Raw genomic sequence first — 57671 nt, forward strand, 5'->3', positions numbered from 1 at the left:
TTGCATACCGCAGACTTGTCTGCGGTACTGCCATAGATAATGGAGTGTGAAAGTGCTTTTTCTTTCACGCTTTGCTCCCATTGCATACCGCAGACCTGACTGCGGTACTGCCATAAATAATGGAGTATGAAAGCGCTTTTCTTTCATACTTAGCTCCCATTGCATACCGCAGACCTGTCTGCGGTACTGCCATAAATAATGGATTGTGATAGCATTTTTCTGTCACACTTCTCTACGCCGATAGATACGGATCATCAAAAAAGTACAGACCGCTGCTTCGAGCAGCAGTACGATAAAGCAGGCTGTGGTAGAAGCAAAATATAGGCTGAAGCGATTGTAAAACGCCGTCTGAATTTCACCTACTGGAGTATAGAACTGATACAGCCAGCGAAAAATCATTGGAATTGGCATAAGTGTACCTGCATTAAACCCCAAAGGCTGCATCAGAACCGCATCGCTGAAATGCATGGCATAATTGAGGAGTGTATAAAAGAATACAATAATTACGGAAAGAATATAGCTTTTATTAAACCAAATGACCAGCACAATGCAAGGCAGGGCTGCCGCCCACAAAAGTATCCCCGTTGCTGCTGTTAAGGCAAATTGCAGATTAAAATCTGTCAGCGGAATATGATACAAAAGGGATATTCCCGTATTGACCACAAATCCAACAATCTGAAATACAACGGAAAAGATCAGAAGCACTAACAGCTTTACAAATACCAGCAGCTCTTTCGAAACAGGGATGCAAAGCAGGTTCTTGAGGGTATCATTGTCCTGCTCCGAGAAAAACAGATTGGCAGCCAAGATAACCAGCAGCGGCATCAGCAGCAGAAATCCACTGCCTTCATGGACGAAGCTGATCATATCTGAAAAATTTGTACTTGAGCTTCCCGCTACCAGAGCTGAACCCAGGATAGGGAAAACGAATGCGGCCAGCACCACAAAGGAGACGAATTTCTTCCTCTTTAGCTTCTTAAATTCACATAAAAGCAAGTTACGCAATGCCCTCACCTCCGGTTATACGCTTGAAGTAGTCCTCCAGGGTATCTTCACAGGTGTGAGCTTCGGATACCTCCAATCCGTTCTCAATGAAGGCACGGTTTAGTGCAGCCACAGAAAAATTGTTATTATATAAGCGCAGACTATGGTCATTTTCCACCGTAAAGTTTTTGGCTCCGAAGTTTCTCTCCATAATTCTGGCAGCCTGTGCTGTGTCGGAAACTACAAAATGAATGTATTTTCCATTTTTCTCTTCCAGCTCGGAGAGGCTTTCTTCCTCCAGCAATACGCCATGGTCAATGATTCCAATGTCATCCACCAGCAAAGAGATTTCTGAAAGAATATGGCTGGAGATCAATATGGTTTTTCCTTTCCCATCGCAAAGCTCCCGGATAAATGAGCGCACCTCGGCAATTCCGATTGGGTCAAGCCCGTTGATTGGCTCATCCAGGATCAGCAGCTCCGGATCATGCATGATAGCAAGGGCAATGGCTAAGCGCTGCTTCATACCAAGAGAGTATTGGGAGAACAGCTTTTTATCACCATAGGGAAGTCCCACGACCTCCAGGGCGTCCTTGACAGCAGAACGTTTAGTAACACCTCTAAGCTGGGCAAATATTTTCAGATTTTCCGTACCTGTCAGATTCGGATAAAATCCCGGTGCTTCAATTAAGCTGCCAATGCGGGGCAGAATTTTCTTTTCGTTTCCCTGAATGCTTTTACCAAAAACTTGAACTTCTCCGGAAGTAGGTCTTGTCAGATTTAAGAGCATTTTCATGGCTGTGGTTTTTCCTGCACCGTTTCTGCCGAGCAAGCCATAAATGCGGCCCTTTTTAACATGGATGTTCAGGTTTGCAACACTTTTCTGCTCTCCATATTGTTTAGTAAGATTTTTTGTTTCAATTATAAAATCACTCAAATTAGGAACCTCCTTTTCTTACTGGAATCAGTCTAGCATGTCAACCTTGCAATAACCTTGCCATAACCTTGCATTAACCTTGCAATTTATGTAAAACAAAGGATTGCAAAATGAAGCTCTGCGGAGTATAACCTGCCTCACACACCGGTTGGCCGACATCTGGCATGATTTGTATGCTAAAATCGTACATAATATGTTCGTTTAAAGCATACAAATCATATCATCTGTCTGTCAAACAGTTTATTGTGCCAAGTTATATTCCGCAGAGCTTCATTTTACAACAGCCTCTTCTCTCAAGAATCCAAAGGAAAGAAAACAGTAAAAATCGTATATTTGTCTGGTTCGCTCTGTACAGTGATTCTGCCATTCATTTTTTCCACCATCTGCCCGACAATGGCGAGCCCTAATCCACTTCCTTTATTGGACCGTCCTTTATCACATTTATATAACCGTTCAAAGATGTGCTGCAAATCTGATTTTTCAATACCGATTCCATTGTCTTCCACGAAAATTTTGATATCCGATTCTGTTTGGGACATCTCAATTTTGATTTGCGAAGCCTGACTATGGTTCATGACATTCTGTACTAAATTATTGATAATACGGGCATACCCATCTAAATCCACTTTTGTTAGCAAGGGTTTATCCGGAAGCTCGATTTCATAATTCAGCTTCTTTTCTTCAAAAATAGGAATCCAGTCCTTCAGAATATTGCGTGTCAGTTCCGAAAGCTCTACCTGTTCGATGGATAAGGAAAATTCACTGGAGTTCAGTTTAAACCAGTCAAATAAAATATCAATATATTCTTTCAGGTCATGGGCTTTGCGCCTGGCAATTTCAAGATAATTCTCGCGTTCCTTTCCGGTGACGACCCCTCTGTGAACTGCATCCAAGTAACCCAGCAACGTAGTAAGAGGTGTTCTTACATCATGTGAAAGACTGGTCATAAGCTGACGATTGGTCTCATCTGCTGCCCGCAGCTGTGAAAGCTGTTCTTCATAGGCGTAAACAATTTCGTTCATTTTAAACGAAAGCTCTGCGGTAAGCTCATTGTCTGCGGCAAGGATTTTTCGATTGCCGTTTCCAGCCCAAATATCATTCAGGGCATCTGTCATATCCCTAAGCTGCCGTTTTACACCAATCAGTTTTAGGAAGCAAACTATACTAAACAAGAAGGCAAGGCAAAATAATATGCCTAAAACTACATCCAGAAGCATAACCTACACCTCCTTGTTAAAGCGATAGCCAATCCCTTTTACCGTCTGGATGTAAAGCTGTGTTCCGGAGTCAGGTTCAATTTTTTTCCGGAGGCGGCTGATGATAGCCATAATGTTGCTGTCATCATATACATAAGGCTCACCCCATACTTCCTCATAAATCTGCTGCTTTGTCAAAATCCTCCCCTGATTTTTCGCACAGAACAGCAGAAGATTAAATTCTTTTGGCGGCAATTCAAATGTACCATTTTGCGTTGTAACACTTCGGCTGTCAAAATCTATGGTCAGCCCTTTGTAAGAAAGCGGCTGTGAATGACTGCCCGTTGAATTAAAACGTGTATATCTGCGTATCAAAGAAATAATTCGGGCAATCAATTCTTCCATGTCAAAGGGTTTTGTTAAGTAGTCATCCGCACCGGAACGAAGCCCCTGAACTTTTGACATGCTGTCATTTTTGGAAGTCAGCATAAGGATGGGGATGCTGCTTGTCACCCTTATTTTCTCCATTGTCTGAAATCCGTCCATTCCCGGCATCATCACATCCAAAAGAATAAGCTGGTAATTGTTTTTTTCCAGCAGTGCCAGTCCGTCCGTACCGGAATAACAGTAATCAACATTTATTTTCTCTTTTACTACACTTTGCTTAATTAAGGCGCATAATTCTTTGTCATCGTCAATCACTAGAATATTGTAATCCAAGTTCATCCTCCTCGTATTTATTATTTTTTTCTTTCGTAAGAGAAAGGCAAAATTATTTTTTGTGTTCCTTTAGTCTGTTTATCTGCAGGTTATGGTGTATTCTTTAGAAGTGCCCATGCATGACCGAAGTGAACCGCTCCGTCAATTCTGCTTTCGCACAGAGCTTTTGTATTCTTCGCTTTGAGATTCTTCATTTATAAGCTGCCCGCCTTGTGGAATATAATATGCACATATCTTCCTCCATTTTACATCTATGACTTTTAATGTATACGCCATTGAGAATAAAATCAAGCAAATAAATCTTAACTTTATCAGCCGCTCAGTCCCCTCACTTTTTCCTTAATAGTAGTGAGGGGCATTTTTTGAAATATTACAATTCGCATATAGACTTCGGCAGCAGCTATGGGTATACTGTGGTTACAATACTAACATACTTCTCGCTTATTGTAACGGGCTCGTGTACCACGATTGATATTGGAGAAATCCGAGAGGAGAATGGCAGAAACACACAGAAATTCATTATATATTACAACTATCTTGGGTAAAACGTACTTTCTATCTTACTCATGGTAGTTGTACAAAGATTATTTAAAATGATTCGGAATAGGAGTGAATAACAATTTGAGCAGCACAGATTATAATAAATGGGCAGAGAAAAGAGTGGATGAATTAATTCATTCCCAGGTTAAAAAAGATAATTGTTATGATGAAGAGCTAATACGGGAATATCTTATTTTCGCTCAATATAGTAGAAAAGGAGATGCGTTAATAAATTTTTTTAAAGAAAACAATAACGATAGCAATTTGTTTAAAGTAATAATTAAGATTTTATTGGATGAAAGCGAAGATTATTCAAATGATGCAAGATATTCAGCAGCTGGAGTAATACATCTATTCAATCTAGAGATACTGAGAAAACATAAAAAAGAGTTACTTTATGCACAAAAATATGAATTAATAAATTTACGTCCATTCTCAGATAAGAATATTCCAAATTGGTTACATGAAGGCATCAGTAGCGAAATTTAATTATAAAGAGGAATTGAGACGCCCTCTTTATATTTGAGAATTGCTACGGCAGAGGAAGTTACTCAAGCGATATAAATATAAAAATATGGATTCCAATACCCCATGAAGAAAATGTAGCATTTAATGTAAAGGAGAATGATTTCAAATGGGTAATATACAATTTAGTATACATGATTATTATGATATGTTAAATCTACATAAAGCTCTTTTAGAGGCAAAATTTCATGAAAATCCAGAAAATGCATCTGTTCCGGGCAGTCCTATCGTTGCAAGACTATATAATGAATTACTGGATAGACTGGCAGAATGCGAGGCGGGAAAAAAAGGTAAGGAAAACTGGACAGAATGGAGAAAAATAAAAAATCAGAATTTTTACAAGGAAAGAGCAATCAGTAATATTATCCAATTTAGTCAATGGAGAACTTCAGATTACCAGCAGAAAGCTAATTTAATCCACAATTATTTCAGCCCGTTTACCTATACAGAAGATGAATTATCTGAACTGGTTTATGAAATTGATAACAAATTTTAAGTGATAAAGCTGCAAAAGAAATCGATGATTTATGGAAATAAGAAGTGATATAAGTAAGAATTGTTGTAATTATTTTAATTAGATTACAGAGGAGTAGATCTCAAATTAAATTTTAATAATTAAAGGAGAGATGATATATGCAAGAATTAGCTAGAGAAGAGCTTATCGAACTTGTGAAAAAAATTATGGATTGCGATGGTACGGAGGAGGAAATTGACAATATGATTCTGGAACTTGAGGAAAATGTTCCTCACCCGGAGATTAGTGATTTAATATTTTGGGGAGAAGATAAAACAGCAGAACAAATTGTTGATATAGCTTTAAATTATAAGCCTATTATACTATAAAAAATATACGACCGTTTTTTTCTATAGTTTGTCCAATCGAGTACAGGAGACTATTAGACTTGTAAGATATATGTCAAAAGAACTTTTAAAGTGGGGAGTAGATATAGGTTTAAGTTCAAAAGATATAGAAATAAAAGAAGCAGCTGAAGATTTTAATTATACTTTTAATAAAAGTACAATGATTTTATTAATGAAAAGATGGAGGAAAACGGTGGGGATAAGCTCAAATGAATTTTATATTAATTCAATTTCAGTCAGTATAAAACAGGATGATTCTAAAAAAATTTTGAGTTATAGCGATGGACAAATTAATGAAGAATTGTTAAATTCTTTAAGATTTAGCTTAGATAGAGGAATGTTATACAGATTAGAAATGTCAAACACTGGAACGGATTTATCCATGAGTTTATTTTGTGAAAATGGTATTTCTTATTTTGGAATAGTGGAAGTTTGTGTTTGATAAAGAAATTATTTATGTTTATTGATGAAAACTCAAAGGGAACATATACCTCAAGTGATGTTTATAATAATATTGTTTATGAGGGTAAATTACGAGAAATGAGTCATTTAGAAATTTTACAGATGTTTGCTGATTTTATTTTATGTTTTATTGATTCTGAGAGTGTGGATATACTAACCGCTGTTGATGAAGCAAAAAAGTATCAGAAGTATAATTATTATGAACCTAATATATTTACAATTTTTATTAAAAACAAGAGCGGTATTACACAAGAAAAGGTCTTCGAAAATATAACAATTAAGTACTAGCTAAATAAAATGGATTATCAGGAATCGGTACCGGATGTGTAACTGGGCTTTTAATGCAAGTGCGCCCGGGTTGCGACCCTAATGCCATCCAAGGAATCCAACCACTATGAAAAAGTCCTCTCAGTCCACTCTCTGGCTGCTGTATTTCGAATAAGTGAAGAGTTTGCCCCCAATCTTTAACCTGCATCCTTTTCGACCCCATGCTTCCTGATGAACATTGTGAAATATATATTGTAATACTATAAAATCAATGATAAGATTATGCAATAAATATCGTTATTTATCCTATAGGAATAATATTAATTGGTAAAAATTACAAAAGAAATGCAATGAGGACTCTGACGTGAACAAGCTGCTGAATGCAAAGAGGCTTTTGCTGCTGATAATAACAATTACGTTGTTACCAGCTATTATAACCTTTATCAGTCAAAAAGAGAAAGAAATGCCTAAGGGGCAAAAGGGATTTCTTGACTTGAGCAGTTGGGATTTTAATCAGAACGGGAGTGTTAAGCTGGATGGAGAATGGAGATTTTATCCTAATTTACTGCTTACACCCCAGGATATGAATAAATTCCCAACGGCATCCGAACATGTCCAGGTTCCGGGCAGGTGGAGTAAAGGAGAGTTAAAAGGTATTCAAAAGGATGATGGTATTGGTACCTACCGGTTAAAAATTCGAGTTAATAATGATTTGGATATTATGGGAATAAGAATAAAGAATATCCGCTTATCCTATAAAATATTTGTCAACGGAAAAGAAATGGAAAGCTGCGGTAATCCGGCAGCTGATGAAAAAAGCGGGTATGTTGCGAATAATCTGCCTATGACTGTATTTTTTCCTTTGAATAGAGAGAATGAAAATACTGGCACAATTGATTTGGTGATACAAGTTGCCAATATAAACTATTATAACGGCGGAATTATCCAGAGTATATATTTGGGGAAGCAAAAGGATATTACATGGGAATATACCAGAGAAATCATAATGGATGTTTTGATAACAGCCTTCCTTCTTTTGACAAGTACTTTTTGTTTTGTAATCTTTTTGAGAAAAAAGGATGAGAAAAAGTTATTATATATGGCGGTGGTTTGTATTAGTCTCGCATACATTACAGCAACGGCTAATGCAAAAGTCTTCTATATGCTGTCAGATTTTACACCCTATTTAATGGATATAAAGATCAGGACCGCCTCTGTTGCTGTCAATATTATTTTTTTATGCTTATTCATTCGAGAAATGAGCAGGGAGCTTTTAACGGCAGCCTACATAAAATTAATTGTGAGCATCATGATTTGCTGTATGGCTGTAACTTTAGCGGTACCCTACGGATTGATGGTGGTTTTTGAAAAAGGGGTAACAGCTATCTATCTATTGACATATTCCCTGGTGGCCCTGCGGATGGTCTACTGTATTATAAATAAGCGGCATAAGGGAATTTCCAGAAATGCAGTCATTTTTTTGATGTTTTTAGACCTGCAGTTTATAAATGAATATATTTCGTCCATCCTTTATTATTCCTCTGTGGTAAAAAGCTTTTCAGTTCCGAATTTAACGTATATATTATTACTTCTTGGTCTGTGCTACTTGTTTGCGGATCAGTATTTGAAAGCATATAAAGATATAAAAATAATGAATGAAAATCTGGTTGCTGCAGATAAAATAAAAGATGATTTCTTAGCTTATACCTCCAATGAATTTAAATCACCGTTGTATACCATTACAAATATAACAAGGGGCTTATTAAACTTAGAAGCGGATATTTCTTTACAGAACCGGAAGGATGATTTGCTGTACATATCAGGTATTACAGAGAAAATGTCAGATTGGGTAAATGACATGATAGATTATCAAAACCTGAAAAATAATAAGCTGAAGTTAGTGATAAAGGATTTTGATATTTATGGGCTGGTAAATGCGGTCCTGGAAACAGTAAAGTATATGAATAGGGATAATGCCGTAGAATTGTTGAATGAGATACCCCAGGGACGGTATTATGTTACGGCAGATGAAAACAGGATGGAACAAATCATCCATAATCTGATCGGTTATTCCTTAAAGGGTTCTGTGGATGGCTGTCTTAAAATCAATGTGCAGGAGTCGAAGCAGAATATCCATATCTATTTATGGAGGACCGGCAAAGAGATGGATGATTACGCTCATAATGAACTTTTAAAGGAATATATTCCTGAGACCAACAGTGGGGCAGAGGGAAATGTTCCAACTGAAATTGGTATATATGTTTCAAAACTTCTTGCAGTCAATATGGGCGGAGATATCTGTATAGAATCCGAAGGAGAGAAAGAATCAGCCTTTGTTATAAGGCTTCCTAAGGCTCCAAAGGCAAGAAAGTCCGAAAAGGTCCGCAGTACTATAGCAGCTAAGTCAATGATAAAAAAGGGTGCTGTACCTTATTGGGAATGCCCTAAAACGGTAGAAACAGAGCTTAAGAAAACAAAAAAGCCTAAGATTTTACTGGTGGATGATGATAAGGTCAGCATTAAGTTCTTATTTGATATCTGTAAGGATGAATTTGAACCTATTGTTGCCTATAATGGTGTACAGGCACTGGAAATTATTCATAGCGACAAGAATATTAAGCTTGCATTGGTTGACACTGTTATGCCTGATATTTCAGGCTATGAAGTATGCAGGCGGATAAGAAGCCGGTATACCTTATTTGAACTTCCAGTCCTGCTTTTAACCGTGAGAAATGCTACGGAAGATATTGAAACGGGTCTGGAGGCAGGCGCCAATGACTTCCTAGTAAAGCCTTTTAATGCAAAAGAGTTAATCAACAAGGTAATAACCCTGAGAAAAATGCAGGAAGCCCTGCAGGATGCCATTAAAATCGAAACAGTATTTTTGCAGTCTCAAATTAAACAGCATTTCTTATATAATTCCCTTAACAGTATTGTTTCTTTGTGTTACAGCGATTCTGAGCGGGCAGGAAATCTGCTGGGAGAATTGAGTCACTATTTGCGCAGCATCCTGGAGATTGACCCTCATCATTCCTTTATTGAATTAAGAAAGGAAATATCCCTGGTCAACTCCTATTTAGAATTGGAAAAAGCGCGGTTCGGCCAGCGGCTGCGGATTTTATTTAATTATGACCCGGCTGTAGAGGATTATCAAATACCTGCTTTTCTAATTCAGCCTATAGTAGAAAATGCAATAAGACATGGGGTAATGGGAAGAATGGCCGGTGGAACAGTGGCAATCTCCATTAAAAAGCAATTAAAGGAAATTGTAATAAGCATTAAGGATGATGGAGTAGGCATAGAGGAGGATAAATTGCAGCTTTTATTAAAGGATACGTCGGATGGCAGTATCGGATTGAAGAATGTAAATAAAAGGCTGGAGAATGAATATGGTGAAAATCTGCATATACAGAGTGCAAAAAATGAGGGCACCTGTATAACAATGAGAATACCTGTATAAAAAAAAGGAAGTTGCATAGATGGTGGCTATTGTTATCGATGATGAAGTGTTAGCAGCAGAGCATATAAGCAGACTATTAAGAAAATCAGGATTCACGGTCTATTGTTTTACAAATCCCTTTGAAGCATTAGAATATGACCCGATAAGATATGCAGATGTATTTTATCTGGATATTGAAATGCCTGAGATCAGCGGACTTAAGCTTGCTGAAAATATACGTGATGTTAATATGGATTGTGAAATTGTATTTATAACAGGGCACAATCAATATGCCCTGGAAGCCTTTGATGTAAGTGCCTTAGATTATCTCTTAAAGCCGGTTACTCCGGGGCAGGTCGAAAGGTCCATCGAACGTATTATAAAAAGAAGAGGGAATAAACAATCTATAAAGGAAGGTAAAAGGAATAATAAAACGTGTGTAAAGGTATCTTTGTTTGGGAAAACATCCATTTATAGAGAGGATGAAAGCAAAAGCCTCAGGTTTATGACAGTTAAGGCGGCAGAAGTTTTTTGCTTTATGTTGTTACAAAAAAGGGGTACCGAGGTATCTAAGTGGAAGCTGATGGATGAAATCTGGCCGGATAAGGATGTAAGTAAAGGTGATATAAATTTGCGGAGTACAATAAGCAGATTAAATAAAACCTTCCGGGAGAATGATATCCAAATAGCATTGAAGTCCACAAGAAACGGCTATCAACTGGAGATATCCGAAGAAATAAAAGCAGATGTATTCCTATTGGAGAATATAGCTGATATAAATTATCTTATAACAGAGGATAATCTGCTAACCTATGAAGGGATTATTCTAAGCTATAATGATATGCTATTAGAGGACTTTGACAGCGGATGGTGCGATATGTACAGGACACTGTATCATAGGTATTTTAAAATAGCAGCCCATAAGCTGATTGATTATTACAGAAAAGGGCAGCAGGATTCACTTCGGATATTAAATATTGTAGAAAGGCTTACCAGGTATGAGCCTTATGATGATGAAATAAGGGAGCTTGCATTTAGATTATATCACCGCAGTTACGGCAGGTCAGAAGCTATGAAATATTACCGGAATTATACAGAGCTCCTGAAAGAAGATTTGGATATGCAGCCGGGAGAAAAGCTAAAGGAATGCTATCAGACATTAATACAGGATGCTTAATAAAAAAACATGGGAGATAAGTCCAGATACTTATCTCCCATATTTTTTTGTATCAATATTTGATCGAGGTGTCAAAAGTTAATCTTAGCTTTTAATTCTGTATAATTAGAGTGCAAAAATGCAACGAAGCATCTTTCATAGAGCTTAGTATATTTTTATTATCCAAGTATATATCCAATAAACATACTATTGACTTATAATATCTGAATCATACCTATGATTCCCCCAACAAATGCCCTGTATCCATAGAAAACAGGCAGTTTGTATAAAATAGAAAGCTTCCTGCGCCTATGGAAATGTATTAGAAGTCCTTTTTTCTGAAGCTTTTGTGCTATATCATCAAACAGATTGTCTGAGCTTTGCGAGTTATCTATTTGATGATATATCCAGCACAAAAGCTTCAGAAAATTAGGACTTCTTATACATTGGAATCGAAGCAGGAAGCTTTCTATTTTATACAAACTGCCGTCCCCTTGCGAAAAACTGCTCTTTGTCAGCCTAATCTCATATCCATGTTACAAAATCCACCTTTCCCCGACAGAATAAGTTATATTGCAACAAATTTGCAACAGTTAGTCTGATAAACTCTTTTTGTAGAAGTTCTGTAATCATGTGAACTGACTACCTGGAAAAAGTTTGCACATGAGGGGTGTGCAGCGTATTTTCCGGCAGGAAATCATGGCTTTAAGCCGGTGCAAATAAATGATATGTCATCTGCCCCGACTGGCATATATTAAATTTTAAAGGAGGACTCATGAAAAAATTATTAAAAAAATCTATATCATTTTTTCTGTCCCTGTCATTAGTACTGGGACTTGCAACAACTCCATCCATGGTTGCTAAGGCGACTGCTTCGGGCGGAGAGACTACCACCTTTGATAATTTTGAGGAGGATGTTGATTTTATCCGTAACCAATCGGCACAAAATGGATTGTCCTGTGATGTGAATGGATATAAATTTACAATGTATACGACCAGCGATCTTCCGGATAGTAGTTTATCTGTGGAATATAAGCTAATCGGAGGAAGTTATGGTAAATATCTAAGAGCGTGGATTGATTGCTACCCAGATAACGACGAGGTAGACAGATTAATACATAAGCTTGTAATATCACGGAGCGATGGAAAAAGCTTTGATCTTGACTCTGTTGTTCTAGCTTACTGCGATGTATATACGTCGTATACCGATATAAAGCTGACGGGATACAAGAAAGACATTCCTGTTGATGATGCCATTGCAAATCAATCAGGAAATTCAATAAAATATAAAGAATATAGCGGCGGAGATAACCTTATATATGACTTATCAGATAAAAGTGCTTTTAAAGGAATTGATTCCTTCGTAATCTCCGGAGGCCTTTCTTCAAAAGTTAATGTAGGTTACTTTATTAAAAGCATCACTGCCAGTGAACACCAGGAAACCACAAATACAGCACCCACTGCAAAGAACGTAAATATAACACCGGATAGCTATGGAGAGTATCTGGATGGCATTTATGATTTTCAGGATGCAGATGGGGATGATGAAGGGGAAAGTTCCTTTCAGTGGTACCGAAGTGATGATTTAAACGGTACGAATGAAACAGCAATTTCGGGAGAAACTGCCAAGCGATATATCATACAGGAAGAGGATTTCAAGAAATACCTTCGGTTTGAAGTGACTCCAAAGGATGCAGGCGGCCTTGCGGGAACTCCTGTAAAAAGCGGTTATTTTGAAATTATGCAGTATAATAATCCGGTTGATGCAGAGCTGAATGCTTTAAAGGTAGCAATTGAAAGCTATACAGCCGGAGGTAATACAGGCCTTTTTCAGGCAGAGGTAAACAAAGAAGATAAAACGGTAACTGTAACAGGAATTGCGAGTATGGCGGGCCAAACCCTTGCCCTTACTATTCCGGCGGGTGTAAAAGTAATATGGGATGCCAATTTTAACGGGAATGGGAATGACATTGTGGACTTACTGCGTATTAACGGCGCAGGATCATTTGAATTAGGTGAGAATGGTGCTCTTACAATGGTTGATTACAGTGGTCTGTATGATCACAATGCCTTAAAAGCCGGAGATGAAATATCCAGTATCCTTATAAAGGGAGGGGCAATAGATGTACCTTCCGGTCACGCAATTTACACTTCAGGAGAAAATACTTCTGTTGAAGTGTCAGGCGGCGGTTTAAACAGCTTTAAAGGAGATACCATTTATACAGTCGGCAGCCATTCTGTTGTTAAGATTAGCGGTGGAGGTGTATATTCATCGGATGGTGCATCCATCAATTCCAATGGGGATGTCCTGATTAGCGGAGGAAAGGTTGACAACAATAAAGGCTGGGCTGTTTATTCCGGAGGTAATGTAAGCATATCCGGCAAGGCTTTTGTTACTTCTGGCCAAGGTGTTGCAATTGAACTGAAAAAAGCCGGTACTATTGAGGTGATCGGCGGAATAGTGTTTGCCTGCTCCGATATGAATTCAAATGCCGTGAGTGTGTATAAAGTACCTAGATATTCTCAAATTCTGACCGGAGAAGGTTATGGTACGATGATATCCTGGGAGAGAACCAACAAAAATGTAACTTATGCATATGGAACTAAAAAGGATTTATACATTTTTAATTCAAAATCAGTAGTTAAGTGGACAATTGAGAATAACAAGCCTGGAATAATGGTTGATAATGGTAACTATAAAAGATTTATCCCAGTGCTTAGTGTTACCGTAACAGGCGCACCGGAAGCTCCTGTAAACCGCACAGTCACCTTTGAGTATGGTGATCGTGACCCCATAAAAGAATCAGTGCCGGATGGGACAAGTCTTGGAAGTGATATCTGGCCTGCTGACCCGGTAAGGGCTGGTTACACCTTTGAAGGCTGGTACACTGGAGAAAATGGCAGCGGAACCGCTTTTACCTCCAATACGGCAGTAAATACCGATATCATAGTCTTTGCGAAATGGGCACCTGTTACCGAAAATCCGGGCAATATAACAGTGACTTCCGTAACAATAAAATCTGCACCTGTTAAAACTACCTATCATGAAGGAGAAGCTCTTGATCTTAGCGGACTTGTGGTAACTCTTAATAAAAGTGATGGCAGCAGTGAAGATGTCCCCTATGAAGATTTTGGTACTAAAGGTATCACAACTAATCCTGCCAACGGAAAAGAGCTTATAACAGAATCTTCCGTTGTTATTATTACATATACGACAGATAACCGGGATGTACTTCAGAAATTGACAATTACACCTGCGGGTGCCGAAAATCATACAGTTACCTTTCAGTACGGCGGACTTGATACTATAACAAAATCGGCGCATGACGGGACAGGCCTTGGAAGTGACAACTGGCCTGCGGACCCGGTAAAAGCAGGCTATACCTTTGACGGCTGGTTTACGGGAGAAAACGGCACCGGCAGTGCCTTTACTTCCGGGACAATCATAAATGCCGATATAACGGTTTATGCAAAATGGACTGCTGACATAATCGAAAGTCCGGGCAATAATAATCCCGGAACACCATCAACCGGAACACCGTCAACTGGTACACCGTCAGCTGGTGCACAGACAGCCGGCACAGAGCAGATTACTGTTGATGTAAAACAGGGTAATACAAATAGTATTGCATCACAGATTACCATTGAAAGAACCACCAAAGAAAACGGAGAGAAATCAGATAAAGTAACCTATCAAAGCGATAAAGCTGCTGAGACGGTGCAAAAGTTAAAAGCAGAAGGAAAAGATACAGCAAGAATTGTAATACCCGATGAAAAGGATGAAGTATCTGAGACAAGGGTCAATGTATCAGTTGCATCTTTAGAAACTTTAGCTGATGGGGGAATCAGCCTTCAAATTGATACAGAGGAAGCAAAAGTCAGTCTGCCAAAAGAAAGCGTTAAAAGTGCCAGTCAGTTATTAACAGACGCTCTCTACTTCCGTCTGGTGCCGGTTAAGAATGATGCGGAGAAAAAAACAATCTCTAATCAGGCAAGGCTTAATGCAGCGCTGGTAAGCAGCAACACGAACGCTGCGGTATCCGTTATAGGCAATCCCATTACAATTGAGACTAATATGCCCTCCGCTGATACAGAAATAATTCTGCCATTGACAGGTATCACTATTCCGGCCAGTACAGCAGCCAGAGAAGATTTCATAAAGCAATTAGCAGTATATATTGAACATTCGGATGGTGATAAGGAGCTGGTACAGGGAGAACTTGTAGAATACAAGGAAGGTCTATATGGAATACACTTCCATATTACAAAGTTTAGTACCTTTACGGTAGTAAAAACAGATGCCTTCTTAAAATCTGCAGCAAAAGAAATCACCAGGATTACGGTACCTTCAAATGCCGTGATTAAGGGAAGCAGTATTACTGCATCCGTATCAAATGAAATCAGCAGTTTAACTGTAAAAGCCGCAGTAAGTAAAAACGCAGCGTGGAAGTTATATACGGATAAAGCCCTTAAAAAGGAAGCAGCCAAGGGTAAGCTGGTTCTTAAAACCGGTGTTAACACAAGTTATATTAAAGTAACCGCACAAAATAAGACGACAAAAGTATATAAATTAAGTATTACAAGAAATAAGTCCGCTAAAGCAGTTATTACAAAGGTATTAATACCGGAGAAGGCAGCAATAAAAGGAAATACCATTACTGCCGCAGTAGCAAAGGAAATGACTTCTCTTACAATAAATGCCAAGGTAAGCAGTAAAGCTACTCTAAAGCTCTATAGCGATAAGGCTTTAAAGAAGGAATTACCAAACAGCAAGGTTGACTTAAAGGAAGGTACTAACACCGTATATCTTAAGGTAACAGCTGAGAATGGGACCTCAAGTAAGGTATATACACTAAAAATTACCCGCAAAGTCCAGGTATATAAGAGCCATGTCAATCTTGGTTTAATCGGCAGCAAAGATTATGCCAATAATGTTGCTGAAATATTTGAGCAGGATTATAAAGGTACCAATGTTGTAGTTGAGAAAAAAGGGGAATATTACCTGGTATCAATAGACTTTAAAGACGAAACAGCAGCTAAAACAGCCTGTGAGGATATGATCCGCAGGGGATATATTATTAACTATTATTTTAAGTAATCAGGATATAGCACATCAATAAAGAGTCTATACCATGAATAAAAGGGTGTGGTTCCGCTGGAGCCACACCCTTTTATACGTAAAAACACAGAATTTTCCTCGCTGTGTATTTTATGATATAATTTATATAATAATTTATTGTTTGGGAGGATGTATAGTGATATTAAAGAAAATCATATTAGAAGGGGATTCTAACTATGAAAAAGAGCATAATTTATTTCCAATTAGATGGAAGTCTCATCATTTAACAGAACTCTTTATGGAATTATGTCCCAAGTTAGACTTGGACGGAAATGGAAAGTTAACGATTTTTGCCACAAGAAATCGAAGAGAAAATGCTAAGAAATATAATAATTATAAGGAGTTTCATGTTTCTTCCTACTATTTAGAAGAAGAGCAAATAAATAATTTAGAACTTTTAGACTTAGAGGAAGCTGAGAACTATATTCTGGATATTATCGAACAAGTATTAACTGATATTATAGAAAGAAATAGTGGTGACGAGGAAAAAAATAGCATAATGAAAGCAACAATTAATCTAATATTGGAAGAGGACTTTTCACTAAAGAAGAAAATTAAGACATTATCAAAGAAAGAAAATAAAGGGAAATATAACGCAGAAGTGTTTAGGTGCCTGGATAAAAAGCTGGGTGAGGCATGGTGTGTAGAAATTCACTCTGGTACTTCAGGCCAGACTAGAGTTGAGTGGTTAACAAGCAGACCGGATTATTTGGATAGAAGAGATTATTTTAAAAAATCTAAATGGGAAGATAATAAATTTGTATTAACTGATAGATTAGGAGCAGATATTGCAGCAATTAATGTTGAGAAATAAAAGTAATTAAGGATATAAGAGCAATCGTTAACAAGAGGTGAATTTCTAAAATGCAGGATGAACTTATTAAAAAGCTTGAAAAACTAAAAAATATTAACAAAGAGAAAAATACGAGTAAAGAAAGAGAAAATAATGTTCTATTAAAAGAATGCATCGAAGCATTACATGATTATGGTTATGTTTTGGATAATGAAGCAGAGTTGTCGGTATATAATAATTTTAAAAATACGTTAATTTTTGCTCCTTGGGGTATTGATCAGATGGAGTGTATCGGTCTGTAACAAAAGAATAAAAAATAGAGAGGAATTTCCATATGATTAATGAAGACATACAACGTATTAAATTAAAGATACAAAAAGAAGGAGTAATAACAAAAGGGCCCATTTCTATACACGAAATTAAAAATTTGAAAATAATTATAATCTTATTTTACCGGAAGAATTAGTCTTGTTTTATACAGAAATAGGGAATGGATGTGAAATGATTGATGGTTTCTATTTAAAAGGACTTGAAGAACTGGAATTTGATGAAAATAAAGTAAAAGAAGAATTTAAATTTACAAAATATTGGATATGGGAAGATGATGAGGTCAATGACCTCCTTGATAAAGTAGGTAGTGGGAACATAGAGCTTATTGACATAGGAGATAGTCAGAGCTGGAATATTATAATAACTGGAGAAGAACGAAGCCAGATGTGGTTTTTTACTGATGTTGGAATTCAGCCATGTGCACCTAAACGCAGTTTTATATCATGGTTTGAATATTGGTTAGAGGGAAGCGATAATTATTTTGGAGAATTTGAATTATAACAGATGGGATTTTAGTTAATTAAATGGAGGAAATAAATGAAGGTAACACTAAATATGATACGATTATCTGGTGTTAAGTATACATGGGAAACTATTTACACGGCTTTAATAAACAATTTCATGGAGAACAATGAAGTTGAAATCTATGCTGCTGAATTAATAGGAGCAGACGATTATGAGGAGAATGATTTTATTAATGATTTAGCATGGGGAAGTATGGTAAAAGAAGAAATAATTTCATCAATAATAACTGAGAAATTAATTTCTGATTTAGATTCATTTGAAGAAGCTGAATTGAAGAAGATTAGATATGCAATATTATTATATTTAAAAGAAGAATATATAAACTCTGGAGAAGGTCTGTTAAATAAATTAGCAGAGGTTTATGCAGATTTTAATTATCCAGTAGAAATGAGTACTTTATATACTATATGCCAAACAATGAATTTGCAGCTAATAGGGATGATGCAGAAGGTAATATGGTTTCAAATTTTAAGCAGTATCTAGAGGAGTTAAAAAATTCATTTAAATTAAATGCATAAATGATTTGGAAAGAAAGTTGGGAGTAAGCTCCAAAAAAGTGCTCAAGATATAATTGATAAAGAAAATTCTGGTAAAATAAAATATGCAAAGAGTTATCATGGACGTTTGGGAAAAGAATTGGAAGCAAATATATTATCTAATCCAGATGCCGTATATGTTGCAGGAAATAAGTCACAAAATTTATATATACGAAAGGAGATAATGTGGTAATTGTGGAGAGTGCTGGTAGTTCAAAAGGAAATGTAATTACAAGCTATGGTCCAGATGGAGCAAGAGGAAACAGTGGTGCAGCGATGATGCTATTGTGAACGGGAGAATTCCAACACCAAGTGGCGAAACAATGCCACCAGCAACACAAATTTACCCATAACTCAATATGAAAGTAACTTTAATTGATAATTTAAAGAGTAAAATAGATAATTCTCATGTAAGGTGGCATTTATCTAGTCAGGAGATTTGGATTGGACAGGAAAAAAACTATTATGAGATAGAAGAGTCTATAGGAAAATCATATGGCAGTTTCAATTGGTTATTTTCTGGAGAAGATACAATCTTATTTGATAAGGAAAATTTAGAACTTAAATCAAGTGTTATAAAAGTTAATGAACCAATAAATGTTACAACAAGAAATTTAGAACTGTTTAATATTAATAATAGAGAAGGAACTATTAAATTATTTGAACCGAGTAATGCTAGTTGTGAATTAGGTGACTATACAATATATTATTCAAATGAAGATGCTTTGGTTTCATCTAGAGGAATGTTAAAAGTAGATGATCAAACAATTGTATTGGACATAACTAAGGATTTTTCTTTTATTATAAAAGAAGACGAATTAGCAGGATGGATTTTAAAAGATTCAAGTAGACATCTAGTAGGAGATGATATGAATTGCATTGATAGTGGGTCCCACTCTGTTGACTTTATTAAGACTACACTAGTAAAATATTTAATATTAATTGAAAGTTTAAATAAGGAATTAACAATTGATGATGAAGAAAAACTCATGAATGATTTTAAAACATTATATGAATGCTTAGAAACCTGTACTCTGACACCTGTTGTAGTAATAAAAGAAAGTATTTTAAACATTTTAGATTTTATGTAAATTAAAATAGTTCTGCTGGTAAGAAGTTTAAAGATTACTTTATTAGACATAAGAAATGATTAGATGGTGAATAGATGTGTAAAATCAGTGAGGGAAAAGCAAAATCCCAAGCTTTATTCTGCGTAATGCGTAGGTTAGTCAACATCATTTATGGAATGATGGAAAATAAGACGGAATACCGTGAGCCAGTGGTTGAAGAAGGGCAGTAAATGGCCTATTTAAGGGCAAGGAAAAATATGGTATACTGTTTTTCGGAGGGAATGAAAAGTTTCATTCTTCGTAAGTATAAAGGAAGATGATATGATTAAAGATTTGTTAGAGGAATTCATTAAGCAAATAGAAGAGTTATCGAAAGCAAATGATAAAAAAGATTATGTTAGAGATAGTTGCGGATCTTATTTAAAGAGTTCTTATTTAGATGATTTAGTTACTGAAACTAGAGAACTTATGAAATATGGAGAATATAAAATTGCTCTTGAAATGATGTTAGATAATCTGGATGAAGTATCAATAGTTCTTGATGAAAAAATGATTCATTTAGCTCGACGGATGATTGGGAAGACGGATACGGTAGAAAGGTGATACATATAGTTCTATTAAAATTAGTATTGCTGTTGATATGGATACAGTTGATATATATTTTGGATATTCTGGAAAGAAAGGGTATAATTCATCAAAACCAGATTATATGTATGGAGCTGGTGCGGATATAGACGGTATTTTCTTGAATACTAAGACAGTGAAAATGGGAGAATATGCTCCTCCTTGTGATAACTGTAAAATAACATTTAATGGTTTTCTTATGCCATATGGAGAACGTTATATGAATGATATTACATTAAAGAGGTTAGAAGAGTCGGGATGGTTTTTGGAAAGAAAAATTAATATTGAAGAAATTAAAGAGTTATATGAACAGAGGGGATTTAAATTGATTGATATTGTACAGAGGTTTCTGGAGAATTACGGAATGTTGGAGTTCAGATTTCCTAAAAAAGGGTCTCCTTTTAATACAATAGAAATGGTAAGTTTTAATCCTTTTTCTGCGCTAGGTAATAATATTAGAAAAGATTTTTTTAATGGCCTATTAGAAGAATTTCCTGAAGCAGCAGAAATAAAAGAAAATGAGTTTTATCCAATCGGCGAAATTGCTAGAGGTAATATGATTTTATTGATGACTAAGGAAGGGAAATTTTTTAGTTATACGGATGGATGCCTAGTAAAGAATGGAGAAAATATTAGCGAAATGCTAGACTGTGTAGTTGGAGAAATATGCCGTCCATATATTTATGATTAATCTTTCATTTCTATGAAGTTGCTGGTACAGGGACTAATCGGTTGTAAACAAGATAGGTGGGAGAAATTACAGAGAAGAGAAAATATGCTAAATGTGGAATATCCGAAGATATATAGATTTACTGGAAACAATCCAGGAATGTGGTAAGGTAGCGATTTATCTGGATTTGGACAGCTCCTTAGATGAAACGAAAGGGATGGATATAATGAGTGAAATAAGGGAACAAAATGAGAAAAGATACCAAGACCTAATAAAAGAGGATTTATTAGAGAATGCTATTTTATGTGAAAATATTTCCGATGAAAATTTTTTATGGTGGATAGATGAAGCGTTATATTGGAGAAAAAAAGGGATTGAGATAAGAGAAAGTCTCTTTGGAAAAAAAAGTTTAGAAAATACTCCTTATTATGATAAAATTGTGAAGCTTCTGCTTGAAAAAGGAAGTTATAAAGAAGCAATCAAATGGAATAAAAAATCTGCTGATATAAAAATTAGAAACAAAGGGGAAGATACCTCTGAAATATTAATTAATGATTTGTATTTTGGAGAGAGTATGTTATTGTTAAAAAAATATGATGAAGCTAAAGCGTTTCTTGATAGTGCATATGTTGTTTTGGATAAAAATGTAAGTATAATAGATCAAGAAGTTTTATATGAGTCATATTTAGAACTGGAAAATTTATATAGTCGTTATAATTCTTGGGCAGACCGTTCTGGGATGAAAGTTGACGATAGATGTGATGATTGTGGAATGAAAGCAATTATAACTTCAAAAAAAATTTATGGAGAAGATTCTGTAAAGACAGCAGAAGCAATGAGATGGAAAGGCATAACAACAAGAAATAATCAAGAGACGTTAGAGTGGTTTAAGAAATCTATAAAAATTTATTTAATTGTAAAAGATAATAAAAAATATGCTCAACAGATATTTCGTGATGTGCGTCAGAAATTGGAAGGTCAAAATCTATTGAACGAGAAAACGGTAGAAAGTTTAAGATGGTTTTATGAGAATTCATCTGAAGAATTTGTAATGAAAGCAATTGATGAGTTTGCGGAAGGTGATAAAATCAAAATGAAAGAAATATTGAATTTGGTATAAATAACAAAGAGATTTGTGAAATCATGGGCGACAAGTATATAAGATTTGAAAAGCAATACATACCGGGATTTACTAATGGGGATACTCGGGCACAGCAGATACGTTTACAAATCAGGGAGCTTGTGACGAGAACAAAGATTACGATTAAAAGATTAAATTCAGAAGGTGGTATATTTGAACGATAGCTTAATAAGAACAATTAATTCAGCCAAGCAAAAACTGAAAGAAAAATCTCAATCAATATTGTTTGGTGATTTGGCAGATGGGGAAAGCAGCATTCCTGATAACTTGAATTTCCCTAATTATTGTGAATTCCTTAAAGTTTGTAACGGTGCACGCTGCGGAGATATTGATCTTTGGAGTATTAATGAGCTTTTACAAAATCAATTTTACATAGTTGGGATGGACGGAGGTAAAGATGTATGGTTATGCATTGGACAGGTATTATATGAGCCTCTTATGCTTAATAAACAGGACGAAAAAGTCTATCTTTTTAGAAAAGATGAATTGGATAATACACCTATATTTTGTTTCGAAAGCTTTGGTGACCTGATGGGAAATTATGTATTTGGAGAAGGGTATAGGGATATAGTGCCAAATTCTGAAAAGGATGAATGGTATATTTTTTTAGAGGAAAATAATTTCTTCTTTTAATAGTATTAACATGTAAACGGATAATAAGTAAAAATGAACCAGGTATACTATTGACTCCAGGGAATCAGCTTTCAAAAAGTACACCTGTTTGATTTGGCTTTATGTTTAATGCAAATTGGTGTGATGATGAGTAGACATATTTTGAATCTCAATAAGAAGGAGTGAAAGAAGATATTGGATAAATTGACTTAGAAAAATATATTAGCGAAAACGAAGTAATTGGAAATAGAGTGGGTATGTTGCCAACAGAAATATCTGAAGTTATGCAAATTGGAGCAGTTTAATAAAAGGACAATCGTTTTATAAAGAGTTAAGCAATGAATAATACCTATTGACAAAATGTGGTTTATATCTAATGATGAGGTCAATAGGCAGATTATATCAATCTATGCCATAGGAAAAGAAGAAAAGAAGAGATAGTGGGGCTTATATGAAAATAAATTATTCAGAAGAATGGATAGAATTCACACAAAAAAAAGAAGAATTTGAAAGTGCATCTTTTTATTACAATAATAATGTAGATGAAGACAAAAAAATAAGCGATTTAAGAAAAGCTTTAAAAGAAACAGATTTACTAAGGCAATTATCTGTAATACGAATGATGGGAGAGGGCTATATATTCCCTGATTCGATTGAGCTGGTTCTCGAAGAGGTGGTGGAAATTGCAGTAACCGGGCATGAGGAGTGTGCTGGGTGGGCAGGAATTGCATTGAATCATTTAAGTAAGGAAAAGTGGAAAAGCAGGATAATTGAATTAATCACTTACTATACAGAGCGAAATAGAGAGGATAAGGCAGTATTTCATTATTCATGGCTATTATTATATAAACTTGGATTTAAACATGCGTTAAAAGAATACATAAAAAAATATAAAGCTTATATGGAAGGGGAACTGGATGAAGAGGATTTATCAGAAATAGATCATATTGAGGAAGGATTAGAATAAAGTGCTAAATTTAATATTAAAAAAAATAAAGGAAGATAAAATTATATCTGGCAAGATGTTTAATAAACTTGATATAGATGAGCTTTTAGATCTGAGGGATGAACCGGCATTTGATTCAGAGTGGATGAGAGTTTTCAACCAAATAAAGGAACTATCATGTTCTGAAACAGATATGCAGATAATTGATAATATAAGAAAAGAGTCATATTTAAAAGCATATCAAGCGTCAAATTCTAGTGAAATTGCAGGCTGTGTATCAGATGATTTTGACTTAATTGCTAAAGCCTATATTTTATCAATCAATGATTGGTGGTTGAATTCCGTCATATTGATGTATGCAAATGATAATTTTCCTTGCGGAGAAGTAAAAATATTAAAAGCTGAAATTAATGAAGCATTTAGTAACTTAACTAAATAATTTTAATGGTATTAAAAGGTTTAAATAATAATTCACGAACCAGAACGCCTGTAATTAAGAATCATTTAGGTAATAATTGAAAGGAACATGAATGTTGGAAGAATTAATTAATTTGTGTAAGAAAGTAGTAAGATGCTTGGTTGAAGATAATTTTAGCTGTCTTGAACAAGATAATGCTTTAAGCAGAGTATCAGAGGAAGATATTAAAAGAGTGCTGAAAGATTATGGTGGTTTAATATCTATATTGCCTGATGAAGCGTTTGCAACAAATGCTTTTGAAGTCTATCGTTACAATGATAATTCAGGATATAGTATTGATTTGGATTTATGGATTAATAATACCAGAAGTGATTTAACGTTGAAATTGGATGTGAAAACTGATGATTGCAATAAAATTTTATCTTATAGAATTTTGGATATTTTGGTAATGTAAGGATTACTAAGAACATTATGTTAATTCTTAGGAGGTATTATGATAAAAACAATTTTTCATACACCATGTGGTGATATTATAGAAAATATTGATTTAGAAACAATGAGAAGATATTTAATTGATGAATTTAATAGTTACTGGTCACAAGGGAGTGGAGATGGATTTATTGATTATTTTGTAGACAATCATAAAATATCAACTATGATGTTAGGGCCAAATGAAGAATATGGGATTTATTTGCATGTGATTGATTATAAGTCTGATGAAGAATGGTTGTCAATTTATAATAAAAATTTATTAGAGGAAGTTGTCGAGACTGCAGATGAAATATATGCATCAGTTGGATTGTTCTTACCACTTGAATTAGCTTGGCAAGGAGTAGAATGCTTTTTAATTCATGGTGATTTATCAAAAAAAATAAATTGGTCACAACCAGATATTATACCAGATGGAGGGAATTGGTAATGGTAATAAAGTCAATAAAAAAATTGGATGCACAGGACCTGATTTTATGATTCACAATATATCATGGGAGCAGCTTAAGCAATTTACATTAAATTTCAAATATGTTGATATCATAATGTTTTTAATATTACCGATGGTATATATAAGTAAAAGTGAAACCGATGAATTTATTAAATTCATTGAAGAAAAAATGCCATTATTGCCTTTTGACAGAGAAGATAGTTCACTAATAAGTAATTGTGTGCTTGAAAATCTTATTTTATAATATTGGCTATTTCCAGTAAAGCCCATGCTTATTTTATAGAAGGGATTGTATTATGGATAGGGACGAAGCATTATATTTGTTGAGTTTTCATTCTGGAAGAAATCCGGATATTGAAAATCCAAAATGGGGACAGGGGTTCCTGGCTTCATTGAGAAAGTATAGTAGAATAGACAATGAAAACAGTTTTATTGAAGTTATGGAATGCTTAAAGGTGATAAAGGAAGATTTTAATAAGAATGAAGTGAGCAGAGACCTGATAGCAGATTTATACGGGATATTTTATTATACAAATTTGTGGATTGGAAAGGGAGGAATTCTGGAAAATAGACTGACAGAAGAAGAGCGAAAAAAAATTGATATAAGAATGAAAATATATTCATACGTGTTAGCTTCTCTTCTGGATTATAGTGAAGAAGGGTGGCAAGAAGCAATTGGAGAATATGAATACTATTTGCTGGGTTATACCAACTATGATTGATTGAAAAAGCACGATAACGAAAGAAAACCAGGAGGAGTTATGAATAGGAGATGCAGAGAGTTCATTGGTTGGGCACGAGATAATGGTTGGGATATAATTACCAGATCTGAAACTGGCTTAGAATTGAGTGATAGTATTGCATCAAGGTATAAAGAAATTCCCGAAGGTTATCTGGAGTTTTTAAATAAAGTTAAACAATGTATAACACCCAGTCAGAAAACATGGTTTATATGTGAGGATGAGTATAATAATAGCTCAGATATTGCATTTAAGTGGAATGAATTTGAAGAATTAAGCCTGGAGGCCGCAGAAGATAATAAAGAATGGAAAGCAGAAATAATATCCTGGTGGGATAAACATTTGCCGATAATTATGTCAGTTGGTGAAGGATATTCATTCTATGCGATTGATTTAGCCAATAATACAGGAGCTATTGTACAGGGATTTGAGCCGGAATTTGAAGAGGTAGAAAAAATAGCAAATAATATTGAAGATTTCTTTGAATTAATTATTACTAACAGAATAGGTCTACTGTAAAAAGGAGGATAGTAAAAGTGTTAGAAATAACAGATTTAAAAAGAAGATTCCTGAAGCTAATGATACAAGATGGTATCAATGAAATTCAATTAGAAGAGCTAGAAAAAACATTGAACATAATTTTACCAAAGGATTTCAAAGAAATAGCTTCCTTTTTTAGCGGAGGTTCTTTAGGTATAATTGATAACTATAATTTTGCTAAAACCTGTGAAGGGGGAAATATAGTTGACGAAACCTTAAGGTTAAGGGAAGCCATAAATTTACCTGCAAATTTCATTGTGTTATCAGAACCGCCGGAGAGTTTAATTGTAATGGATTTAAAAGAAAAGCCATCAATTATCTGGTGCGATGCTAATGATGTCTCAAATCTTGAGCATAAGTCTTTTTGTAATGAACCCAATGTTTGGGAAGATTATAGTGAATATTTTAATGAGTTGCTCACAGACGAAGAAGAGGATAAATTGAGTTGAATTTGAAATTCGAAATACTACATAATGGTTATTAGTAAACAGGATATATAAGGAAGCAGGAAATAAGACGGAGTAAACTGATGAGAAAAATCGAACTTGATGATAAAATTTGGGGAGAACTGGGGACACAGAACCTGCCGGAATTAATCAATGAATTTACAAAAAATCCAGAGGTTGATTCGGAAATTTTCTATGAATTAGTTGATTGCATCTGGGATGCTGGAACTTGTGAGCCTGCATTTTTTGTTGCAATTCCTCATTTAATAGATATAGCTTCCAATCTGGAATTTTGCAGGGCGAAAGACTTATGGAGCTATTTAGGCAGCTGGGTATCCACACATAAGAAATATTGTGAGGAGGTTTCTGAAGAAATATTGGATTTGTTTTATTCTTCATTGCGATACGCTGAAAAGGTATGCGCAGAATCCATATTCAAAGCTGGTAAATTAAGTGGTATTGATGCAGTATATTTATATGCAGGTTTATTTACATTTTCAAAGCATGATTTGGGATACATGACAATGAGCGGCTATAAAGATGATCTGGAAGGTACATCCGTTGCAAAATGTGAAAATGGACATTTAAATGATGTTACTGTTTATAATTCCGGAATAGCAGCATATGAAGAAAAAGAATTTCCAAGTAGTATAACAGTACCTGACCTAACTTCTATTAACTATCATTTTGAAAAGATAGATGATAATCCTTGGCTGCTATTTGAGGAGGGTATTCAAAAATTAATAAAGAATAATAATATTAGTAAGGAAATAAAAGCTCATTTAAGATTATCAGAATTAATAGTCAAGCATGGCGTGAAACCGGATTTACCTGTAAAATATGCCTTTTCCCTATATGGAAGTCTTTTGCTTTGCAATGGCTCAATTGATGAAAGCAACCGCTTATTTCATGGTTGGGATAAAATAATTTGCCAGGAATGCGGGCAGGAATTTATTTTTGCTGATGGTTGGTGTGAAAGTTGCTTATAATTTTCCAATACATGATTTTAGTTATACATAATCATTCTTAGAAAAGTTGAATTTCTATTTAATAAAAACTATCAAGCATATCTGAATCAAATAATAGTGCTAAGTGAGGGTAGATTAATGTTTATAAGCAGTAATTTGGGAACCGTCCAGTGTATCACTTTTTCAGAATACGAAGAGCATATTAACGAATGTATAAAACACGATCCGGGCAATGAAATATGGTGCAGCTGTAATAATGGCACAGAAGATTATCCTTGTCTCTCCATCCTTGTAAAAGACGGGGAAGCTGCTATTAACTACTTTTCAGAAAATAATGCTGCGATGTTTTCCTCCGTAGGTGATTTATCTAAAGATGGTATTGTTAAGTTTGAAGGCGGCCAATATGAAGCAGCGGCATATCAAATAGTACCACTGATGTCTGCGTTGGAATGTGCATTACAGTTCTTTCATTCCCAGGAAAAGCCATCCTGTATTGAATGGGAAGAATTATAATAGGGCTTGTGCAGCAGCATATTACCATCATCATTTACACTTGCTGAAGGATATAAAAGAGCGGATTATGGAGAAAAAAATTTATGAATTGCTTCTTTATGGGGAAATTACATGATTGTGATTTATAGTATATCGTTAACAAATTATCCATGTACCATATATAACTAAATCAGTAAATTCAACTTTAGTGAACTGCCAAAGGAAAAAATGAGGGAAAAGGAGTAACAAAAGATATGGGTTTATTTGGCTTATTCGGAAAATCAAAGAATTCAGAAGAGGAATCGTTACCAAAGAATGAGGTGGAACAGTGGGTTGCCTCCACCTATGCCCTTTGGTCGGAATATTGCGGGGGAAGCCGGAAATATATCGGCGGCTATAGGAAAAACCGTGCCAATGCCAGTATGATGAGAGGTGTGTTAAGGCGGGATTGGTTGATTTCTGACCATGACGAAGGGGTGGAAATGGTAGAATATTTGTTGAATGAAAAGAGCCATATCGGTGAGGCAGAGAAGACGGCTGCATGGGATTACTGCCGCACCTGCCAGCTGGCTGGCATGTTTTATGTAGCCGGTTATATGGAACGGCAGGAAACGATGGAGCTTTCAGTAAAAGCTGCAAGGATAATGCAGCAAAACTACAGATCATGGGATGAATTGATTCTCAGCTATATAGAAGGTTATACCCAGTGGAGAAAAGAGGAAGGCGGAAACGCGGAAGAAGAAATAAGGGAGCGCAACGAATTGTATCGGAAGCTTAAAGCCATACCGGATGGGCCTTACAGCCTGCCCTGGGAATTGCTGCTTATCTGAAAATATAAACAATACGGAACAAGAGCAGAGAAAAAAGCGTAGGACTTGTCTTATAAAATAGTAAGACAAACCCTACGCTTTTTCTATGCCTGTAAATACAGTAAATTATCAAGCGGTAAATGCAGTAAATTTTAAGCCCAAATAGAGTAAATTTTAAGTCCTAAATAGAGTGAAATTTTAAGCTCAGAGATACCATTTTATGACTAAAAAGTGAAAAATAGGAAATAAGTAGCAGGGATATGATATAAAAAATAGCGAGATTTTCCCGATAAATACTATAAGGCTGATATTAGGCAATTAAGTATGACAGCTGGGATGTCAAAACAGCTGGAAAAAGGGGAGAGAATTTATGGATTCTTATTACGAGCAATGGTTCCGTGAGGGAGAAAAATGGATGGCAGCTTACCGCAAACGGGTGCTTGGAATGAGTGCCGGTAAGATAATTCCACTTACTATAATTGCATTAATGCTGGTATTCGGAGGAATGGCATTGCTGAATGATGGCTCACCCCAGGATACCATGAATGGAGTTTGGGCAGGTTTTTTTCTGGGAGTATTTGTTTCCCTCATTTACCTGCTGCTTCTTCTGCCGGGTCTCAGTTCCGGTAGAATGCGCCGCAACATGCAAAGGGCTGTGAGTGCATTGAATACAGTGGATGGTGAACAGGAGCTGCTTGGAAGGGAGCTGCTTTTAGCGGCTAAAGATTCTTCCCGGGTGCTGAATTATGAAATGGTGGGTCCGAAATCGAATCACACACCTGCCCGTTTTATACTTTCTCCTCACTATGTCTGCTTATGGGGCAGCTCGCCGCTGGTCATACTGGTACGCCTGTCCGATGTGTCAGAAATCCGCTCGGATGAGGAGGATAAAAGAGCAGTTAACTACGGCACCCAGGTCAGCACCATCAGTAAAATCGAATTACATACAATACTCTTTTATTATAAAAAACTTGGCGGCAGCAGTTCAACGGAAGAGGAGCTGGCAGATGTCGGAATGGGATTTTTTAGCCGTGAAATTCGTGACAGGGTATTTGCGATGCTTCAAAAGCAGCAAATAGAAGGAGCACATTGATGAAAACTGTCGATTTAGCGGATAAATAGTAAAAATTTACTACTTTTAATTTATAAAAAATTATAGTAAGCGAGTGTGGAGACTTACATTTGAAATAAAAATGATGAATAAAACCGGAGAGTTTTAAATGATAATGGATGAAAAGGGGAAAATTTATACACAATTGTGTAAGAAGTATGAAAATTTAATATCAATTAGTACGGTAAAAGTTGGATATGTAAATAAAATGCGAAATAAGTAAAGTATTGACTAGCTATCCAATTAATGCTATAATAACCCATACATAGACATAATTTTCTATTATTTGATAAAATATCCATCGTTTAATAGAAAAGGGGTTAAGGGGGAGAAAAGTGAAAAAACGAAGGGCTAGTTTTGCCGTAATCTTGTTATTTCTATCTGTTCTGGTGATGAGTATTACAGTTCTTGCAGATGAGCAACCGGAAAGTAAAAATAAATCGGTTATTTTTCTTTTTGATTCCAGCGGAAGTATGAAAACCAATGACGAGAATCGTCTTGCAATAGACAGTATTGCACAATTGACCTATGCACTTCCCAGTGACTACCGGGTAGGAGTGGTATCTTACAATGCCAATGTTGTAATCAGCCAACAGCCGGTGGACAGCAATAAGCGCAGCCGGATTATGGACCTTGCCAACCGGATTCAGTATGAAGGCTTCAGCAATGCGGGAAAAGGGATGCTGCGTGCAGTTGACCTTTTAAAGAAAGAAAAGGCGGGGGAGAAGACCATCGTCCTGCTGACAGATGGCGAGATTCTGATGAAGGATGACGAGGCTACCAGGGAATCCTCTTCCTTATACCGGAAAGCAGTAAAAAAGGCTTCTGAAGCGGGAATTACAATTCATGTGATTGGCTTAGGCAGTCAGATGCGGAATATGAAGAACCCTATCTTTGCCGCTGCTGAAAAAACCGGCGGAGGCAGCTATCTGGCTTCACGGCCTAAGGACATTCAGAATGCAATCGATACCATTCTCATAGATAAATTGAATATTAAACAGACAAATCTTGCAATTGTGGATGCGGATGGAAAGCAGGAATCACTTTCCCTTGACTGCCCCTTTGTAAACGCAGGCATGGTTCGGGTGCTGCTGACCAGCAACGCACCCATTAAAAATCTAAAGACAAATTTTCAGGCTGAGGCTGCGAATCAGATTAATGGAGAAAAATATTCGCTCATTCAAATAAAAAAACCCACCAGTGAAAAGATTGACCTGAGTTTTCAGGGGGCTTCGGGAAGCCGTGTGAAGATAGCCATGATTCCGGAATACCGGATATTGCCCAAGGTAAAGGTCGAATATGACGACAAGGTACCTTCCGACCCGGAGGCCGTTTATTATGAACGTACTGCCCGAATCACCTATACCTTTTACGATATGGAAAATCAGAATTTACAGCTTTGGACGGAACCCTTCTTTGACCATAACAGAGTGGACCTGTCTTCAGACGGAAAGAATTTTCAGGAAAAGGCATTAAGCGGAGGCAAAATTACAATACAGGAGGCAGTAACGAAAGATCAGACAGAGAATATCAGCTTCGGTTACTCTAAGCTTCCGTTCTATGTATATGGAGAGAATGCTGTAAAGGTACAACTGGAAGGCCCTCCGGCCCTGCCTGTTGAAAAGCCCAAGCCTCCCTACCTGCTTATTGGAGCAGGAATTGCGGTGGCGGTGCTTATTATAGCATTAATTATCTGGCTTTTACTCAGAAGAAAGCCAGAACCCCTTCCTCCGGACGACAAGCCGGAGCCGAGCAGGTACAGCTATACTGGAAAACTGAATATCTATATTACAAGGGCGCCTGCCGGATATGATATTCCGCCTCTGACCTACAACCTGTTCCGATTGCCCTCGGGGAAGGTCATGTCCCTGGCGGATATTCTGGAAAGCTGTGCCGTACAGGAATTCTTTGAAGGAGCGGATAAAATTTACTTTAAATCCGGTCCTAACCATAACTTAATCCTGACAAATAACTCGGACTGCACCGTGATGAAGAACCGTGAAATCCTCATGAAGAAAAAAAGCTATCAGATTACGGTGGGCGGTAAAGTGGATATTGTATTTGAGGATGAGACAAGTGAATTAACGTTCCAGTATAAAGATTTAAAACCATCTGAAATGCGTTGATTGTCTGCGTAAAATAAGAGGGATTAAATAAATGAAAAGTAAGAGAAAGGGAGTGGTAAATGATGGAGATTATAAGCCAAACTAACCGGACAATCTTACTGGATGTCATAAATCCGGAAAAACTTGACCTACTTACGTTGGTTGGGGAGGTAAAAGGAATTGACAGTCTAAGTGATGACCAGATGCGCGAAATCAATCTGCATCTGGAATGCCGCAGCTACGAAGAGGCGGAGAGGAAAATGGCACCGGTTATTTGGTCCTTTTTCGATGCGAACTCACAATCGGTTAAATATACGTTGAAAAAACCGGAGAATATTTCGGAATCCATGCTGACGGAAATTAAGCTGAATGAGCAGGAGAACTTCTTGAAAACAGTTTTTACTGTTATGAGCTCAAGAAAGTCACAGGGACTGCTGAATGTGGAGTTTGGATTTGAAAAGCTGCTGGAAATGATATCCCCTAAAAAGGTAATGGAGGATATTAAGCAGGTCCGTAAGGAGATTCAGTATAATTACAGCAAATATGCAGAAATGGAAGACGGAGACCCGGGAAAACTGGATTTAGGTGACCGGCTGAATGTGTTATTTGAAGATGCCAGCACCAATTATAATAATGTAATGGCAATGCTCCCCTTAGCAATTGAAGATGTCAAGACCCGCTTGCTTCTGGGCGGAGGAGAACTGAAATCCGATAATAAGGAACTGGTGCCCGGAATTCTTACTATGGCGGAAAACGGGGAATTAAAGGTTTTGGAAGCTCCCAAGGAAGAGAATACGGCATTGGCGACCTTGGATGATAATATTAATGCAGGACTGATTGAAGTAATCAGGGAAGATTATAATGCGGTCAATGACACTCCCAGTGACTATGTCCAGAATCTGGTGGTACGTACCTTCTGTCCTCTGTCCTCGACCAATCAGAGTAAGATTGATGTGGAAACAGAGGTGCAGAATTATAATTCCTATCTGGAATTCTACCGTACTTCAAAGGATAATTTTATCAAGGTTGTAAAGCCCCTGGTAGAAAAACTGTTAGGAATCAAGATGTTTTTCGACCAGTACAAGGCGAAATCCAAAGGAATGCCGCCGTCCTTGCTGATTGCCAATATATCACCGGAAATGCTTGCAAAAAGCTCCAATCTCCCAAGGCTGATTACATACTTAAATACCACCAACAGTAAAAATAATTTTAAGGATACTATCTGGTATGCCATTTATCCCAATGTATCCTGGAGCCAGAATGTCACCAATAAGATTAACCGGGAAAGATTTAAGGGAAATGTCCAAAAGGCCGGGACCGATGTATACAGTATGGAGTCCTTAAGCATTTTACTGGATGTATTTAAAGACTACCGCGTTGAAACCTTCTTCTCCTTTGAGAACCGGGAAGAGACCACCTTTAATGCCCTTGCGGCAGAAGGTGTGGAGAAGGCCATAGAAAAATGCGCCCCTTTGATTGGAAAGTCCTACAGTGAATTTGCAATACCCGTCCTGCCGAATTTTACGGTTATCCCGAAGAATAAGTCCGGTGTCATTCTGGACACCAAGATGCGGGTGACGGACGGAAACAGTGCGGCGTTTTCCGATGCAAAAGAAGATGTCATGCGGTTGTGGATAGAGGGTGTTTATATTAATGGAGCATATGTGGCAGCCGGCTTCCATGCAGCATGCCAGTGCCCGGAGTACTTAAAGGACCATTTCAACCGGACAAAGGTAAGGACCGATTCAGAGCTTCCGGGTGTGCGTTTTGATATTGAAGCAGGGAACAATTCCCTGTTGGCCTATACCACCATGCCGAAGGAAATTACCGGCTTTACAACTACCATAAAGAATCAGATTAACCAGAAGAATTTCGGCTGGATTTTTTCATCTGAAAATGCTTCTCTAAATGGGGAGAATATAACAAATATTACGGTCTATAAGGCCAGAAACCTGTTATATAATTCAGAATACTCCTCCTATGAATCTGTGTATAAGACCCAGGTGACCACTTATATTGAGAGGATACTCCGGTATGTGACCGGGGATTTCAAGGAAGATAATATCAAGAACTTTTTCTCAAACAATCCTCAAAGTCAAAAGAGCAAGTGGTCGATGAAAAAGGATTGTATTAATGCAATCATCACAGAAGGCGACAATTTAGAGTATAGCATTAATGAAGCAACAAGCATTTGTGAGCTTACCATATCATTTAATGGCAGCCCGCGCAACCTGGAAGTTTTAATTAACCGGGTAAATGCAAATGCATAACATAATCACATTCAAAGAATGGAGGAATGAACAATGGGATTTAGACTGAAAATTGATGGATCAGGACCTGTAAACTTAAGTGAAAGATGTATCACAAGTGTGAATTTTCACTCAGATATTCCGGAGGACTCGAATGCAAGAGCTACCGACCACGGAACAGAGCTAATTATTCAGGGAAAGATGCTGTTCTCCTTAGGTGCGGAGGTGGAGGATTCCACCTTAAACCTTGCAAAATGGAGTATTGTACCAAGTGAATCTGCTGACAGTTACCGTAAGGTTCAGGTGGATGTGGTTGCAGCAGACCAGGTGGTAAGGCAGATTACCCTTCCCAATGCATTTGTTATGGATTACAGGGAGGAACTGGATGATGAGCATGGTGTAGGCGTTTTCTATCTTCATGTAAAACAGAAGAAGGATTTAACCCAGAACACTGCCGTTGAAGGCGGATTTGGACAATAAGGGAGGGAGATACTATGTCATTAAAAGTTAAAATTGATGGACAGGATAGCTTTGAGATTGCAAAAGACTGTGTGAAAAAAGTGATATTCAAGACGGACATCCCTCTGGATTCCAACGCAAGAACAAAGGATGTAGGAAGTACCCTGGAGATTTCGGGTAAGATTCTGGTTGCAACAGACGGAGACCCCTTTGACAGCACCAGACAGCTGGCGCTGTGGTCAATGGTTCCGGCAGAAAATGCCGCTGCTTACCGTCAGGTCACAGTAGAAGTCGTTAATGCAGGAGTGATTGAAAGAAAATACAGCTTTCCAAGAGCATTTGTTATTGACTACAAAGAGGATTATGGAAATTCCGATGGTATCGGTAATTTTAATATCATCATCAAACAGAAGAAAGATAAGCTCGATCAGATTGCCATTGAAGGCGGTTACACCGGAGCCTAAGCTTATCCCAGAGAATGGAGGGCACGTCTGGACCAGACGTGCCTTTTATAGAATTGTCCTTATCCTAAAGCTTTTCCGGCTTAGAGTAAGGCCTTAGAATGAGGATAAGAGAGGGAGGAATCGGTATGGAACAGGAAAAAGACTGGTATCGGATATTGGAAATACCCGATAATTCCAATGAGCAGGAGATTAAAGCAGCTTATAGAAAACTGGTAAAAAAATATCATCCGGATACTCATGCCAGGGATAAAAATAATACAGAAAAATTCAATGATATAAGCGAGGCTTACCGCATTCTGGGAAATACGGAAAAACGGCGGGAATACGATAAGAGAAGAAACCAGGACCAGAATCCTGAAAACAGCGGGAACACCGGAAAAGAGCAGAAGAGAGCTAAAGAAGCACCGGATTTTGATTTTCAGAATATGAATAAAAATTTTGAGGAATTTTTTGGCTTTCATCCCGAAACAAAGGATATTACAAGAGAAGATAAAGTGAAAATGAATAAAAATCCGTTGGACACCACAGAAATGTTCGAACGGTTTATGGGAATAAAGAGGTAACATATGAAAAAGAGATTGAATTTAATCATTGCGTTCCTATTTGTAAATATTGCAGCTGTGTTTTTTTTATATACCAAAATTCCTTATTACTGGTTATGGGGTATCATTTCCCTGGTTATGGCAGGGATGCATGTACTTTGGGCGGACAAAAAAGAGAAGCCGATGCTCCTGGCAAACAGCTATATATCAGGAAAAGAAAGAGCACCTGGCAATACCCTTACGGAAATGGTGCTTCTTGGTGAGGAGGATGAAAAGCTTGCCAGCTGGAATATCTATGGAAGAAATGGATTGGTAATCGGCAGGGATATCGGGGAAAACCAGGTAGACGTCAATCTGGATCAGACTGTCTATGCCAGTATGATCGATATTGAACATGCGGTTCTTAATTACTCCGGAAATGACTGGTATGTGGAGGATATTTCTATTAAAAACGGAATAAGCATTCAAAAGACCGATGGGAAAAAATATAGGCTTGCCTACGGCAAACCGTGTAAATTGGATAGGGGAGATATCATATATGTGGCCCTGACCAAGCTGCAGATTATTTAAAAGACAGATTGAGGGAAAGGATGTAGGAAGAATGGGAGAATCCAATTTAATTCGGTGTCAGAATGGACATATGTTCAGCAAAAAGAGGTATGGAACAGTGTGTCCTTACTGCAATATGGAAACGGCCACTCCGGAGAAAAAGGAGACGCAAAAATCAGAAATCGATTTAGAGGAAGAACTGTTCAAGGAAGAAGTAAAGCCCGTATGCGGCTGGCTGGTCTGCATAGACGGGCCGAGAAAGGGAAAGGATTACAAAATTATAGATGGCAAGAATTTTATCGGACGTGCGGACGATATGGACATCCAGATACTGGGCGACAACGAGATATCCAGACGGAATCATGCCATTGTTGTATTTGACCGTAAGAAAAAAGAATTCATGCTTTTACCCGGAGATGCCAACGGACTGGTTTATCTGGATGAAAATGCGGTATATACTCCAATGCCGCTGTATCCGTATGCAAAAATCGAACTGGGAAAGTCCACTTTTTTGTTTCTGCCATTCTGCGGATCAAATTACATGTGGGAATAAAATAGAAGAGGGGGCAATAGCATGGGTATCTCCTATTACATAATCGGGGTACTGGCTTTTGTGATTGTTCTGTTGGAAATTGCAAAGCTTTTCATTAGGCCGGGCAAGCCTGACTCGGGATGGGACAGGGGCTTTTCTATGACTATCGGGAATTGCGAAGTGCAGGAGGATCTGGGGGAGGTGTCTGTGATTCCGGCAGGGATGATGGCTGTTTTATCTGATGGGATGGGGAAGGCCTATGGCGGCCGCATTGCCAGCAGAATTGCCGTCAATACCTTTGTGGATATTTTTGAAGATTATAATGCCTTTCATAATCCCCAGTATTATTTCCGGAAAGCCTTTCACTCTGCAAACAAGGAAATTCTAAAGGCACTGGAAGGAGAAGAACGGGGAGCGGCCAGTGTAAGCAGTGTACTGCTCCGTAAAGGATATCTATACTATGCGGTAGCTGGGAATGTTAAAATCTGCGTTTACCGGGAGAAAAGCCTGGTTCCTGTCTCTGCCGGACATACGGTTGCCGTTCTTGCAGAGCAGCGGTTTTATGAGGGAAAGCTCTCAAGGCAGGATGCTGTGGAGCTGCTGGAAAACCACCGTCTGTATAACTTTCTAGGAAGGGACGGATTTCAGGATATTGAATTGTTTGATGCACCCATACGGCTGAAGCATAATGATATCGTGGTTCTGATGAGTGACGGTGTCTATGACCTGTTAGGCTTTAAGGAAGTGGAGCGGGTATTGGAGAAGCAGGGAAGCTGTCAGCAGATGGCTTTGGAAATAATAGAGGCGGTAAATCGCAATAACAGTACAGCGAAGGATAATGCCAGTATTATTTTACTTAGGGTAAGAAATGGAGTCACAGTATGAGAAAACAAAACGCAGAGTTCAAAACTGCTTTTACCTCAGAGGCAAATGCTTTAAAAAATACGGATTATTTTGGCTATGTCGAATTGGATCAGTATGCCTGTTATGTGATTGCGGATGGAATTGACGACCAGGTGGACGGAATAAGTGCCAGGTTAGCGGTATCTGCGGCCGTTGCTGCATTTTCGGAAGCTCCCTCCATGAGTAAGAAAGGTATGTCCTCCTGCTTAAGGGCGGCCAATAGGGCTCTGCTTGAAGCAAAGAGCAAAATGAAACTGAAGGCATCCATTCTTGTAGTGCTCACGGATTATTCAAAATTACGGTATGGACAGGCAGGGAATATCAGGCTGCGTTTATACCGTGATGGTTTTTTAAAGTATCAGACGGAGGACCAGTCCCTTGCCATGGACCTGGTAGCATCGGAGGAAATAACGGCGGATAAGGTGGCTTCCCATGAAGAACGGAACAACCTATATACCTGCCTGGGACAGGAGAAGGACTTTCAGCCCCAGATATCCGGGAAAATAAAGCTGACCAATGCAGATGCCATTGCACTGTACACCAGAGGAATATGGGAGAATATAGACGAGGGCGAGATAAAGGATGTATTTGCAGATGCAACCGATGATCCCCAGAAAACAGTCAATGACATGGAGGACATGCTGCTATCCAGACAGCCGGCGGAGCTTCAGACATATACCCTGGCAGTCATTTTTGCCAATAAGGTCTACATAGATCCCAATAAAAAAAGGAAAATCCGTAAAGTGGTCATGGCAGCAATTCCGGTTTTGACAGTGGTAGTAATACTGACAATTGTTCTATTTATACGCCATAACCAAAAAATGAATAAAATTCACTCAATGGAAACTGCCTATTTGAAAAGCATTGAATATATACAGACGGACAATTATGTAAGGGCGGAAGAAGAGTGCAAAACTGCTCTGAAGCTTGCAGAACAGGTAAAGGATAAAAAGAGACAGAAGGAAATCGGAAACTATCAGCTATTAATTGAGACAGTAATTTCTGCGGATGACGCCCTGGACAATAAAAAATATGCGGATTCCGGAACACTGTTCCAGGAGGCGGCAAAAAGAGCACGCTATGCCGATAACCAGGGAAAGGATTATATCAGCGGCAGATTGGATTTGGTTTCGGATTATACCTCGGTCTACGATTTGATTGGCCTTGGAGACAGCCTTGCCTTAAATCTTCAATATGACAAGGCGGAGGAAAAATACCTGGAGGCAAAAGCCCTTGCCGGTAAAATCTATTTTGATGAAGGAAGAAATGCCGCTATGGCAGCACTGGAAAAGCTCTATGCAGACCAAAAGGGAGAAAAGGAAGCAGAAGCGGACCAAAGGAAAGAACAGGCAGCACAGCAGGAGGCCGGTACCAATTATATGGCTTTGGGAGATAAGGCTTTTACCCAGGGAGATTATGAAAGTGCCAAGGTACATTATCTTGCCGCCAAGCAAAAATACCAGCAGCTAAAGGATGAAGTACAAAAAAAGGCAGCTGAGGAAAAAATAAAGGCCGCTAATGCAAAAATAAAACAGGCGTCTGCTCTTGATAAAGAGGCAGCTGGCTATGAAGAGCAAGCAGAAGCGTCTATTTCAGATAAGGATTTTATCAGTGCAAAAAAATATTATCTATTAGCAAAGGATATTTATGCCACTTTGAAAAACCAGGATAAGATTGACGAGATTTCCAGAAAGATGGAAGTCCTGGAAATAAAGGAACAACAGGAAAAAGAGGAAGAAGAGAAGAACAGTAAAGCAGCCGGAACAGATAATGGGACCGGTGAATCCGGTAAGGACACGGGAGCAGGGAAAGCCAATGAAAACAAAACGTCTGCCGCAGAGGATACTATAAATGGTACCACAGGTAAATAATCATAAGCAGTATCACAAGAGGGCTTGCGATATGCATGGAGATTAGATTGAAAAATGCGTTGCATTTTTAATCTTTTTATTTAAGCAGTATCACAAGCAGGCTTGTGATATGCATGGAGATTAGATTGAAAAATGCGTTGCATTTTTAATCTTTTTATTTAAGCAGTATCACAAGCGAGCTTGCGATATGCATGGAGATTAGTATGAGAAACGAACAGGATTTTGATATGGAGGGTTATATTAAAAAGAGAATGCTGGAAATCACATCTCTGGAGGACCGGCGCCTTTTTAAGGAAATTACGGAAAAGCTGCTGCTTGGGATAAATGATTATAATCAGAATGCCTATAAAACCCTGGAGCAGAAAATATTAAATGAACATAAGACCCAGCAGAAGGAATTTGCGGTATATCTTACCCTGACGGATTTGGAGCATTATGATGCAACGGATTCCTTTATGTATCCCATGATAGCAGAAGATGCAAAAAAGAGCGAGGCATTTGACAGCGATATGTTAAAGACCCTGAAAAAGGGAGAAAAGCCCAAGCTGTTTACCGTATACCTAAAAACAAGTGTTTCAGATATTCATAAGCTGGTTCATGGAAACAGGATATTCCAGGGTAGCATACGGACACAAAAAGGGGAATACAAGGGAACCTTTGAGCTTTCCAGAAATGAGCAGTACATGGATCTTGTCAAAAATCTGTACTACATTTTCGGCGTAAATTATCAGCCCTGGATGACCGTATGCGAGGCGTATATAGCCAAGATGTTTGATGTATATCTTTGCTCCGCCGGGCAGCTTACAGAAAAGGAAGAGATACAGGATATCACAATCGATTTTGAAGAATATGCCGGCAGGGTGTATTATAACATGATTCCCCTGTGGAATCTGGAAAAAAAGATAGAAAAGACCAGTACTTATCCGGATGCCTGTATTGACAAGGTAAATTATGAGCACCGGATATTTTCCCACCGCTTAAAGGAAGAGTGTGAATACCTGATTATGAATACGGATGTAGAGATTACCAATATCAGGCGGTTAAACGGGGACCTTCTTATTACCTGCCCCCTGGATAATCCCTGTGAATGGCAGCTTTACCAGGTGAATAAAAGAAACGGAAAGGAATATTATTTGTATCCGGTCCTTTCCAATCAGTCCAAGGAAAGCTTTGCCGGAAGCCTGACGGATATGTTCCGGAGAAGCATTAAGACGAAAGCAGAGCTGGCCAGGCTGATGGAGGCTTTTTCCTACAGTGATTATGTGGTGTTTCAGGATTATGAGATTCTGGATACGGAGCCCGAGGACCTGGAAGCCTGCAATTATAATATGGATGGTTTTATTTTGGATGAAATAAGAATCGGGAGGTCCCGGCAAACCCTGGTGCTATCTTTTACAGCAGCAGAGGAGGAGAACTATTTAAATGAAGATATCATGAGCTTTTTAGTCACTCAGGTGCAAAAGCTGTTTCCGGAGTATTTATGTATCGGAAGGCTGGTATAGGAGGGAAAGCAGTTGAATTTTCTATGGGATATTGTTTTGAGGGCACAGTCCTGCAATAGAAGGGAAGAGGAGCTGTTCTTTGTACAGGCAGATGAGTACAGCCCGTTTTATGAACAGGCCTTTGACTATATCAATGAGGACTGTGTGTACACCAATGAAATTGAATTAAATCTCCTGTACCGGTTTGCGGATATTTTCCAGGATATTCTGGCGGAGGATGGAAGGGAACTGCAGGAATTTAAAAAATATATGATTGATGTGGTTCTGCATATCTTACTGTATACGGACCTGCGCCATGGGCTCAGTATAAGGGAAATCTATATCCGGAAGCTGACGGAAGAATTGTTGGATGGGACCTTTTGGAGAGAAGGTGCGAAGGTCTTCCGGCTGATATCTCCGCAGAAGCAGAACCGACTGGCTACCCTTGTGCTCAGTCAGATGCAGACAGGTTCTTCGCTGCTGATTTTCAGGAGAGCGGTCCTGATTCTGTTTCCGGATGCGATTCTGTATCAGGTCAAGGCCGATCGAAAAAAGCTGCTTTTATATCTGCAGGATAAACCGGAGGATTATAAAAAACGGATGATACAATTTGCACAGGATATGTTCCTTCCTCTCAGCTATAACATTCGTATTTTCTGGGAATATCATTTTGGTATCATTGGTGTGGAAGGTACCATGAATATTGATGAACTGGCAATTTATTAAGTATTAATGGGGAGGATGCAACGGATGGATATGGCGGATAGAAAAGAAATACCGGGACAACAGATGAATTACTACCGCAGGGAGGAACTGGAGCTGATGACAACCTATCAGCTTCGGGAAATCTGCTGGAAGGAACGGATTGTCAATGGAATTCAGGCTCCCCTGGATAAGGATGAATTGATTCTTCAAATCATGCGTTTTCGCGGAAGAAAGGACAATCTTTTTATCCAGAGGCGGGATGAAGAGAGTATTGAACGGTTGGAGAAGCTGTTACAGACAGCCACGATTCAGAGCCTGCCCCATTCCATGAAGGGCTGTGCGAAGATTATAACCTATCAAGGGATTGAAGTTGGCTATTTTGACCGTTTTACCATCGGTTACCGGCCCGAGATTGCAGATACCAATGCCCTTCTGGTTAGCGGAAATAAGATTTGCGCTATTTTTCAGGTAAGGCAGTTCAAACAGGACAAAGAAAGGCTGTATTTAACAAAATCGGCTGAAATGCCCTGTGTGGAATCTGCTGTCAGAAGCTATCAGCTTTATTGTATGGAGCGTTCCCAATCGGACTGGCTTTACCACCTGTATGAAACCAATTATGAAACCCTGCCTGCCCACCTGCGGTTTTATATGGTTCCGGTACTTGATTTCAGGGAAAGGGAATTATTGGAGGCCAATATGCCCCTTGTCATAGATTTTGGCACCTCCAATACAACGGCAGGGACCTATTTGGATTCCACTTATATAGAGAAGCTGGACGGCGACCCGGTGAGGGAAGTTCTGAAGGAAAATGATGTGAACTATGTGACCTATCTGAAAGGAGACGAGGATGAAACAGAAAGCCCGGTCCTCCCGTCAGTGGTAGGGGTGACAAAGATAGACGGTGATAAGGTAGAGTATGTGTTTGGCTACCAGGCTGACCGGCTGTTTCATATGAGCTATATCGATGAGGGCTTTTGTGTTTTTTATGATTTGAAGCGCTGGATAAGCGATGCGGACAAGATGGAGGAGCTGGTGGACAGAAATGGGCACCGCTGCTTTGTAAAAAGAAAAGATATTATCAAAGAATATCTGGAATATGTCATATCCTGTGCAACAGGAAGGTTTAAGTGCCGCTTTAAAAGGCTGCATATATCGGCACCTGTGAAGCAGAAGAAACTCTTTACCCACCTCTTTAAAGAAATCCTGGCAGATTATCAGCTTGAAGAAGAAGACATGCTGGATGAAGGAGTGGCAGTGCTTTATAACTCCATTTCAGACCTGATAGAACGAAAGGGATATCGGAATGACGAGGAACTGAAGGCATTGATTATAGATTGTGGTGGAGGTACCACGGACCTGTCATCCTGCCGTTTTTCTATTAATAATCAAAGGGTCTCCTATAAAATTGAGGTAGCAACGTCATACGAGAATGGTGATACGGATTTTGGCGGGAATAATCTCACCTTCCGGATACTGGAGCTGCTTAAGATTGCCCTGGCAAGACAAATAGAGGAGGAAGAGGGGGATATGCCGGAGGCAATTGTTGAAAAGCTGGGAACGGATATCTTCCGCCGGGTAGACCAGGAGGGAATCCGGGAAGTGTACCGGCTGCTGGATGAGGAATATGAGAAAGCGGAAAAGACTATTCCGACCCGGTTTAAAGAATATGAGCATAAAAGCAATAACGAATATTTTGCTGTGAAAAACAATTTCTATTATCTCTTTGGAATGGCTGAACAAATTAAGAAGATATTTTACGGTAAGACGGATATTCTCCGGGTGGCAGTATCCAGTTCCGAAATAAGGGAAAATGCGGTAAAGTGCGTTCTGGCTGAGCGGTTTAAGCTATCCGTAAGGGAAGCCGCCGGGGAGCCTCTGAAGATATTAAAGGATATCCCAACGGTATATATCAGCATTAATGAACTGAATCAATTATTGAAGGCGGATATTTATGGGATTATTAAGAGATTTATTGAAGCCTCTTATGAAAATGGGGAATTACAGGAATATTCCATTATGAGATTAACCGGCCAGTCCTGTAAAATCGACCTCTTCCGGGAAGCCCTGAAGGAATTTATACCCGGGAAAGTCATTGCCTCGTCCAAGAAAAACAACAGCCAGGCAGAGGACTATGAGCTGAAGCTCATGTGCCTTGACGGAGCAATTAAATATATCAAAGATAAACGGTTTGGCTATGCGGATGTAAGAATCACCAATGAGCCGCCGGCTTTTCCCTATATTGTTACGGCAATAACCCATACAAAGGAAGAAAAGATACTGATACAGAGCCTGGACAGGCGGAATATACGGGGCTATATTTCCAGAAATATGGCGGACTTAACGTTGCAGCTGTATCTAAAGGATACCAATGGCAATTTGCTTTACAAGTATAATTGTTCCTTTTCCCAGGCTGACTTTGAGCCCGCAGAGGCGGAAGAGATTGTGGAGAAATACCACAATGAGATTTTGCAGGATGATGTGGATTCTATTGTAGACAGGGAATTAAGATGCTTTGTTCTGGCCGACGAAGAACGCTGGGGATTTGCAGTGGTGCCAGTTCTTAGAAATGAGGAACAGCTGATGCTGGGACCGGACCAGTTCTACCTGTTCGAGATAGAGAGCTGGCTTATGAACTTCTTTGACGGAACAAAATAAGGAGGAAGAAATATATGCTGATACAGGCAGTTCCATTATTTCAGGATGGACATATATTAAGGCGGGAGATGCTGATTGCACTATCGGACTATGCCTTTCTGACAAGTCAGCTTCTGTATAAGGGATATGCAGATGGTATTCTTACCGGCTGTGAACTTACTACGACAAAGGACAGCATTATTTTGAATACGGGAATTGTGTTTTTTAAGGGCCAGGCATATCTTATCAAGGAGCCCATGGTAATTACATATTATCCCACCAACACGACAACCATGTTAAAACTGACCATTTCCGACGAACTAAAAGATCCCAATTATGTATATCGGGAGATGGATATGGTCCTGACAGAGCAAATCAGCCTGCAAAACAATGAAATAGAGCTGTGCCGGTTCAAACTGCAGCCAGGTGCCAAGCTTCGGGACCAGTATCAGGACTTTGAAGACCGGAATACCATTTTTGATACCCTGAACCGCATCCACGTACCCTTTTCGGTAAAGGGCGAAGGTACCCTGGACAGGGAAATAACCAGGGCCTTTGCAAAGGAAATGCTGGCAACGGACAGTTTGACGGATTTTGATGCTTACTTTTGCATGCAGATTCTCAATCAGTCCTATCCTGTCAGTAAGGAGGCTCTTCTTGTATATTTGAACCGGAGTCATCAGGCAGTCTTGTCTGAGCATTCGAATCAGGCAGTCTTTCAGGAACTGATTAAGGTTCTGAAAATGAGGCAGAGCGGGAAGAAAAGCGGCGGAAACAGAGAAGGCTCTAAAAAGTGGAAGGTGACAGTGGATTAAAAACGGGTGGAAGGTCAGTTTTCCACAATAGGGAGGCAGTTTGCACAAGGGGCATTCAACGAAGAAATAGTTAGGATTCAAACCGAACAATACCTTTATCTCCATCAACGACAATTTCCTGTTCATCCTGTAATAATTCGGTTGCATTGCCACAACCTAAAACAGCAGGAATATTATATTCCCTTGCTACGATGGCACTATGGGATAAAGGACCGCCGGTATCGGAAACGATTGCCGAGGCTAAAATAAACAACGGTGTCCATGATGGATCGGTATAACGGCAAACCAGAATATCACCCGGCTGCATTTTGTCAAATTCCTGTAAGGTTAAAATTTTTCTTACCCGTCCCCGGCAAAATCCCCGATTGCCGGATACACCAGTCAGTATGTTGGGGTCGTCCTGTTTTCCTCCAAGAGAAAGGCTATTCCATAACCTTTCGTTTTGGAGACGGTTCGCCTTTCTGACCTTAACCCGATTCTTATAATCCGGAATCCCGTCAGGCAGGGAGTATACCTCCTCTAATGTAAGGAAAAGAATATCCTTCGGCTGTTCAAATATTTCTGGAAACCGGAGATTCAGCTCAAATGCAATCCTGCGTGCCAGTCCATAACACATTTCTATCATATAAAGACTTTCTTCGCGGTTCACATGATACCCTCGTATTTCCTCAATCTTCTTACGCAATTTAGCAGCTTTTTTTGCAGAAAAGCGCTTTGCAATTTTCGCAAGGATTACCTGATACTTGCTGTTTTCTAAGTCCCTGTTATCAGATTGTAACAAAGCTTTTATCAAAGAAAACAGAGAAGTCATATCCTCATACCATGATACGGAGCCGAAGGCACAATAGCTGCTGCTGGATTTCCAGCCAAATTCATTAAGAAAATTCTGCAGCTTAGCTGAAAAATCAGAATAGTCATTGCGAATGGCTGCTATAGCGTTTTTATCTTCTTTTCTGAAAGCTGTAATAGCTTTTTTCAACTCACTATGCTTCTGAATATAAGCGGTAAGGTTTCTTAATGCAACATTTAACTCCCACGTTTTATAGGACAGGTCACTTAACAAATCGAATTCATTAATATTTTTATCTATATGGTGTAAAGTTGGGTAAAGCAGCTTGGATACCGCAACCGAAGGAAAAATATTGTAACGAAAGCGGATGCAGGCAATTTCTTCAGATAAGTTCATAAGCTCTTTCACTTGCTGAACCAACGCGGAAACGGACAACCGGGAAATATCCATCACAGATTTTTTATCTAATTCTTTTTTTATCATGGAAAACGCACGGTCTGTATTTAATGAATTGATGGAATAATTTGTAAACTGCCGAAGCAGAAATGGGATTTTCACAATTCTCGGAGAAATATGCATCGTACCTGCCGAGAAGGATAGTATGCCCTTTTCATCCATGCTTAGTTCGCTGCCGATAGAAACACCTAATTCATGAAAAACTTTTGATTTTGCCTTATCTATGATTTCACATGGTTCTACATCCAGAGGATAAAGGGGAACAGGACAATGTTCTATCCAATTATTCATCGCCGCTTTCTGAGCTGCGGAAAGCTCCGGCTGTCTTTCAGTTGTTTTATTTAAGGTTGTAATAGGGCGGGATTGTAATAAATATAGCTTACCACCCGAAATGGCCCATTCAATATCCTGGGGGGTGCCATAATGCTGCTCTACTCTCAGGCCTATTTCAAAAACCTCAAGCGCCTGATTGTCACTCAGGCAAAAGCGGCCTTTTTGCTCCAAGGGTGTTTTGGTTTCCTTAACCCCTGTGGCACCATAGCAGATTAAAATATCTTTATCACCCATCTTTTTATCGACAATACGCCCTTGTTTTTTGCTGTAGATATAAATATCCGGGGTTACTTTTCCTGAAACAATCGCTTCACCAAGTCCCCAGGAAGCATTGAGCATCATCCGATCTGTTTCCTGGCTGACGGGATCAATCGAAAAAAGAACACCTGAAACTTCACTTTCAACCATTCTTTGAATAACAACCGCCAAAGATACGTTGACCGTATCAAAGTTTGCCTGCTTCCGATAAGCAACGGCACGTGCTGAATACAAGGATGCAAAGCATTCCTTTATTGCCATGATAAGCTGCTCTTTACCAACGACGTTAAGATATGTTTCCTGCTGCCCTGCAAAGCTTGCTTCCGGCAGATCTTCAGCAGTAGCTGAGGAGCGGACGGCAACTCTCATATTTTGCCCAAGTGCAGCGTAACACTCTGCTATTTCCTCTTCAAGTTCAGCCCAAATCTGTCCGGCTGCTATTTCAGAGCGAAACTTGTTACTGTAAGTAGATAGCTGCTGCTCAAAGCTGTTCCGCTTCATATATTCGTCAAATGCATCTCCTGTAATACAAAATCCATTGGGGACAGGCAAGCCGGCGTTAAACATTTCACCTAGATTTGCGCCTTTTCCTCCGACAACAGAAACGTCCTTCTTTTTTACCTCCTGAAACATTCTTATATATTTCATTGATAAACCTCCTTTATTCCAAACCTCAAGCTTTCGATCACATTGTTTTAAACCGAAAAGATAAAGATGCTGCAATCAAGCCTGATAAGGCGAGAATCACAACGCCCCCAATATAATATCGTTGTGGATAATTCAGTGAAAACTGAAATAGTATGGTTCCGATACTGCCGCCAAAATTACGGATTAAATGGGCGGTACTGTTTACTCCGGCAGCATTGCCCCGGGTTCGGGTAGAGGTATATGCCAATAATACGGACGTTAATACACCGGAGCCGAATCCCAGCAATCCCACAGACAGCGTAAAGAAGAACGGCATGAAAATGCTTCCCATCAGGCCTGCTGACCAACCGATTAATATGACTGGACCCTCAGAAATTTTAATCAATCCTCCCAGAATACTCCCAATGCCCATGAGGACGACGAATACCGCCAGCAGATTCCCTGCGGTATCCGCGCTTAAGCCCATTGAAAACTGCATGAGACTCGGCAGATATGCCAAGCAAACATTATAGAATGCTCCGAGCAGAAATACCTGAAAACACAGGTTTCTCAATAAGGGATCACTTACAAATTCCTTTGGAAGCAATACATTTCCGTTATTAGCGTCTTTTCGTACCACAAGGAAAAGCAACACGGCACCGAAGACCAGCACCAGGTATTGTTGATGATATGCTTGTTCAATCCCCAAGGTTACAAGAAGAATAGCGATAATCATAAGCAAATGCTGCTGAAATTGGAAGGGTACTATTTGTATTACAGGAACGCTATCAGAAAGATTACGGAATACCAACCAGAAACTTAGCATTTCAACCGGAAGTAATATGTAAAAGATTACCTGCCATGAAGCAATATGGGGCAGATAACCGCCAGCTAAACTGCCTAGTCCATTAAATACGATTTGTACAACAGCAAAGGCAGCAAAAACCGCCGCATATTTTTCTTTCTCAAACTGTTCGGCTATTATCCCGTAGGTTGCCGGTACTACCACTCCTGCTCCAATCCCCATAGCGATTCTTGCTATCACAAGATACAGCATGGAACTGCTGAAGGGAGCTATTATTGTACCCAAACCAAATAATAGAGAACCAATGATGAAGTTTTTCCTGTTGCCGAATTTTTGGCATAAGCTGCTGGACAATATAATAACGGCTGAAGAGGCCAGTATATAGCTGCCATGTACCCATGAATAAAAGGAAACTGAATTAAAGCTGTCGCTGATTGCGGGCAGTGCGCTGCTGAAATAGGTTTGCATAATAGTAGAGGCACCCATGCAGAGCAATAAACCGATGAGTATCGCAGTTCTTTTAGGTCTGTTCAAACTGAAACACCTCCTTCAGCAACAGTATAGCATGAACCTATGAAAATTACAAATTATTTTCATAGGTTTGTTAAAAAATATCAAAGATGCTCGAGAAGCATTTTTTCAATTACCTGATACCATGACTGAAAACCAGCGCCGATCTTGTCTTTATTCGTGCATAGTATGGCAAGCGTTGCAACAGCAGAGGCTAATTCTTCATCAGATGCGGAGATAGTTATTCCCTTATTTATCCATACTTTTCTGATCTGCTGTATGAAATGCAAGTTATCCTCTGCGGTAACAGGATCGTCGTTCCAGACCAACGTTTCTAATAAACTGCTATATTCATTGGTGTAAAATTTGTTTGTGTTTGTTTTATCTATAAGAACATTGGCGAGGTCAGTAAAAAAATCTTTTGGTGTTTGATTTTCTTCTTTTATTATCATTATAATTTTTTTCCGTATTCGATTCTTCTCATCACGCAGGATTTCTTCATAAAGAGCTTCTTTATCTTTGTAAAATGTATAGAAACCGCCTAAAGATATACCCACCTGCTTTGTTAATTCCTGTATCCTAAAATCTTTAAAGCCTTGGTGCATAAACATTTTTGAAGCTGTTTCTTTTATTCTTAGCTTTAATTCCGCTCGTTCTTCCTCAGTATATGGACGTCCCAAAAAATTTACCTCCTATCTCAAATGATATTCATGTATATTATAATACCTTTTCATTAAAATGGAAAGGAGTGTTCCCAAAACATGAAACGAGGAAACTCATTGGAAACACAAAAATGATGAACTGGATTTGCTTTTTCTGAAGCATTTTCATGCCGGCATGTTATGAAATAGGTTTCATTGACAATTTAAGTAAAATTAAGTTGATTTATAATATTTGTAACCTTAAAATAGAGGTAACATAACTTATATCGAGGAGGGGTATAAATGTTTAATATTGCTATTTGTGACAACAATAAGCAAGACGCTGTAAAAATTAGAACTATTGTTAAAAGCTATATGGATGCCAAATTTATTCCCTATCAAATATATGGTTTTAAATCAGGAGAGGAACTGCTGGAATTTCAGGGTAAACTTGATTTAATATTTCTTGATATTGCAATGGATGGGATAAATGGCATTCAGGCTGGCAAAAAGCTGCATGAAATAAACAGAAATGTAAAAATTGTATATACGACCAGCTATAAGCAATATTGCATACAGGCAGTGAATAATGTACATGCCTTTGCGTATTTGGAAAAGCCTGTTACAAATGTAATGGCCGAGAAGCAGCTGGATGAAGTAATGCGGTATATTCAGGAAGAAAGAGAAAAAGCGGAAACGGTTAAATTTGATATTATTGTGATTACGGAGGAAGGTGAATTAGAAAATAAAATCAAGAATTTTGAAGTGAAGGATATCATTTATTTTGAATATATTAACAGGAAAATAAAAATAAAACTGAGGGATGAAGAATGTTTCTTCAGTGATAGTATGAATCGTTTAGCTGCAAAGATGCAGAGGCATAATTTTGAAATCTGCCATCAATGCTATTTGGTAAATTTGATACATGTGAAAAAAATAAAAGGTTATCAGGTTTATCTTGATAATAATGAAAAGCTTCCGGTTTCCCAAAAAAAATCAGCTGATTTCAGGAAAAAGCTGAATAAGTTCATACAGGACTGTATTTAGGAGAAGAAATGGATGATTACATAATTTTTTTAGTTGGAACAGTTATTTCATGTCTGATTAACAGCATTATACTGTTTCAATTTATTGAAGAAAAAAATGAAAGGCTGTATTCCAATCAATTATTTTATTTTCTGGTAAAGGCAGGGCTATATTTCCTTACCATATGTGTCAACGTGGTACAGCAGCCTGTCTTTAATATTATAAGCTGGATCATATTGTTCAGTTTTGTAAATATCACATTATATGGCAATGGGAACAGAAAAACAATACACAGGATTATGGAGATTCCGGTATTAATTGCAATATTGACCATATGTGAAACAATAGGGGTATTTATACTGAAATTTGTTCTATGGGCTTTGAAGATACATCATATTCAGTCTATTATGATGGAAAGCCTGGAAATAACCTTTTCCAAAATGGTGGTGCTGATTTTTTATTATATTATCATTACAAAATTTAGGAAGGATGACTCTGCCAGACTGTTTACGAAAACTCAGTTTGGAGTTGAATTTATTATCATTTTGTTTAACATTGCGAATCTGGCTGTTATTATCTCTTTCATCACTAAGATTACCAGCCAAAGGGAGCATATCTTCCTGCTGGTTAATATGGCATTTATGTTATTTGCCGACTTGTATTTTCTTTTCTTTGCCAGGTTCGCGGAAAAGTATAATCAGCTCAAAGTAAAATTCAGGCTCCTGGAGCAGCAGTCATTGCTGCAATACGAGTATTATGCCGAGCAGGAAGAAAAATATAATGAATCCGTTAAAATTCTCCATGATGTAAACAAGCATTTAAAAATGATAGAGAATATGTATCAGGCAAAGGAAGATGAAATTGCAATAACCTATGCCCAGGAAATAAGCCAGATGCTTCTGCCGCTGGCCTTGGAGGATTATACAAATAATCCGATTCTAAATGTACTCTTAAACGATAAAAAGAAAATTGCCAATTTCCATAATATCAGATTTGGTATGGAAATAGGTACGATTGATTTGAGCTTTATGGAACCCATTGAAGTCACTACAATCTTCGGCAATTTATTGGATAATGCAATCGAAGCCTGCGATAAGGTATCCGGAGACAAATATATAGAAATGAAACTGGATAAATACAATGATTTTATGGTTATAAATATCAGCAACAGCTCCATGCCCATTGGAAAATGGCATCTTGGCAAGCCGGTGTCAGGGAAGGGCAGACATCATGGAATAGGCCTGCTAAATGTAGAAAGCATTATAAAGAAATACAATGGCAATATGATCCTGGAGGAGGCAAACAGGAAATTCAGCTGTAAAATCATCATTAATCAATAAATAGCCAGGGGGCTTTTTTGATTAGACAAGCTTATACAAAAAAGACTATTTTCTGTAAGTTATACACAAAAACTGTAACTTGTGCAGACGATATTGAAAATAAATTAATGAAGTGAGAAAATGCGACTGTAAACAAGTAACAGTCCAAAATTAAATCAGAAAGGAAAGATTATCATGAAAAATGAATTGAAAAAATTATCTCTGGAACTAGCGTCAAAAGCAATATTAAAGTCAGCAACGAAGGAAGCTAACTCTTCCTGTTTTTTTATTGGCTATCAGCCTAAACTGCCAAAGGATGTTATGAAGCTGAGAAAATTTTAAATTCCGAAGCAATCAGCCGGCAAATACTGATCAATAATGGGGAGAAGATATAACGGGGTATAGAAATATAACTTTATTGGGGTTACGATGCAACTTGTTCATAAAGGCAGATAATCAGCAAATAGAAGCTGTTTACGAAGGAAAGGAATGAATGATTATGGAAAAAGTAGCATTAGTAAGTCCGTTAAGAACCGCCGTTGGTTCTTTTAATGGAACACTTGCACCTTTAAGTGCCCCTGAACTTGGCTCGACCGTCATAAAAGCATGCCTTGCTCAAAGTAATCTGGAGGGTTCTTTTATTGATGAGGTTTATTTTGGAAATGTACTTCAGGCAGGCAGTGGCCAGAATCCTGCCAGACAGGCCGCATTAAAGGCCGGGATACCGATTGATATACCAGCCTCAACTATAAACACTGCCTGCGGTTCAGGGCTTCATACGGTAGCCTTGGCCTATAATGCAATTCAGGCAGGCCAAAGCAGCATTGTTTTAGCCGGAGGAATGGAGAGCATGTCAAATGCACCCTATCTACTAAAGGATGCCAGAAACGGCTACCGGCTTGGCAACGGAGAACTTTATGATAGTCTGGTCAGTGATGGCCTCACCTGCCCTATCAATAATTACCATATGGGAATTACTGCAGAAAATGTTGCGGAAAAATATAATGTTACAAGGCTTGAGCAGGATGAGTTTGCCTATGAAAGCAACAGAAAGGCAACGGAAGCAAAAAACAAGAAGGCTTTTGAAAGCCAGATTGTGCCTGTTATAATTAAACGGAAAAAGGATGAAATCTGCTTTACGGAGGATGAACATGTAAGGGCAGACAGCAGTGTGGAAAAGCTTTCCGGTCTAAGAACAGCATTTAAACAGGGAGGAACAGTTACTGCCGGTAATGCTTCACCGATAAGTGACGGAGCAGCAGCCGTACTTGTAGCTTCCGAAAGCAAATGCAGAGAACATAACTTAAAACCTTTAGCTTATATCAAAGGGTATTCACTTGTTGGGGTAGATCCTGCCTATATGGGTATCGGCCCGGTGTATGCAGTTTCATCCCTTCTTAAAAAGCAGGGACTATCCGTAAAGGATATTGATCTTTTCGAATTAAACGAGGCATTTGCCGCACAGGCATTGGCAGTATGCAAGGAACTTGGAGTCAACAGGGAGAAGGTCAATGTCAATGGTGGTGCAGTAGCAATCGGACATCCGGTAGGGGCAAGCGGCGCCAGAATATTGGTCACATTAGTGCATGAAATGATACGAAGCTCCGCCCATTATGGTGTAGCATCCCTGTGTATTGGTACAGGCATGGGCATAGCAATGTTAGTAGAGAATGCATTAATCTAAAATGGAATCTTTTGATGATGATACCGCTGATAAGTTCTTTGCAGTTTGAATGACTGCATAATCAGCAAGTCAGAAACAGCTTAAAAAAGAGAGGGATATGTATGAATCAAAAAGATATTCGTTTGCTGCAATCCATGCCTGCTGCCAGCCCCAGCTACGGCCGCCCGCCGTGCCGTTTCATAAACCGTGAGTATTTTACCATCAGTTATGAATCAGACCCGGATTCTATCCGGCAGGCAGTTCCGGAGCCTCTTCAGCCGGATGGAAGTAACATTGTTTTATATGAATGGATTAAAATGCCCGATTCGTCAGGGTTGGGAAGCTACGAGGAAAGCGGTATTGTAATCCCATGTACTTTCAAGGGAGAGCCCTGCAATTTTACTGCTCAAATGTATTTAAATAATGGACCCGCTATTCTCGGCGGACGTGAAATCTGGGGATTCCCTAAAAAATGGGGTCATCCCAGCCTCAAAGTCGAAGAAACGGAAACACTGACCGGTACATTGTACTATAATAACACATTGGTTGCTATGGGAACAATGCCTTTCAAATACAATGTACTGGATAACAATGCAGTTGCTAAGACCATAGGGAAAACACAAATAAATCTGAAATTAATTCCCGATGTTGACGGTAAGCCTAAAATTGCCCAGTTAGCAGCTTATAACCTGGAAGAGGTTACTGTAAAAGGTGCATGGTCAGGACCGGCCAGACTGAGTCTGATACCTCATGTCAACGCTCCAGTAGCGGACTTGCCGGTCAAATCCTGTATTGAGGGAAAGCATTTTATTGCAGATTTAACTTTACCCTATGCAAGAGTATTGCATGATTATTTAAAGTGACGTAAGGAGGCTTGAGGTATGAAAAGTAAATTAACAACAGCGCAGGAAGCAGTCAGCAGAGTAAAAGAGGGAGACACCATTATGATTGGAGGCTTTCTCAACGGAGGCCATCCGGAAAATCTGGTAAAGGCTCTCGTCGAAACAAACTCTGCCGGCGATTTAGCTATAATTTCCAACGATACAGGTTCACCGGATTTATCTATTTACCAGCTTGTAAAAAGCGGGCGGGTAAAAAGAGTATTTGCATCCTATATTGGCTTAAACCCTGAAACAGGGAGACTCCTTATGTCAGGAGAAGCAGCAGTACAGCTTTTCCCCCAGGGTACTCTTGCCGAAAAGATACGTGCCGGCGGAGCCGGACTTGGCGGCTTTTTAACACCGGTAGGTGTAGGAACGGTGGTAGAAGAGGGTAAAAAGAAAGTAGAAATAGATGACAGGGAGTATTTACTTGAGATGCCCCTCAGGGCAAATGTAGCATTAATCAGGGCAAGACAGGCCGATGAAGCAGGCAATCTCGTCATAAACGGTTCCTCCCGCAACTTTAATATTGTAATGGCCTCAGCTGCAGACTATGTAATTGCAGAGGTGGATGAATATGTAAAGACAGGGGAAATCGACCCAAATCATGTCAACGTTCCCGGAATATTTGTTGACGCTATTGTAAAGGTGGGATAAGAGTATGAATAATAGAGAGTTTATTGCAAAAAGGATAGCAAAGGAACTGAAAGACGGTGATGTTGTAAATCTTGGAATCGGAATGCCCACCATGGTCGCAGACTATATACCGGAAGATGTTCATATAATGCTGCAGGCAGAAGACGGAATTCTCGGCGTTGGCCCGAGAGCAGTGCCAGGGGAGGAAAACCTCGATTGCATAGATGCAGGTGGAAACTACGTTACTACAGTAAAAGGAGCCTGCTATTTTGATAGCTCGACCTCCTTCTGCATCATTCGGGGAGGTCATGTGGACATAACTGTTCTGGGTGCCCTGGAGGTTGATGAGGAAGGCAATGTTGCCAACTGGATGGTTCCGGGAAAAAAGGTACCTGGCATGGGAGGAGCCATGGACTTGGTCGTCGGTGCAAGAAAGGTGATTTTAGCCATGGAGCATGTGAACAAGAACGGAGCACCGAAAATCTTGAAAAAATGCAGGCTGCCGCTGACAGCTGTAAATGTGGCAAAGACCATTGTAACGGATATGGCAGTTATTGAAGTGGTCCCTCATAAGGGATTGGTGCTAAAGGAAGTAGCTCCGGGCCTGACACCGGAAGACGTTCAAAAGGCAACGGAAGCCAGACTAACGATATCACCGGATCTAAAGGTGATTGAAGTATAGGAAGAATTCCATTGGAGTTCGTTAATTAAAAGAGGTCACAGCAAGGCTGTTTAACTGATCCAGCATTTATAAACAGTGTAAAGATACAGTTGTTGGATGACAGCAGCTAAACATTAATTGCTAGATGCAGTTGTCGGATTGCAGCAGCTGAACAGTAACTGTTAGATTACAGTTGTTGGATGGCGGCAGCTGAACAGTAGCTGTTAGGTTGCAGTTGTTGGATGGCGGCAGCTGAACAGTAGTTGTTAGATTGCAGTTGTTGGATGACGGCAGCTGAACAGTAGCTGTTAGATTAAAGTTGCTGGATTGCAGCAGCTGGACAGTAACTGTTAGATTGTAGTTGTTGGATGGCAACTATCAAGCATTAACTGTAGAACGGCAGCTATTAGATTGCAACAGCTAAAAATAACTGTTATACAGCATTTGCTGTGACCAAAAAATATTATTAGAAACTCGTAGCAATTAAAATCCAAAATCCTTATCCACTATACGTGTTACTAAATATCAGCCTGTATTACCAGCGAAGAAATAGGCTATCAAAATAAGGTGATGTAAAAAATGATAAGATTGAATGAGTATATTATCCAGAAGCTTAGACTTTATAATGTTATCTCGGAAGAAGAGGTAGAAATATATAAATTCGGAATTGAATGTTTCATTTTAAAACTAATTCACTGTATATCTTATATAGGGATAGCCCTCTGTTTAGGGATGGTGCCTGAGCTAATAGTGATAGGAGGAGTATTAATTCCGCTGAGAAGAAGCGCAGGGGGATTTCATGCAAAGACAAAGGCAGGCTGTTATATATTTTCCTGCTTTTATGTTTTTCTGCTCCTTTTACTATCAAAAGCCGCTATAATTCAATGGGCTTGGTGGGGGGCACTGGTTTTGGCCGATGGAATAATTTTTTTCATGTCTCCTGCAGACAATGATAATAAGAAGCTGGACATCTTAGAAATCCAGCATTACAGAAAAAAATCACGGTATATTCTTTTGGCAGTAAATATTGGCTGTATTGTATTATTTATGCTTCATTTTAATAAAATAGGACAACTATTGTGCTGCGGAATTTGTGCTGCGGCATTTCTATTGATACTACATAAAGTAACAACCTTAACTCAAACTTCTCATTTATTTAAGGCCCTGGGCGCCTTAAAAAATTCTAATAGCTGATGAATAACTCTAATCTTGTAATCTATGCAAATTTCAACCATATTATGTCACCAACATTGGCAGATTTCATAAGATAATATATATCTTATAAAGGAGTTTACCAGATGGATAACTACAGACGTCCGATGTATCCCCAGAATGGCAGAATGGGCTATAATCAGAATCAGCAGTATGGCTGTGGCGTTACGCCGGTTATGGAAGCTGCAAAAGGCGGCAGTTGTGAAAATGTAAGCAGTGTTGATAAATGTCTTGACAAATTACCTCTTGCAATGTCTTATGTTCCCATGCAAAAGTGGAGAAATATCTATGATACAGGAACAGCATTAAAGGTAGGTACTATTTTCGAGGAGTTGGATTTACCTTTTCTTGGAGCCGGCAATATGTGCGGAGGAAGAGGAGGCAGATATGACAAGTAAAAGCAGAGACCAGTTAATGTGTATTATAACAGAAGCCAGCTTTGCTCTTGACGATGCAAAACTCTTTCTGGATACTCATCCCTATGACAAAGAGGCTTTGGAGTATTATCAAATGTATAGACAGATTAGAAATGAAGCCATGGAGGAATACAGGGACTGTTACGGTCCTCTATCAGCCTATGATGTGGCTCCCTCCAATATGTGGACTTGGATTAATGACCCCTGGCCA

59 protein-coding genes (1 of these 59 running past the window's edge) are annotated in these 57671 nt (G+C 38.5%); 52 read left to right on the top strand and 7 right to left on the bottom strand.

Features of this window, described 5'->3' with window-relative positions; genetic code table 11:
* Window positions 1-222 precede the first annotated feature (222 nt).
* The 4 genes from BUB77_RS19455 to BUB77_RS19470 form a co-directional block, all read right to left on the bottom strand.
* Window positions 223-1005, bottom strand: a complete 783-nt coding sequence (locus tag BUB77_RS19455) for an ABC transporter permease (protein WP_084124483.1) — start codon at window positions 1003-1005, stop codon at window positions 223-225.
* Window positions 998-1921 carry an ABC transporter ATP-binding protein gene (locus BUB77_RS19460; RefSeq protein WP_073278523.1) on the bottom strand — a complete coding sequence of 308 codons (924 nt, stop codon included), beginning with the start codon at window positions 1919-1921 and terminating at the stop codon, window positions 998-1000. The genes BUB77_RS19455 and BUB77_RS19460 overlap by 8 nt, the downstream gene beginning before the upstream one ends.
* 293 nt (window positions 1922-2214) lie before the next feature.
* The gene (locus BUB77_RS19465) at window positions 2215-3138 is read right to left on the bottom strand and encodes a sensor histidine kinase (protein ID WP_073278524.1); all 924 of its coding nucleotides are present in this window, start codon (window positions 3136-3138) and stop codon (window positions 2215-2217) included.
* Window positions 3139-3141: 3 nt separating this feature from the next.
* Entirely contained in the window at window positions 3142-3843 is a 702-nt protein-coding gene (locus BUB77_RS19470; protein WP_073278525.1) for a response regulator transcription factor, read from the bottom strand.
* 615 nt (window positions 3844-4458) lie between these two features.
* On the opposite strand from BUB77_RS19470, the gene BUB77_RS19475 reads away from it, so the two are divergent.
* The 42 genes from BUB77_RS19475 to BUB77_RS19690 all read left to right on the top strand — a co-directional run bounded on the left by BUB77_RS19475 (window position 4459) and on the right by BUB77_RS19690 (window position 45226).
* Window positions 4459-4866, top strand: a complete 408-nt coding sequence (locus BUB77_RS19475; RefSeq protein ID WP_073278526.1) for a hypothetical protein — start codon at window positions 4459-4461, stop codon at window positions 4864-4866.
* Window positions 4867-5011: 145 nt separating this feature from the next.
* A complete protein-coding gene (locus tag BUB77_RS19480; protein WP_073278527.1) occupies window positions 5012-5398 on the top strand; it encodes a hypothetical protein in 387 nt (128 codons plus the stop codon).
* A 137-nt stretch (window positions 5399-5535) separates the two neighbouring features.
* Window positions 5536-5745 (top strand): bacteriocin immunity protein, encoded by a 210-nt coding sequence (locus tag BUB77_RS19485; protein WP_073278528.1) that lies wholly within the window; start codon window positions 5536-5538, stop codon window positions 5743-5745.
* A 70-nt stretch (window positions 5746-5815) separates the two neighbouring features.
* Window positions 5816-6205, top strand: a complete 390-nt coding sequence (locus BUB77_RS19490; RefSeq protein ID WP_073278529.1) for a hypothetical protein — start codon at window positions 5816-5818, stop codon at window positions 6203-6205.
* A complete protein-coding gene (locus BUB77_RS19495) occupies window positions 6202-6513 on the top strand; it encodes a hypothetical protein (protein WP_073278530.1) in 312 nt (103 codons plus the stop codon). The genes BUB77_RS19490 and BUB77_RS19495 overlap by 4 nt, the downstream gene beginning before the upstream one ends.
* A 343-nt stretch (window positions 6514-6856) precedes the next feature.
* Entirely contained in the window at window positions 6857-9952 is a 3096-nt protein-coding gene (locus BUB77_RS19505) for an ATP-binding protein (protein WP_073278532.1), read from the top strand.
* Between the two features lie 19 nt (window positions 9953-9971).
* Window positions 9972-11108 (top strand): response regulator, encoded by a 1137-nt coding sequence (locus tag BUB77_RS19510; protein ID WP_073278533.1) that lies wholly within the window; start codon window positions 9972-9974, stop codon window positions 11106-11108.
* A gap of 754 nt (window positions 11109-11862) precedes the next feature.
* On the top strand, window positions 11863-16185 hold the full coding sequence (locus tag BUB77_RS19520) for an InlB B-repeat-containing protein (RefSeq protein WP_073278535.1): 4323 nt from the start codon (window positions 11863-11865) through the stop codon (window positions 16183-16185).
* A 157-nt stretch (window positions 16186-16342) separates the two neighbouring features.
* Window positions 16343-17020 carry a hypothetical protein gene (locus BUB77_RS19525; RefSeq protein ID WP_073278536.1) on the top strand — a complete coding sequence of 226 codons (678 nt, stop codon included), beginning with the start codon at window positions 16343-16345 and terminating at the stop codon, window positions 17018-17020.
* Window positions 17021-17070: 50 nt separating this feature from the next.
* Window positions 17071-17301, top strand: a complete 231-nt coding sequence (locus BUB77_RS19530) for a hypothetical protein (protein ID WP_073278537.1) — start codon at window positions 17071-17073, stop codon at window positions 17299-17301.
* Between the two features lie 166 nt (window positions 17302-17467).
* A complete protein-coding gene (locus BUB77_RS19535; protein WP_073278538.1) occupies window positions 17468-17830 on the top strand; it encodes a hypothetical protein in 363 nt (120 codons plus the stop codon).
* Between the two features lie 36 nt (window positions 17831-17866).
* On the top strand, window positions 17867-18337 hold the full coding sequence (locus tag BUB77_RS19540; RefSeq protein ID WP_084124484.1) for a DUF2247 family protein: 471 nt from the start codon (window positions 17867-17869) through the stop codon (window positions 18335-18337).
* A 412-nt stretch (window positions 18338-18749) separates the two neighbouring features.
* Window positions 18750-19481, top strand: coding sequence for a hypothetical protein (locus BUB77_RS19545; protein WP_073278539.1), 732 nt, complete (start codon window positions 18750-18752; stop codon window positions 19479-19481).
* 300 nt (window positions 19482-19781) lie between these two features.
* On the top strand, window positions 19782-20063 hold the full coding sequence (locus BUB77_RS19550) for a hypothetical protein (RefSeq protein WP_073278540.1): 282 nt from the start codon (window positions 19782-19784) through the stop codon (window positions 20061-20063).
* Window positions 20064-20100: 37 nt separating this feature from the next.
* On the top strand, window positions 20101-20775 hold the full coding sequence (locus BUB77_RS19555) for an SUKH-3 domain-containing protein (RefSeq protein WP_084124486.1): 675 nt from the start codon (window positions 20101-20103) through the stop codon (window positions 20773-20775).
* A 91-nt stretch (window positions 20776-20866) separates the two neighbouring features.
* The gene (locus BUB77_RS19560; protein ID WP_073278541.1) at window positions 20867-21874 is read left to right on the top strand and encodes a hypothetical protein; all 1008 of its coding nucleotides are present in this window, start codon (window positions 20867-20869) and stop codon (window positions 21872-21874) included.
* 174 nt (window positions 21875-22048) lie between these two features.
* Entirely contained in the window at window positions 22049-22528 is a 480-nt protein-coding gene (locus BUB77_RS19565; RefSeq protein ID WP_073278542.1) for a hypothetical protein, read from the top strand.
* Between the two features lie 430 nt (window positions 22529-22958).
* On the top strand, window positions 22959-23474 hold the full coding sequence (locus tag BUB77_RS19570) for a hypothetical protein (protein WP_073278543.1): 516 nt from the start codon (window positions 22959-22961) through the stop codon (window positions 23472-23474).
* 1 nt (window position 23475) lies between these two features.
* Window positions 23476-23892, top strand: a complete 417-nt coding sequence (locus tag BUB77_RS19575) for a hypothetical protein (protein ID WP_073278544.1) — start codon at window positions 23476-23478, stop codon at window positions 23890-23892.
* 91 nt (window positions 23893-23983) lie between these two features.
* A complete protein-coding gene (locus BUB77_RS19580; protein WP_073278545.1) occupies window positions 23984-24325 on the top strand; it encodes a DUF7668 domain-containing protein in 342 nt (113 codons plus the stop codon).
* Between the two features lie 39 nt (window positions 24326-24364).
* Window positions 24365-24790 (top strand): hypothetical protein, encoded by a 426-nt coding sequence (locus tag BUB77_RS19585; protein ID WP_073278546.1) that lies wholly within the window; start codon window positions 24365-24367, stop codon window positions 24788-24790.
* The gene (locus BUB77_RS31040; RefSeq protein ID WP_073278547.1) at window positions 24774-25055 is read left to right on the top strand and encodes an Imm19 family immunity protein; all 282 of its coding nucleotides are present in this window, start codon (window positions 24774-24776) and stop codon (window positions 25053-25055) included. Before BUB77_RS19585 ends, BUB77_RS31040 begins: the two co-directional genes overlap by 17 nt.
* Window positions 25056-25107: 52 nt before the next feature.
* Complete coding sequence (locus BUB77_RS19595; RefSeq protein ID WP_073278548.1) at window positions 25108-25533, top strand: hypothetical protein; 426 nt, start codon at window positions 25108-25110, stop codon at window positions 25531-25533.
* A 39-nt stretch (window positions 25534-25572) separates the two neighbouring features.
* Window positions 25573-26070: an SMI1/KNR4 family protein gene (locus tag BUB77_RS19600; RefSeq protein WP_073278549.1), complete on the top strand. Its 498-nt coding sequence runs from the start codon at window positions 25573-25575 to the stop codon at window positions 26068-26070.
* A 17-nt stretch (window positions 26071-26087) separates the two neighbouring features.
* On the top strand, window positions 26088-26540 hold the full coding sequence (locus BUB77_RS19605) for an SMI1/KNR4 family protein (protein ID WP_073278550.1): 453 nt from the start codon (window positions 26088-26090) through the stop codon (window positions 26538-26540).
* Between the two features lie 80 nt (window positions 26541-26620).
* Window positions 26621-27526, top strand: coding sequence for a hypothetical protein (locus BUB77_RS19610; protein WP_073278551.1), 906 nt, complete (start codon window positions 26621-26623; stop codon window positions 27524-27526).
* Between the two features lie 117 nt (window positions 27527-27643).
* Entirely contained in the window at window positions 27644-28018 is a 375-nt protein-coding gene (locus BUB77_RS19615; RefSeq protein WP_073278552.1) for an Imm1 family immunity protein, read from the top strand.
* Between the two features lie 233 nt (window positions 28019-28251).
* Entirely contained in the window at window positions 28252-28827 is a 576-nt protein-coding gene (locus BUB77_RS19620) for a DUF1266 domain-containing protein (protein WP_073278553.1), read from the top strand.
* 349 nt (window positions 28828-29176) lie between these two features.
* Complete coding sequence (locus tag BUB77_RS19625) at window positions 29177-29899, top strand: hypothetical protein (RefSeq protein ID WP_073278554.1); 723 nt, start codon at window positions 29177-29179, stop codon at window positions 29897-29899.
* A gap of 353 nt (window positions 29900-30252) precedes the next feature.
* Window positions 30253-32043, top strand: a complete 1791-nt coding sequence (locus BUB77_RS19630) for a vWA domain-containing protein (RefSeq protein ID WP_073278555.1) — start codon at window positions 30253-30255, stop codon at window positions 32041-32043.
* 62 nt (window positions 32044-32105) lie between these two features.
* Window positions 32106-34292 (top strand): transcriptional regulator, encoded by a 2187-nt coding sequence (locus BUB77_RS19635; RefSeq protein ID WP_073278646.1) that lies wholly within the window; start codon window positions 32106-32108, stop codon window positions 34290-34292.
* A gap of 33 nt (window positions 34293-34325) precedes the next feature.
* Window positions 34326-34751, top strand: a complete 426-nt coding sequence (locus tag BUB77_RS19640) for a hypothetical protein (RefSeq protein WP_073278556.1) — start codon at window positions 34326-34328, stop codon at window positions 34749-34751.
* A gap of 14 nt (window positions 34752-34765) precedes the next feature.
* Entirely contained in the window at window positions 34766-35194 is a 429-nt protein-coding gene (locus BUB77_RS19645; protein WP_073278557.1) for a membrane-associated protease 1, read from the top strand.
* A 125-nt stretch (window positions 35195-35319) separates the two neighbouring features.
* A complete protein-coding gene (locus BUB77_RS19650; RefSeq protein WP_073278558.1) occupies window positions 35320-35757 on the top strand; it encodes a J domain-containing protein in 438 nt (145 codons plus the stop codon).
* Between the two features lie 3 nt (window positions 35758-35760).
* Window positions 35761-36306, top strand: a complete 546-nt coding sequence (locus tag BUB77_RS19655; protein ID WP_073278559.1) for an FHA domain-containing protein — start codon at window positions 35761-35763, stop codon at window positions 36304-36306.
* Between the two features lie 31 nt (window positions 36307-36337).
* The gene (locus BUB77_RS19660; RefSeq protein ID WP_073278560.1) at window positions 36338-36838 is read left to right on the top strand and encodes an FHA domain-containing protein; all 501 of its coding nucleotides are present in this window, start codon (window positions 36338-36340) and stop codon (window positions 36836-36838) included.
* A 21-nt stretch (window positions 36839-36859) separates the two neighbouring features.
* A complete protein-coding gene (locus tag BUB77_RS19665) occupies window positions 36860-37702 on the top strand; it encodes a PP2C family protein-serine/threonine phosphatase (RefSeq protein ID WP_073278561.1) in 843 nt (280 codons plus the stop codon).
* Window positions 37699-39591, top strand: a complete 1893-nt coding sequence (locus tag BUB77_RS19670) for a PP2C family protein-serine/threonine phosphatase (RefSeq protein WP_073278562.1) — start codon at window positions 37699-37701, stop codon at window positions 39589-39591. Before BUB77_RS19665 ends, BUB77_RS19670 begins: the two co-directional genes overlap by 4 nt.
* Window positions 39592-39794: 203 nt before the next feature.
* On the top strand, window positions 39795-41093 hold the full coding sequence (locus BUB77_RS19675) for a hypothetical protein (RefSeq protein ID WP_073278563.1): 1299 nt from the start codon (window positions 39795-39797) through the stop codon (window positions 41091-41093).
* Between the two features lie 12 nt (window positions 41094-41105).
* Complete coding sequence (locus BUB77_RS19680) at window positions 41106-41798, top strand: hypothetical protein (RefSeq protein WP_073278564.1); 693 nt, start codon at window positions 41106-41108, stop codon at window positions 41796-41798.
* Window positions 41799-41822: 24 nt separating this feature from the next.
* A complete protein-coding gene (locus tag BUB77_RS19685; protein ID WP_084124490.1) occupies window positions 41823-44432 on the top strand; it encodes an Hsp70 family protein in 2610 nt (869 codons plus the stop codon).
* Between the two features lie 14 nt (window positions 44433-44446).
* Window positions 44447-45226: a hypothetical protein gene (locus tag BUB77_RS19690; protein WP_073278566.1), complete on the top strand. Its 780-nt coding sequence runs from the start codon at window positions 44447-44449 to the stop codon at window positions 45224-45226.
* A gap of 70 nt (window positions 45227-45296) precedes the next feature.
* Here BUB77_RS19690 and BUB77_RS19695 read toward each other — a convergent pair whose 3' ends face one another.
* The 3 genes from BUB77_RS19695 to BUB77_RS19705 form a co-directional block, all read right to left on the bottom strand.
* A complete protein-coding gene (locus tag BUB77_RS19695; RefSeq protein ID WP_073278567.1) occupies window positions 45297-47711 on the bottom strand; it encodes a PEP/pyruvate-binding domain-containing protein in 2415 nt (804 codons plus the stop codon).
* Window positions 47712-47748: 37 nt separating this feature from the next.
* Entirely contained in the window at window positions 47749-49029 is a 1281-nt protein-coding gene (locus tag BUB77_RS19700; protein ID WP_073278568.1) for an MFS transporter, read from the bottom strand.
* A gap of 80 nt (window positions 49030-49109) precedes the next feature.
* Complete coding sequence (locus BUB77_RS19705) at window positions 49110-49685, bottom strand: TetR/AcrR family transcriptional regulator (RefSeq protein WP_073278569.1); 576 nt, start codon at window positions 49683-49685, stop codon at window positions 49110-49112.
* Window positions 49686-49949: 264 nt separating this feature from the next.
* Between BUB77_RS19705 and BUB77_RS19710 the strand changes: the two genes are divergently transcribed.
* The 10 genes from BUB77_RS19710 to BUB77_RS19755 all read left to right on the top strand — a co-directional run.
* Window positions 49950-50693 carry a LytR/AlgR family response regulator transcription factor gene (locus tag BUB77_RS19710; protein ID WP_073278570.1) on the top strand — a complete coding sequence of 248 codons (744 nt, stop codon included), beginning with the start codon at window positions 49950-49952 and terminating at the stop codon, window positions 50691-50693.
* An 8-nt stretch (window positions 50694-50701) separates the two neighbouring features.
* Window positions 50702-52012, top strand: coding sequence for a sensor histidine kinase (locus tag BUB77_RS19715; protein WP_084124492.1), 1311 nt, complete (start codon window positions 50702-50704; stop codon window positions 52010-52012).
* Between the two features lie 174 nt (window positions 52013-52186).
* Entirely contained in the window at window positions 52187-52333 is a 147-nt protein-coding gene (locus BUB77_RS19720; RefSeq protein WP_073278571.1) for a cyclic lactone autoinducer peptide, read from the top strand.
* Window positions 52334-52490: 157 nt separating this feature from the next.
* Window positions 52491-53675 carry an acetyl-CoA C-acetyltransferase gene (locus BUB77_RS19725; RefSeq protein ID WP_073278648.1) on the top strand — a complete coding sequence of 395 codons (1185 nt, stop codon included), beginning with the start codon at window positions 52491-52493 and terminating at the stop codon, window positions 53673-53675.
* Window positions 53676-53776: 101 nt separating this feature from the next.
* Entirely contained in the window at window positions 53777-54517 is a 741-nt protein-coding gene (locus tag BUB77_RS19730; protein ID WP_073278572.1) for an acetoacetate decarboxylase, read from the top strand.
* Between the two features lie 18 nt (window positions 54518-54535).
* A complete protein-coding gene (locus BUB77_RS19735) occupies window positions 54536-55192 on the top strand; it encodes a CoA transferase subunit A (RefSeq protein WP_073278573.1) in 657 nt (218 codons plus the stop codon).
* Between the two features lie 4 nt (window positions 55193-55196).
* A complete protein-coding gene (locus BUB77_RS19740) occupies window positions 55197-55853 on the top strand; it encodes a 3-oxoacid CoA-transferase subunit B (protein WP_073278574.1) in 657 nt (218 codons plus the stop codon).
* A gap of 558 nt (window positions 55854-56411) precedes the next feature.
* Window positions 56412-57026: an accessory gene regulator ArgB-like protein gene (locus BUB77_RS19745; RefSeq protein WP_073278575.1), complete on the top strand. Its 615-nt coding sequence runs from the start codon at window positions 56412-56414 to the stop codon at window positions 57024-57026.
* 104 nt (window positions 57027-57130) lie between these two features.
* On the top strand, window positions 57131-57442 hold the full coding sequence (locus BUB77_RS19750) for a spore coat associated protein CotJA (RefSeq protein ID WP_242962553.1): 312 nt from the start codon (window positions 57131-57133) through the stop codon (window positions 57440-57442).
* A protein-coding gene (locus BUB77_RS19755) for a spore coat protein CotJB (protein WP_073278576.1) crosses the window boundary here: on the top strand, window positions 57432-57671 show its 5' portion. It continues 18 nt past the right edge of the window; 240 of the gene's 258 nt are visible here — the first part of the coding sequence; the start codon lies at window positions 57432-57434; its stop codon lies off the right edge, out of view. Before BUB77_RS19750 ends, BUB77_RS19755 begins: the two co-directional genes overlap by 11 nt.

The sequence above is a fragment of the Anaerocolumna jejuensis DSM 15929 genome (assembly GCF_900142215.1).
Taxonomy (GTDB): Bacteria; Bacillota; Clostridia; order Lachnospirales; family Lachnospiraceae; genus Anaerocolumna; species Anaerocolumna jejuensis.

Bases quoted from the DNA above. Each gene is read 5' to 3' on its own strand.
- BUB77_RS19465 (WP_073278524.1), bottom strand. From the start codon at position 3,138: ATGCTTCTGGATGTAGTTTTAGGCATATTATTTTGCCTTGCCTTCTTG.
- BUB77_RS19470 (WP_073278525.1), bottom strand. From the start codon at position 3,843: ATGAACTTGGATTACAATATTCTAGTGATTGACGATGACAAAGAATTA.
- BUB77_RS19480 (WP_073278527.1), top strand. From the start codon at position 5,012: ATGGGTAATATACAATTTAGTATACATGATTATTATGATATGTTAAAT.
- BUB77_RS19485 (WP_073278528.1), top strand. From the start codon at position 5,536: ATGCAAGAATTAGCTAGAGAAGAGCTTATCGAACTTGTGAAAAAAATT.
- BUB77_RS19490 (WP_073278529.1), top strand. From the start codon at position 5,816: ATGTCAAAAGAACTTTTAAAGTGGGGAGTAGATATAGGTTTAAGTTCA.
- BUB77_RS19510 (WP_073278533.1), top strand. From the start codon at position 9,972: ATGGTGGCTATTGTTATCGATGATGAAGTGTTAGCAGCAGAGCATATA.
- BUB77_RS19520 (WP_073278535.1), top strand. From the start codon at position 11,863: ATGAAAAAATTATTAAAAAAATCTATATCATTTTTTCTGTCCCTGTCA.
- BUB77_RS19530 (WP_073278537.1), top strand. From the start codon at position 17,071: ATGCAGGATGAACTTATTAAAAAGCTTGAAAAACTAAAAAATATTAAC.
- BUB77_RS19540 (WP_084124484.1), top strand. From the start codon at position 17,867: ATGAAGGTAACACTAAATATGATACGATTATCTGGTGTTAAGTATACA.
- BUB77_RS19545 (WP_073278539.1), top strand. From the start codon at position 18,750: ATGAAAGTAACTTTAATTGATAATTTAAAGAGTAAAATAGATAATTCT.
- BUB77_RS19550 (WP_073278540.1), top strand. From the start codon at position 19,782: ATGATTAAAGATTTGTTAGAGGAATTCATTAAGCAAATAGAAGAGTTA.
- BUB77_RS19555 (WP_084124486.1), top strand. From the start codon at position 20,101: ATGGATACAGTTGATATATATTTTGGATATTCTGGAAAGAAAGGGTAT.
- BUB77_RS19560 (WP_073278541.1), top strand. From the start codon at position 20,867: ATGTGGAATATCCGAAGATATATAGATTTACTGGAAACAATCCAGGAA.
- BUB77_RS19570 (WP_073278543.1), top strand. From the start codon at position 22,959: ATGAAAATAAATTATTCAGAAGAATGGATAGAATTCACACAAAAAAAA.
- BUB77_RS19580 (WP_073278545.1), top strand. From the start codon at position 23,984: ATGTTGGAAGAATTAATTAATTTGTGTAAGAAAGTAGTAAGATGCTTG.
- BUB77_RS19585 (WP_073278546.1), top strand. From the start codon at position 24,365: ATGATAAAAACAATTTTTCATACACCATGTGGTGATATTATAGAAAAT.
- BUB77_RS31040 (WP_073278547.1), top strand. From the start codon at position 24,774: ATGGAGGGAATTGGTAATGGTAATAAAGTCAATAAAAAAATTGGATGC.
- BUB77_RS19595 (WP_073278548.1), top strand. From the start codon at position 25,108: ATGGATAGGGACGAAGCATTATATTTGTTGAGTTTTCATTCTGGAAGA.
- BUB77_RS19600 (WP_073278549.1), top strand. From the start codon at position 25,573: ATGAATAGGAGATGCAGAGAGTTCATTGGTTGGGCACGAGATAATGGT.
- BUB77_RS19610 (WP_073278551.1), top strand. From the start codon at position 26,621: ATGAGAAAAATCGAACTTGATGATAAAATTTGGGGAGAACTGGGGACA.
- BUB77_RS19615 (WP_073278552.1), top strand. From the start codon at position 27,644: ATGTTTATAAGCAGTAATTTGGGAACCGTCCAGTGTATCACTTTTTCA.
- BUB77_RS19620 (WP_073278553.1), top strand. From the start codon at position 28,252: ATGGGTTTATTTGGCTTATTCGGAAAATCAAAGAATTCAGAAGAGGAA.
- BUB77_RS19625 (WP_073278554.1), top strand. From the start codon at position 29,177: ATGGATTCTTATTACGAGCAATGGTTCCGTGAGGGAGAAAAATGGATG.
- BUB77_RS19635 (WP_073278646.1), top strand. From the start codon at position 32,106: ATGGAGATTATAAGCCAAACTAACCGGACAATCTTACTGGATGTCATA.
- BUB77_RS19640 (WP_073278556.1), top strand. From the start codon at position 34,326: ATGGGATTTAGACTGAAAATTGATGGATCAGGACCTGTAAACTTAAGT.
- BUB77_RS19645 (WP_073278557.1), top strand. From the start codon at position 34,766: ATGTCATTAAAAGTTAAAATTGATGGACAGGATAGCTTTGAGATTGCA.
- BUB77_RS19650 (WP_073278558.1), top strand. From the start codon at position 35,320: ATGGAACAGGAAAAAGACTGGTATCGGATATTGGAAATACCCGATAAT.
- BUB77_RS19655 (WP_073278559.1), top strand. From the start codon at position 35,761: ATGAAAAAGAGATTGAATTTAATCATTGCGTTCCTATTTGTAAATATT.
- BUB77_RS19660 (WP_073278560.1), top strand. From the start codon at position 36,338: ATGGGAGAATCCAATTTAATTCGGTGTCAGAATGGACATATGTTCAGC.
- BUB77_RS19665 (WP_073278561.1), top strand. From the start codon at position 36,860: ATGGGTATCTCCTATTACATAATCGGGGTACTGGCTTTTGTGATTGTT.
- BUB77_RS19670 (WP_073278562.1), top strand. From the start codon at position 37,699: ATGAGAAAACAAAACGCAGAGTTCAAAACTGCTTTTACCTCAGAGGCA.
- BUB77_RS19675 (WP_073278563.1), top strand. From the start codon at position 39,795: ATGAGAAACGAACAGGATTTTGATATGGAGGGTTATATTAAAAAGAGA.
- BUB77_RS19685 (WP_084124490.1), top strand. From the start codon at position 41,823: ATGGATATGGCGGATAGAAAAGAAATACCGGGACAACAGATGAATTAC.
- BUB77_RS19690 (WP_073278566.1), top strand. From the start codon at position 44,447: ATGCTGATACAGGCAGTTCCATTATTTCAGGATGGACATATATTAAGG.
- BUB77_RS19695 (WP_073278567.1), bottom strand. From the start codon at position 47,711: ATGAAATATATAAGAATGTTTCAGGAGGTAAAAAAGAAGGACGTTTCT.
- BUB77_RS19710 (WP_073278570.1), top strand. From the start codon at position 49,950: ATGTTTAATATTGCTATTTGTGACAACAATAAGCAAGACGCTGTAAAA.
- BUB77_RS19715 (WP_084124492.1), top strand. From the start codon at position 50,702: ATGGATGATTACATAATTTTTTTAGTTGGAACAGTTATTTCATGTCTG.
- BUB77_RS19720 (WP_073278571.1), top strand. From the start codon at position 52,187: ATGAAAAATGAATTGAAAAAATTATCTCTGGAACTAGCGTCAAAAGCA.
- BUB77_RS19725 (WP_073278648.1), top strand. From the start codon at position 52,491: ATGGAAAAAGTAGCATTAGTAAGTCCGTTAAGAACCGCCGTTGGTTCT.
- BUB77_RS19730 (WP_073278572.1), top strand. From the start codon at position 53,777: ATGAATCAAAAAGATATTCGTTTGCTGCAATCCATGCCTGCTGCCAGC.
- BUB77_RS19735 (WP_073278573.1), top strand. From the start codon at position 54,536: ATGAAAAGTAAATTAACAACAGCGCAGGAAGCAGTCAGCAGAGTAAAA.
- BUB77_RS19740 (WP_073278574.1), top strand. From the start codon at position 55,197: ATGAATAATAGAGAGTTTATTGCAAAAAGGATAGCAAAGGAACTGAAA.
- BUB77_RS19745 (WP_073278575.1), top strand. From the start codon at position 56,412: ATGATAAGATTGAATGAGTATATTATCCAGAAGCTTAGACTTTATAAT.
- BUB77_RS19750 (WP_242962553.1), top strand. From the start codon at position 57,131: ATGGATAACTACAGACGTCCGATGTATCCCCAGAATGGCAGAATGGGC.